This window comes from Brotocaccenecus cirricatena (assembly GCF_020687045.1).
GTDB classification, from domain to species: Bacteria; Bacillota; Clostridia; order Oscillospirales; family Oscillospiraceae; genus Vescimonas; species Vescimonas cirricatena.
Genome location: NZ_JAJEPW010000001.1, coordinates 112,564 through 168,904, shown reverse-complemented (window position 1 = coordinate 168,904; position 56,341 = coordinate 112,564). Strand labels below are relative to the sequence as shown.

At 48.7% G+C, this 56,341-nt stretch carries 67 protein-coding genes (2 of these 67 running past the window's edge); 57 read left to right on the top strand and 10 right to left on the bottom strand.

Annotated features, from left to right (window positions below):
• The 54 genes from LKD37_RS00960 to LKD37_RS00690 form a co-directional block, all read left to right on the top strand.
• On the top strand, nt 1-394 hold the 3' portion of the coding sequence (locus LKD37_RS00960; RefSeq protein WP_173700505.1) for a DUF5697 family protein. 134 nt of this gene lie to the left of the window's left edge; 394 of the gene's 528 nt are visible here — the last part of the coding sequence; its start codon lies off the left edge, out of view; it ends in the stop codon at nt 392-394.
• Complete coding sequence (locus LKD37_RS00955) at nt 395-1,057, top strand: DUF6100 family protein (protein ID WP_006873396.1); 663 nt, start codon at nt 395-397, stop codon at nt 1,055-1,057. It begins immediately after the preceding gene.
• 172 nt (nt 1,058-1,229) lie between these two features.
• Entirely contained in the window at nt 1,230-2,315 is a 1,086-nt protein-coding gene (locus LKD37_RS00950) for a hypothetical protein (RefSeq protein WP_006873397.1), read from the top strand.
• A 14-nt stretch (nt 2,316-2,329) separates the two neighbouring features.
• Nucleotides 2,330-4,267: a VirD4-like conjugal transfer protein, CD1115 family gene (locus LKD37_RS00945; RefSeq protein WP_349048813.1), complete on the top strand. Its 1,938-nt coding sequence runs from the start codon at nt 2,330-2,332 to the stop codon at nt 4,265-4,267.
• 34 nt (nt 4,268-4,301) lie between these two features.
• Nucleotides 4,302-5,798: a S1 RNA-binding domain-containing protein gene (locus LKD37_RS00940; protein WP_302927538.1), complete on the top strand. Its 1,497-nt coding sequence runs from the start codon at nt 4,302-4,304 to the stop codon at nt 5,796-5,798.
• Between the two features lie 194 nt (nt 5,799-5,992).
• A complete protein-coding gene (locus LKD37_RS00935) occupies nt 5,993-7,189 on the top strand; it encodes an AAA family ATPase (protein ID WP_006873400.1) in 1,197 nt (398 codons plus the stop codon).
• Nucleotide 7,190: 1 nt separating this feature from the next.
• Entirely contained in the window at nt 7,191-7,838 is a 648-nt protein-coding gene (locus LKD37_RS00930; RefSeq protein WP_118560360.1) for an RloB family protein, read from the top strand.
• A gap of 123 nt (nt 7,839-7,961) precedes the next feature.
• Entirely contained in the window at nt 7,962-8,453 is a 492-nt protein-coding gene (locus LKD37_RS00925; RefSeq protein WP_243167434.1) for a DUF4320 family protein, read from the top strand.
• A gap of 8 nt (nt 8,454-8,461) precedes the next feature.
• Complete coding sequence (locus tag LKD37_RS00920; protein ID WP_215725543.1) at nt 8,462-8,962, top strand: hypothetical protein; 501 nt, start codon at nt 8,462-8,464, stop codon at nt 8,960-8,962.
• A 74-nt stretch (nt 8,963-9,036) separates the two neighbouring features.
• A complete protein-coding gene (locus LKD37_RS00915) occupies nt 9,037-9,606 on the top strand; it encodes a DUF6550 family protein (protein WP_215725542.1) in 570 nt (189 codons plus the stop codon).
• Between the two features lie 80 nt (nt 9,607-9,686).
• Nucleotides 9,687-11,384 carry a DUF8193 domain-containing protein gene (locus LKD37_RS00910; RefSeq protein WP_177696782.1) on the top strand — a complete coding sequence of 566 codons (1,698 nt, stop codon included), beginning with the start codon at nt 9,687-9,689 and terminating at the stop codon, nt 11,382-11,384.
• Complete coding sequence (locus tag LKD37_RS00905) at nt 11,356-11,868, top strand: prepilin peptidase (protein ID WP_215725541.1); 513 nt, start codon at nt 11,356-11,358, stop codon at nt 11,866-11,868. Before LKD37_RS00910 ends, LKD37_RS00905 begins: the two co-directional genes overlap by 29 nt.
• A 12-nt stretch (nt 11,869-11,880) precedes the next feature.
• Nucleotides 11,881-12,720: a Flp pilus assembly protein CpaB gene (gene cpaB / locus LKD37_RS00900; protein WP_003499634.1), complete on the top strand. Its 840-nt coding sequence runs from the start codon at nt 11,881-11,883 to the stop codon at nt 12,718-12,720.
• Nucleotides 12,721-12,747: 27 nt separating this feature from the next.
• Nucleotides 12,748-13,542 (top strand): CpaE/TadZ family protein, encoded by a 795-nt coding sequence (locus tag LKD37_RS00895; RefSeq protein WP_008394774.1) that lies wholly within the window; start codon nt 12,748-12,750, stop codon nt 13,540-13,542.
• A complete protein-coding gene (locus LKD37_RS00890; RefSeq protein WP_215725540.1) occupies nt 13,535-14,911 on the top strand; it encodes a CpaF/VirB11 family protein in 1,377 nt (458 codons plus the stop codon). The genes LKD37_RS00895 and LKD37_RS00890 overlap by 8 nt, the downstream gene beginning before the upstream one ends.
• Nucleotides 14,912-15,844: a type II secretion system F family protein gene (locus LKD37_RS00885; protein WP_215725539.1), complete on the top strand. Its 933-nt coding sequence runs from the start codon at nt 14,912-14,914 to the stop codon at nt 15,842-15,844.
• A complete protein-coding gene (locus LKD37_RS00880) occupies nt 15,841-16,719 on the top strand; it encodes a type II secretion system F family protein (RefSeq protein ID WP_215725538.1) in 879 nt (292 codons plus the stop codon). Before LKD37_RS00885 ends, LKD37_RS00880 begins: the two co-directional genes overlap by 4 nt.
• Nucleotides 16,720-16,904: 185 nt before the next feature.
• Entirely contained in the window at nt 16,905-17,051 is a 147-nt protein-coding gene (locus tag LKD37_RS00875; RefSeq protein ID WP_006873413.1) for a hypothetical protein, read from the top strand.
• Between the two features lie 61 nt (nt 17,052-17,112).
• Nucleotides 17,113-17,334 (top strand): DUF6133 family protein, encoded by a 222-nt coding sequence (locus tag LKD37_RS00870; protein ID WP_006873414.1) that lies wholly within the window; start codon nt 17,113-17,115, stop codon nt 17,332-17,334.
• Between the two features lie 85 nt (nt 17,335-17,419).
• Nucleotides 17,420-17,767 carry a hypothetical protein gene (locus LKD37_RS00865; RefSeq protein WP_215725537.1) on the top strand — a complete coding sequence of 116 codons (348 nt, stop codon included), beginning with the start codon at nt 17,420-17,422 and terminating at the stop codon, nt 17,765-17,767.
• Nucleotides 17,768-17,808: 41 nt separating this feature from the next.
• Nucleotides 17,809-18,231, top strand: coding sequence for a zinc-finger-containing protein (locus LKD37_RS00860; RefSeq protein WP_006873416.1), 423 nt, complete (start codon nt 17,809-17,811; stop codon nt 18,229-18,231).
• Nucleotides 18,232-18,247: 16 nt separating this feature from the next.
• Nucleotides 18,248-18,829, top strand: coding sequence for a sigma-70 family RNA polymerase sigma factor (locus LKD37_RS00855; RefSeq protein ID WP_006873417.1), 582 nt, complete (start codon nt 18,248-18,250; stop codon nt 18,827-18,829).
• Between the two features lie 57 nt (nt 18,830-18,886).
• A complete protein-coding gene (locus LKD37_RS00850; RefSeq protein WP_302927537.1) occupies nt 18,887-19,582 on the top strand; it encodes a hypothetical protein in 696 nt (231 codons plus the stop codon).
• Nucleotides 19,579-20,070: a hypothetical protein gene (locus LKD37_RS00845; RefSeq protein WP_215725536.1), complete on the top strand. Its 492-nt coding sequence runs from the start codon at nt 19,579-19,581 to the stop codon at nt 20,068-20,070. Before LKD37_RS00850 ends, LKD37_RS00845 begins: the two co-directional genes overlap by 4 nt.
• 145 nt (nt 20,071-20,215) lie before the next feature.
• Nucleotides 20,216-20,824 carry a hypothetical protein gene (locus tag LKD37_RS00840; RefSeq protein ID WP_215725535.1) on the top strand — a complete coding sequence of 203 codons (609 nt, stop codon included), beginning with the start codon at nt 20,216-20,218 and terminating at the stop codon, nt 20,822-20,824.
• 293 nt (nt 20,825-21,117) lie between these two features.
• Nucleotides 21,118-21,519: a single-stranded DNA-binding protein gene (locus LKD37_RS00835; protein WP_040341912.1), complete on the top strand. Its 402-nt coding sequence runs from the start codon at nt 21,118-21,120 to the stop codon at nt 21,517-21,519.
• Between the two features lie 116 nt (nt 21,520-21,635).
• Nucleotides 21,636-22,451, top strand: a complete 816-nt coding sequence (locus tag LKD37_RS00830; RefSeq protein ID WP_302927536.1) for a hypothetical protein — start codon at nt 21,636-21,638, stop codon at nt 22,449-22,451.
• A 45-nt stretch (nt 22,452-22,496) separates the two neighbouring features.
• Nucleotides 22,497-23,570 carry a DUF932 domain-containing protein gene (locus tag LKD37_RS00825; RefSeq protein WP_006874318.1) on the top strand — a complete coding sequence of 358 codons (1,074 nt, stop codon included), beginning with the start codon at nt 22,497-22,499 and terminating at the stop codon, nt 23,568-23,570.
• Nucleotides 23,571-23,608: 38 nt separating this feature from the next.
• Entirely contained in the window at nt 23,609-24,442 is an 834-nt protein-coding gene (locus LKD37_RS00820) for a hypothetical protein (protein ID WP_006874319.1), read from the top strand.
• 103 nt (nt 24,443-24,545) lie between these two features.
• A complete protein-coding gene (locus tag LKD37_RS00815) occupies nt 24,546-25,085 on the top strand; it encodes a hypothetical protein (protein WP_006874320.1) in 540 nt (179 codons plus the stop codon).
• A 62-nt stretch (nt 25,086-25,147) separates the two neighbouring features.
• Complete coding sequence (locus LKD37_RS00810; RefSeq protein ID WP_215725533.1) at nt 25,148-25,393, top strand: hypothetical protein; 246 nt, start codon at nt 25,148-25,150, stop codon at nt 25,391-25,393.
• Between the two features lie 104 nt (nt 25,394-25,497).
• Nucleotides 25,498-26,181, top strand: coding sequence for a YkgJ family cysteine cluster protein (locus tag LKD37_RS00805; protein WP_302927535.1), 684 nt, complete (start codon nt 25,498-25,500; stop codon nt 26,179-26,181).
• Between the two features lie 35 nt (nt 26,182-26,216).
• Entirely contained in the window at nt 26,217-26,645 is a 429-nt protein-coding gene (locus LKD37_RS00800; protein ID WP_215725531.1) for a DUF6809 family protein, read from the top strand.
• The gene (locus tag LKD37_RS00795; RefSeq protein ID WP_215725549.1) at nt 26,638-27,123 is read left to right on the top strand and encodes a hypothetical protein; all 486 of its coding nucleotides are present in this window, start codon (nt 26,638-26,640) and stop codon (nt 27,121-27,123) included. Before LKD37_RS00800 ends, LKD37_RS00795 begins: the two co-directional genes overlap by 8 nt.
• A 175-nt stretch (nt 27,124-27,298) precedes the next feature.
• On the top strand, nt 27,299-27,838 hold the full coding sequence (locus LKD37_RS00790) for a hypothetical protein (protein ID WP_025529795.1): 540 nt from the start codon (nt 27,299-27,301) through the stop codon (nt 27,836-27,838).
• The gene (locus LKD37_RS00785; protein ID WP_025529794.1) at nt 27,835-28,326 is read left to right on the top strand and encodes a hypothetical protein; all 492 of its coding nucleotides are present in this window, start codon (nt 27,835-27,837) and stop codon (nt 28,324-28,326) included. Before LKD37_RS00790 ends, LKD37_RS00785 begins: the two co-directional genes overlap by 4 nt.
• Nucleotides 28,327-28,462: 136 nt before the next feature.
• Nucleotides 28,463-29,674, top strand: a complete 1,212-nt coding sequence (locus LKD37_RS00780; RefSeq protein WP_006874328.1) for an ATP-binding protein — start codon at nt 28,463-28,465, stop codon at nt 29,672-29,674.
• Between the two features lie 101 nt (nt 29,675-29,775).
• Nucleotides 29,776-30,375 (top strand): hypothetical protein, encoded by a 600-nt coding sequence (locus tag LKD37_RS00775; RefSeq protein ID WP_215725530.1) that lies wholly within the window; start codon nt 29,776-29,778, stop codon nt 30,373-30,375.
• Nucleotides 30,376-30,423: 48 nt separating this feature from the next.
• Nucleotides 30,424-31,518: a DUF4313 domain-containing protein gene (locus LKD37_RS00770; protein WP_215725529.1), complete on the top strand. Its 1,095-nt coding sequence runs from the start codon at nt 30,424-30,426 to the stop codon at nt 31,516-31,518.
• Nucleotides 31,515-31,838 carry a hypothetical protein gene (locus LKD37_RS00765; protein WP_008394742.1) on the top strand — a complete coding sequence of 108 codons (324 nt, stop codon included), beginning with the start codon at nt 31,515-31,517 and terminating at the stop codon, nt 31,836-31,838. The genes LKD37_RS00770 and LKD37_RS00765 overlap by 4 nt, the downstream gene beginning before the upstream one ends.
• 128 nt (nt 31,839-31,966) lie before the next feature.
• Nucleotides 31,967-32,683 (top strand): DUF4313 domain-containing protein, encoded by a 717-nt coding sequence (locus LKD37_RS00760; protein WP_302927534.1) that lies wholly within the window; start codon nt 31,967-31,969, stop codon nt 32,681-32,683.
• Between the two features lie 17 nt (nt 32,684-32,700).
• Complete coding sequence (locus tag LKD37_RS00755; RefSeq protein ID WP_302927533.1) at nt 32,701-33,357, top strand: hypothetical protein; 657 nt, start codon at nt 32,701-32,703, stop codon at nt 33,355-33,357.
• Nucleotides 33,358-33,558: 201 nt separating this feature from the next.
• Nucleotides 33,559-34,179 (top strand): TetR/AcrR family transcriptional regulator, encoded by a 621-nt coding sequence (locus LKD37_RS00750; RefSeq protein WP_302927532.1) that lies wholly within the window; start codon nt 33,559-33,561, stop codon nt 34,177-34,179.
• Complete coding sequence (locus LKD37_RS00745) at nt 34,176-34,940, top strand: EFR1 family ferrodoxin (RefSeq protein ID WP_302927531.1); 765 nt, start codon at nt 34,176-34,178, stop codon at nt 34,938-34,940. The genes LKD37_RS00750 and LKD37_RS00745 overlap by 4 nt, the downstream gene beginning before the upstream one ends.
• A gap of 30 nt (nt 34,941-34,970) precedes the next feature.
• Entirely contained in the window at nt 34,971-35,393 is a 423-nt protein-coding gene (locus LKD37_RS00740) for a winged helix-turn-helix domain-containing protein (protein WP_302927530.1), read from the top strand.
• A 361-nt stretch (nt 35,394-35,754) separates the two neighbouring features.
• A complete protein-coding gene (locus tag LKD37_RS00730; protein WP_302927529.1) occupies nt 35,755-36,441 on the top strand; it encodes a response regulator transcription factor in 687 nt (228 codons plus the stop codon).
• Complete coding sequence (locus LKD37_RS00725) at nt 36,438-37,469, top strand: sensor histidine kinase (protein ID WP_302927528.1); 1,032 nt, start codon at nt 36,438-36,440, stop codon at nt 37,467-37,469. Before LKD37_RS00730 ends, LKD37_RS00725 begins: the two co-directional genes overlap by 4 nt.
• A gap of 143 nt (nt 37,470-37,612) precedes the next feature.
• Nucleotides 37,613-38,278, top strand: coding sequence for an ABC transporter ATP-binding protein (locus tag LKD37_RS00720; protein ID WP_050624170.1), 666 nt, complete (start codon nt 37,613-37,615; stop codon nt 38,276-38,278).
• A 13-nt stretch (nt 38,279-38,291) separates the two neighbouring features.
• Nucleotides 38,292-40,940, top strand: a complete 2,649-nt coding sequence (locus LKD37_RS00715) for an ABC transporter permease (protein ID WP_302927527.1) — start codon at nt 38,292-38,294, stop codon at nt 40,938-40,940.
• A gap of 211 nt (nt 40,941-41,151) precedes the next feature.
• Nucleotides 41,152-41,817, top strand: coding sequence for an ABC transporter ATP-binding protein (locus tag LKD37_RS00710; protein ID WP_015528521.1), 666 nt, complete (start codon nt 41,152-41,154; stop codon nt 41,815-41,817).
• A 13-nt stretch (nt 41,818-41,830) separates the two neighbouring features.
• A complete protein-coding gene (locus LKD37_RS00705) occupies nt 41,831-44,479 on the top strand; it encodes an ABC transporter permease (protein WP_294462777.1) in 2,649 nt (882 codons plus the stop codon).
• Nucleotides 44,480-44,500: 21 nt separating this feature from the next.
• Nucleotides 44,501-46,621 (top strand): ABC transporter permease, encoded by a 2,121-nt coding sequence (locus LKD37_RS00700; protein ID WP_302927526.1) that lies wholly within the window; start codon nt 44,501-44,503, stop codon nt 46,619-46,621.
• Nucleotides 46,622-46,627: 6 nt separating this feature from the next.
• Nucleotides 46,628-47,134, top strand: a complete 507-nt coding sequence (locus LKD37_RS00695; protein ID WP_302927525.1) for an FtsX-like permease family protein — start codon at nt 46,628-46,630, stop codon at nt 47,132-47,134.
• 40 nt (nt 47,135-47,174) lie between these two features.
• Nucleotides 47,175-47,600, top strand: coding sequence for a winged helix-turn-helix domain-containing protein (locus tag LKD37_RS00690; protein WP_302927524.1), 426 nt, complete (start codon nt 47,175-47,177; stop codon nt 47,598-47,600).
• Nucleotides 47,601-47,708: 108 nt separating this feature from the next.
• On the opposite strand, the gene LKD37_RS00685 is transcribed toward LKD37_RS00690, so the two are convergent.
• On the bottom strand, nt 47,709-48,230 hold the full coding sequence (locus LKD37_RS00685) for a PadR family transcriptional regulator (protein ID WP_302927523.1): 522 nt from the start codon (nt 48,228-48,230) through the stop codon (nt 47,709-47,711).
• 213 nt (nt 48,231-48,443) lie between these two features.
• On the opposite strand from LKD37_RS00685, the gene LKD37_RS00680 reads away from it, so the two are divergent.
• Together LKD37_RS00680 and LKD37_RS00675 are read left to right on the top strand one after the other, a co-directional pair.
• Complete coding sequence (locus LKD37_RS00680) at nt 48,444-49,820, top strand: MATE family efflux transporter (protein WP_302927522.1); 1,377 nt, start codon at nt 48,444-48,446, stop codon at nt 49,818-49,820.
• 94 nt (nt 49,821-49,914) lie between these two features.
• Nucleotides 49,915-50,334: a winged helix-turn-helix domain-containing protein gene (locus tag LKD37_RS00675; protein WP_302927521.1), complete on the top strand. Its 420-nt coding sequence runs from the start codon at nt 49,915-49,917 to the stop codon at nt 50,332-50,334.
• 53 nt (nt 50,335-50,387) lie between these two features.
• Here the strand turns inward: LKD37_RS00675 and LKD37_RS00670 are convergent, their stop codons facing one another.
• The 3 genes from LKD37_RS00670 to LKD37_RS00660 form a co-directional block, all read right to left on the bottom strand.
• Complete coding sequence (locus tag LKD37_RS00670) at nt 50,388-50,570, bottom strand: helix-turn-helix domain-containing protein (RefSeq protein WP_173885417.1); 183 nt, start codon at nt 50,568-50,570, stop codon at nt 50,388-50,390.
• Entirely contained in the window at nt 50,567-51,121 is a 555-nt protein-coding gene (locus LKD37_RS00665; RefSeq protein ID WP_302927520.1) for a sigma-70 family RNA polymerase sigma factor, read from the bottom strand. Before LKD37_RS00665 ends, LKD37_RS00670 begins: the two co-directional genes overlap by 4 nt.
• Before the next feature lie 614 nt (nt 51,122-51,735).
• On the bottom strand, nt 51,736-52,287 hold the full coding sequence (locus LKD37_RS00660; protein WP_302927519.1) for an SLOG family protein: 552 nt from the start codon (nt 52,285-52,287) through the stop codon (nt 51,736-51,738).
• 126 nt (nt 52,288-52,413) lie between these two features.
• Between LKD37_RS00660 and LKD37_RS00655 the strand changes: the two genes are divergently transcribed.
• Entirely contained in the window at nt 52,414-52,743 is a 330-nt protein-coding gene (locus tag LKD37_RS00655; protein WP_154255923.1) for a helix-turn-helix domain-containing protein, read from the top strand.
• Nucleotides 52,744-52,773: 30 nt separating this feature from the next.
• Here LKD37_RS00655 and LKD37_RS00650 read toward each other — a convergent pair whose 3' ends face one another.
• The 6 genes from LKD37_RS00650 to LKD37_RS00625 all read right to left on the bottom strand — a co-directional run.
• Nucleotides 52,774-53,226 (bottom strand): hypothetical protein, encoded by a 453-nt coding sequence (locus LKD37_RS00650; protein ID WP_243863236.1) that lies wholly within the window; start codon nt 53,224-53,226, stop codon nt 52,774-52,776.
• Complete coding sequence (locus LKD37_RS00645) at nt 53,189-54,103, bottom strand: ParM/StbA family protein (protein WP_302927518.1); 915 nt, start codon at nt 54,101-54,103, stop codon at nt 53,189-53,191. The genes LKD37_RS00650 and LKD37_RS00645 overlap by 38 nt, the downstream gene beginning before the upstream one ends.
• 162 nt (nt 54,104-54,265) lie before the next feature.
• The gene (locus LKD37_RS00640; protein ID WP_291018228.1) at nt 54,266-54,700 is read right to left on the bottom strand and encodes a winged helix-turn-helix domain-containing protein; all 435 of its coding nucleotides are present in this window, start codon (nt 54,698-54,700) and stop codon (nt 54,266-54,268) included.
• A gap of 38 nt (nt 54,701-54,738) precedes the next feature.
• Entirely contained in the window at nt 54,739-55,200 is a 462-nt protein-coding gene (locus tag LKD37_RS00635; RefSeq protein ID WP_302927517.1) for a hypothetical protein, read from the bottom strand.
• 7 nt (nt 55,201-55,207) lie between these two features.
• Nucleotides 55,208-55,987, bottom strand: a complete 780-nt coding sequence (locus LKD37_RS00630; RefSeq protein WP_302927516.1) for an ABC transporter permease — start codon at nt 55,985-55,987, stop codon at nt 55,208-55,210.
• Between the two features lie 2 nt (nt 55,988-55,989).
• On the bottom strand, nt 55,990-56,341 hold the end of the coding sequence (locus tag LKD37_RS00625; RefSeq protein WP_302927515.1) for an ABC transporter permease. It continues 434 nt past the right edge of the window; the window shows 352 of its 786 coding nt (coding positions 435-786); its start codon lies off the right edge, out of view — the gene reads right to left on this strand; it ends in the stop codon at nt 55,990-55,992.

Genomic DNA, 56,341 nt, shown 5'->3' with positions numbered 1-56,341 from the left:
CTCCCATCTACAAAAGCAGGGCCGTATTTTTCAAACTGATACAGGCGGTTACTTTCCGTCTGGTTGGGCAGCAAAATCAGACAACTCCCTGATACGGGCTGCCTGGGTACTCTTGGATTTTATCGGGCAGGTGGAATACCATGCTCCCGGTGATTTTCCGGTCAAGCTTATCTTCTTTGCAAACGGTGAACTATACGAAATCGTCTACGCAGCTTCCGGCCAGGAGGCCCTGATCAACCATGCGCTTCGGGATGACCGCAGCGGTGGACGCCGCATCATTTTGGTCGATAATCCGGAAGACATTCGCCGCATTGACTGCCCTGGCATTTCCGGTTTCTGCACCGTGGATGCAGCGGGCCAGGTGCATTACTTTAAGAAAACAGGAGGAACTTGATTGGAACGAAAAATCATCTCACACCGAATCGGAAGCATTCTTGATGATATATCCCGTTTGAGCAATGCTCTTTACGCGATGGATACCACGGATATTCAGCGCTATCCGGACAACTATGAAGTCTTATCCACTGATGCCGCCCTGCGGGCAGAGAAAATTGCCTGCAGGCTGCGGCATTTGATATATTCCAGCACCACCATCCGCAAAGGCGATTACCTGACATCCGCCGGTATTGTACACGGAATTGAGGTTGTCTATGAGGACGGTGTACTGGAGGTCACCCTGCCTGGTCTGCTCCCAAAACGCAAGCAGAGGCAAAACACTGAGTTTCTGCTCGACCCGTTCTACTTCTCATTGGAGCAATACGCCAAAGAGCATCCCATGCCCCGCTTCAGCGATTGTGTGGTGTGCTTTACGCAGGTTTATGACCAGTGCCTTCCCACCCGGCGTATCCGTGACTACGACAATCTGGAAGAAAAGCAGCTTCTGGATGTCCTCTCCACCTTCGTCATGGCTGACGATACCGGCCTGCTCTGCGATGCCTACAACACCGCTGCGCTGGGCGAAAAGGACTGTACCAGAATCAGTGTCATGGAAAAAAAGCGGTTTCCCGCCTGGCTTGCTGAGCATGAAAACACCCTAAAATCCATCTCGGATTTTTGAGCATTTTCAGCCATTGCTTGTCCGACCTGCCGCAACATCGTATTTAGCCCCGGATTTCGGGGCTTTTTTCTGTCGTTACACCACGGATTTTTACCGAAGTTCCTTGCAGTCTCGGTAAAAGCCACACACCACAAGGAGGTGATCACTTGGGAAATTCCCACAGCCAGACACGATGGCGTACAGGCTTCTCTCTCTGACTGCCATCTCCGGCGAGTTCCCCACAGACCAGCTTAACAGACTTCCCGGCAGTCCATATTATCTGGAGTCTGTTGTCACTGCACTGAAAAAAGACGGGCTGCTGCGTACCTATTACCGGGATAAACTGCGCGGCTACCGTCTGGGGCCGCGAGCCAAAGCCACTCTGCTGGAAAGCCGGCCGGACAGGTTTGCCAGCTACCTGACAGGAGATACCGACACCAACCGTTTGAAATGCGAAATTGACCGAAGACTCCGGCTACACCGCCTGGCAGAAACCTATGTGACCATGGATAATGCGGGTGTATGTGTGTATCGGGATGAAAAACCGGCAATTTTTGCGCCGGATGGTTACGCTGGCGGCAGGATTGTCTATCCTGCTTTTTTCAGTTCCAGAGAAGTGAAAGAAATGGGGATCGACACCACGAAGATCCGCAGTTCCCGCTCCACTGGAATACTCCTTGCGCCCTCCGGCATCTTCGTGACCTACAACAGCAGCAGCGCCCTGATGAAGTGGCGCTACAAATCGGAAATGCGGGTCAAGGCATTGATTTGGAGCGTAATCTGCCAACAGCGCCTGGCCCCACAGTTTCGCCATGAGGATGTTCATGGACTGATTCTGGGCAACAGCATGGATCTGGCTTACCAGATTTTGACCAGCACCGGAGGACGCAAACATGATTTCTTCATGCTGGATGGCAGCTATGAGCATTTTCTTTATCTTACCAACAACCATCAGGGGGAGGTGATACTTGCACTGCTGTGCGACCCTGTGAAAACTGCGGAGCTGGACCGCATTCTGCTCCAAGGTCTTACTGCGAGGCAGCCCGGACTGGCTATTGAGCATGACGGTGTTTCACCGGATGGCTCACCAGTCCTGTTTGGCTATTTCTGCGATCTGCCCCGTATCGCACGCTTCAACACCTCCCTCGAACTATCCGAGCGCCCAGGCACACTGATCTGTTTTGACTTCCAGGCAGAGGTACTTCGCAGCTACTGTGGTTCCCGGGTGCGCTTCCAGACCATTGATTTCACAAAATTCGAGGGGAGGTTGTTCCCATAAACAAGAAAAAACTGATCGTAAGCCTGATTGCAGCGCCCTTTGCCATTCTTGCGATTCTATACGCAGGCGGCTTTCTGGCACAGCTTTTGGGTAACTATGCAACCTGGAAACAGGGCGGCGGTATTCCCGGCGACGGTACTTCACCGCTGGCCGCTTCGCCCGACTTCCTTCTCTGCCTTTCCTCTGTGCTCAGACCGCCTTATGGCGTGTATGGCATTTTGATCTGCATTGGCTTGTTAGCAGTGCTGCTCATCATGGTCATGCGCATGGGATATGGTGATGCCGGTGAGTATGATGAAGACCGCAATTTCTCCTACTCCGCCAAAGGCACTTATGGCACCTCCGGCTGGATGTCCCGCAAAGAAATGTCCGGCGTACTGGATCTGGTGCCCGATCTGCGCAAACACAAGGGTGTTGTACTGGGTATGCTGGATGGCAAAGCAGTCTGCATACCGGAAGATACCAGAATCAACAGTAATCTGGCAGTCTACGGCGCCAGTGGTTCCATGAAAACCCGTTCGTTTTGTATGAACCGTATCCTTCAGGCCACTGTCCGAGGTGAAAATGGCGCCGGAGAATCGTTGATCATCTGCGATCCCAAATCGGAATTGTACGAGAAGTCAAGCGAATTTCTCCGCAGCCGGGGCTATTGTGTCAAGCTATTCAACCTCGTTTCGCCTGAAAACTCAGATTCCTGGTGTTGCCTTGCCGAAGTTGAGGGACAGGAACTAATGGCCCAGCTTTTTGTAGATGTCATCATCAAGAACACCACGAACAACGGCAAGAGCGACCATTTCTGGGATGCCTGTGAGATGAATCTGCTCAAGGCCTTGGTACTGTATGTGGATCAAGGCTATGCGGAAGAAAACCGCAACATTGGCGAAGTCTACCGGCTGCTGACTCTCAATGGGGAATCCCAACTTGACACATTGTTCGAGGCGCTTCCTTCCACGCACCCTGCCAAAGCACCCTACAGCCTGTTCAAGCAGGCCAGCGACACAGTGCGAAGCGGCGTGATTATCGGTCTGGGCAGCCGCCTGCAGGTATTCCAGTCTGAGCTGATCAAAAAAATTACCGCTAAGAATGAGATCGATCTGGAGCTTCCGGGTCAGCAGCCCTGTGCCTACTTCCTCGTTACCAGCGACCAGGACAGCACCTTTGATTTTCTGGCCTCGCTGTTTCTATCTTTCTGCTTCATCAAACTGGTGCGATATGCAGACCACAACTGCGAGGGCGGCAAACTGCCTGTGCCTGTCCATATCCTTGGGGAAGAACTGACAGCGTGCGGCACGATCCCCGACCTCTCCCGCCGGCTCAGCGTAATACGCTCCCGGAATATCTCCATGTCCTGTGTGTTCCAAAATCTCGCAGGATTGCAGAACCGATACCCGCAGAATTTGTGGCAGGAGATCATTGGAAACTGTGACGCGCAGTTGTTTTTAGGCTGTACAGACCAGCTTACTGCCGAATTTATTTCTGCCAGGACAGGGCTTGCCTCCGTAGCAGTATCCAGTAAGTCCAAACAGCTGGGCACCTGGCGTATCTCCAACTATACACCGGAGTTTCGTGAGACCTCTGGTGTTGGAAAACGCCCTGTACTTACTCCTGATGAAGTCCTGCGGCTCCCGCTGGATCAGGCGCTCATCATCATCCGTGGCAAGAAGGTTCTGCAGGTAGACAAAATGGATTACTCCAAACACCCGGAAGCCAAGTACCTGCGTTCCTGCAAAGCATCTGCCCATGTACCGGAATGGCGCCGCTTGGAAGAAGAAGCCGCCAAAACACCGCAGCCCGCGCCGAAACCGGCTCCTGCAGCAAAGAAGCCGGCAAAGCGCAAAGCCACCAAACCGGCATCCCCCACGGATAAATCACCCAAAGAGGCTCCGGCCCCCAAATCTGCCGGTACGCCGGAAGGCATTATCACCACAGACAAGGATTCCATCCTGTCTTAAACAAAACTATCAAATTCATAGGAGGTTTTAATCTATGGCAACCAAGAAAAAAGAACTTCTGGAACAGGAGGCTCCTGTTACCGAAACCGTTATGTCGGAAGGCGAAACTCTGCCGGCCGATACTGCTCAACCTGAATCCCTTCCTGCTGATACTGGCAATAGTCTGGATTTGAACGAACTGCTGGGGCAGATGGATCAGCCCCTGGAGGACACCTCTGCCGAAGATATGGCTGAAGATCCCCTTCCTGAACTCACCGAGGAGGAAATGTTCGGAGATACGCCTGCTGAAACAGACGATCAAAGCGCTGCTCCCACTGATATGCCGGAAGACTTTGATGTGCAGCCGCCTGATGTTTACGAAGATAACGCCGACGCTGTGCAGGAACCCCCTGCATCTCCCAAGCCCAAGCGTACCAGCCGAAAGAAGAAAGAAGCTGCTGCTCCTGAAGAAACTGTCACAGAGGAAGTCCCTGCCGAAACAACAGAGTCGGCGGATACAGCCGACTCTATTCTTGATACGGAGGAACCTGCTGTGGAGCCTGATGTTCCTGTCGTGGAAGAAACTGCCGCTCCTGCCCCTACTCCTTCTCCTCCCCAGCGCCAGCCCCGCCCCCAGCGCGGCGAGGCCCCCGTCCTTACCATCCGCAGCCGGGATGATGTCGAGACTGCCGAAGACCGTGATGATGTAATCTGGCATGAGATCCATAATGCCTACCGCACCCGCAAGATCATCACCGGCAAGCTGGGCGGCATTGAACAGCTGGACAACCGCAAGACGGTGGCAGTTGTGGATTACAAGGGGTTCCGTGTCATTATCCCTATCAAGGAAATGATGATCAATCTGGGCCGCAGTCCTTCCGGTCAGGAATACGCCGACCTTATGCTGCGCCAAAATAAGATCCTTGGCAACATGCTCGGTGCTGACATTGACTTCATCGTGCGTGGTATCGACTCCAAGACCCGCAGCGTAGTTGCCAGCCGCAAGGAGGCCATGCTGCGCAAACGCCAGATTTTCTATCTGGATACGGATGCTGCCGGTATGTACCGTGTCTATGAGGGCCGCATCGTCCAGGCGCGTGTGATTGCAGTGGCTGAAAAGGTTGTGCGCGTGGAAGTTTTCGGCGTTGAAACCTCCATCCTTGCCCGTGACCTTGCCTGGGATTGGATCGGTGATGCCCATGAGCGTTTTTCCGTAGGCGATGAGGTTCTGGTCCGTATTCTCAGCGTGCGGCGCAACAGTCTGGAGGACTTGGGCATCAAGGCTGACATCAAGAGTATTTCCGAGAACACCGACAGGGACAACCTGCAGAAGTGCCGTATCCAAGGCAAGTATGCCGGCCGTGTCACAGATGTCCACAAGGGCGTTGTCTATGTGCGCCTCTCCAATGGCGTCAATGCGGTAGCCCACTCCTGCTATGACTACCGGATGCCCGGCAAAAAGGACGATGTATCTTTTGCCGTCACCCGTCTGGATATGGAGCGGGGTGTGGCCGTAGGTATTATCACCCGGATCATCCGTCAGAACCTGTAAACAAAGCGCCTGGGAAGCAGCGGCGAACTGTTTCCCAGGCTTGCTTTTTATCATTACCGAAACTCCCACCGCATATCCTCTCCACACGACTGTTCTCTTAAATCCTCTATATAGATTTTTATTTTTCATTTGCGTTGATTTTTCACAAAAATGCGGATATAATATATTATAGCAAGGATTTAGGAGGTTGTTTTATGCTGATTCAATTTAGTGTAGAGAACTTTCTCTCTATCAAAGATAATGTCGTGTTATCCCTGCTTGCCAGTAAGGATAACGAACATCCGGAACACCTGATTGTGGACGGAAACAAAAAGCATTTGAAGTCTGCCGTGATTTACGGTGCCAATGCTTCCGGAAAGTCCAATGTCTTGAATGCATTTTGGTTCATGGTAAATTATGTGCTGACTTCGCATAACCAGCAGCTCCACAAAACCATTGAGCGTTCGCCGTTCAAGTTTGACCGGGAAACACCCTCTCGCCCCAGCAGCTTTGAGGTCATCTTCACCACAAATGGCATCCGATATGCGTATGGCTTTTCTGTAACAGACAAAGCTGTTATTGAAGAATATCTGTATTACTATCCCAATGGCAGGCAGGCACTCATTTTTGAGCGAAAAGACACAAAAGATTTTCGCTTTACCGTTGATGTCGATGAACAAAATACTCTCAAGGATCGCACTTCGGCCAACAAGCTCTATCTGTCTGTCGCATCAAACTGGAGCTATTCCAAAGTGATTCCGGTTCTGGAATGGTTTGCTTCCTGCCAGATCATCACGAAAAATTCTGTTGCAGACGCCTACGGCCTTGAAGCAGAACAACTCAAAGATGATGACTACCGGCATGTGATCGCCTCTATGCTGCGTGTTGCAGATTTTGGCATACAGTCCCTTCAGATGCGTGATACAGAACCCGCTCCTTCTCAGCGTAATGATATCTTTACCAATATCGAGGCCATTCACACGGTACAGGATACAGAGGGAAATACTTCTTCCTACGCGCTGAACATGGCAGAGGAATCTGATGGCACCAACAGTTATTTCAAACTGATCGGTGTTGTAAAAAAGGTGCTGGATGAAGGAACGCTTCTTGTCGCTGACGAGATGGACGCTCATCTGCATCCTCTTCTGACAAAGCATCTGGTCTCGCTTTTTAACAGCGTGGAGTTCAATCCAAATGGAGCCCAGTTGATTTTCACATCACACAACACCAATCTTCTTGACCTGGATGTACTGAGGAGAGATCAGATTTGGTTTACCGAAAAAGACGAGCAAACAGCGGCTACCGATCTGTTCTCCCTTTACGATTTTTCCATCCGCAAGGATGCCAAGGTGGAGAAAGGCTATCTGATTGGCCGTTATGGTGCAATCCCCTTTATCAAGGGAGGGCTGTAAAATGGCACGTGGAAAAATTGAAAAGCGTGGACAGCGACGCAGAAAAATAAAGCCTGTCATTCTGATTGTAACGGAGGGTTCTCAAACTGAGCCTAAGTATTTTGAACACTACCGCAACCGTCAGACAAACATTGATATTCGTGTGGTCGGCAGCCGCACCAGCGGAGGTGAAACAGATTATCTCAGCCTGATCCGGAAAGCCGTGGAATATCAGAACAAAAATCAGATTTCCGTATCAGAGGGAGACTCTGTATGGGTAGTTGCAGATGGAGATGTGAACTACAACAACCCTGACCCCATCACTGCAAAGGACAGTCTGCTCTCCAAGGCAAGGAAAATGGCAGATGCGAAGGGGATTCAGATTGCACTCTCCAATCCCTGCTTTGAATTTTGGTATCTGTTGCATTTCCAGTACACCACCAAATTTTTCAAAGACTACCCCGCAGTGAAAAACGCATTGACCACTTATCTCCCTGATTATGAGAAAGCTGGCGATGTATATAACCAGTTAGCAGAGCATACAGCCATTGCGATTCAGAACGCCAAACGTGTAGAGCAATACCATCTTCAAAATGACAGCAGCAAACCGTTTGGAATTGCTGTCAATCCATTTACCGACATCTATCAGCTGGTGGAATCACTGCTGTAATGTTGCAAAGAAACATGGTTGGCACAAAATTGTCTCTACATTGGCACAGTCCTGCCCTTTCGCCGTAAATCCATATCTGTTATACTTGGTACAGTCAAAACTTTGCATAGCAGCCGCTCCGGTTTGGAGCGGCTGTTTTCAATTTCAGTAAAGGTGGTGGTTTCTATTCTCTTTCAAAAAGCCCGGAAGGTGCTGAACAACGAGCGGGGCGAGGCCAACTATTTCAGTACGGTGGTCTTCATCTTCATCGCTGTCCTGCTGCTGGCCTTCATTATTGACCTGTTCAGCATCATTTCCACCAAGCAGGAACTTGACCATGCCGCCGATCAGATGGTCAAACAGATCCAGCTTTCCGGCGGCGTCAACGGCGAGACCGATGAGCTGTTTGAATTTTTGAGTTCTCAGATCGAAGGAGCCGAAAATATTTCCTACTCCATTGACGCTACCTACACATCACCCAGGCCATCCGGTATGACAAATGCCATCCAGTTGGGCACCCCCTTCTTCATTACTATCGAGGGAGATGCTAAACTGGGCGGGTTCTGGAATTTTGACCTGGTAAACATCACAGTTGTTGCCCGCGGCAGCGGCGTCAGTGAGCACTACTGGAAGTGAGGTGACCTATGAAACGTATATTCCTGCAGCTGAAACAGCTGCTGCGAAACGAACGGGGCGAGATCACCTTTTTCGCCTGCTTTTTTGTGGTAGGCATCGTGATGCTGATTTCCTTCCTGCTCCTGTACGCTTCCATCCGGATCACCTGCATCAACATCCGCAACGGCGCTAAAATGGAGTTAAATAACCTTAGCGGCACGATTTATGCAGATACCTACCGTTCCCAGCGTGAAACTAACTTTGAAGAGTACCTAAATACCCTTTACTCCAGCAGTGACTATACCGACATGCTGGAGGCTACAGTGGCAGGTGGCCTGGACTCCAAGATTCCGCTTTCAACGGAGGATTACAAGGTTTCCGACATCAGCCTGGAGTTCAATGTAGAGGATGGACGGGTTGAGTACATCTTTTACTGTGACGTGGAGTTCTATGTGCGGATGTTCGGCCACAGTTATCCGGCTATCACCCAACGGGTGGAGCTGACAGGCTACCACAACACAAAATTCTAACCCTACTGTTGAAAGCCCGGCACATTCTACCGTATAGGCTTTATATAACAGCAAAAAAGGAGTGTATGTAAAATATGAAGAAGTTTTTCCAATCCAAAGGCTTTATTGTTTCCTCGCTGGCTCTCCTCTGCGTCACTATTCTGGGTGTCTGCTGGTTCGTAAGCCGCGACCGTACCGGAGATTTTAGGCCGGATGAATCCCCACCCAGCAGCGTCACCGGCGATTGGTCAGATGGCGGCACACAGACAGATGGTGATAATGGAGCAGATGCTTATGCTCCCGGCCAGTCCACAGATGCCGAAGAAGAATATCCCAAAGTAACCTCCCAAACGGAGGATGAGGTTGTGATCGACTTCACCGATACTGAAAAGCTTGAAGAAACGCCTCCTCCGGTGCCGGAAGGTAAGACCGAAATCAAAGATCCTGGTCAGGAGCATACCGTCAATCCCGACCCGTCAGTTCCGGAGGTTACTGCCCCGCCCGCCGAGCAAGCGCCGCCCAGCAATGAGCCGGTTCCAGGCTCCAGCAACGGAAATGGAGCTGTATATGATCCGGTGTTTGGCTGGGTTGTTCCCGGCAATGTACAGCAGTCCACCGGTGACAGCGATGGAGATCTGAACAAACAGGTCGGCAATATGGGCTGATTTACTACAACTGAATATGGCACTACTTGGCCGTCACAGGATTGTGGCGGCCTTCCTATTTTCAAAAGGAATGGAGCGTGATGTATTTGAAACGACTTCTCGCCTTCCTATGCTGCTTTACCCTTGTTTTCTGTCTATTCCCCTCCTCTGCCTTTGCAACGGGCGGAAATGGAAACATAGATGGCGGCGGTGGCAGCATGGGTCATGGCACAAGCAGCAACTTCTGGAACTCAGGCAACGATGGCGTCCGCATTACTGTTGTTGACGCATCCAGCGGAACTGCCGTATCTTCTCCGCTGGACTTTTCAAACCGGACGCAGAAGACCAGTCTTCTCCATTTTGGGAAAGTCAACAAACTGCAATACCTGGGCGGCGCCGGCCTCTCCCTCCAGTCCGGCGTTGCCTATTCCTGCATTAGACCTACGCAATCTATGCCCACAATCGTCAGCAGCAAGGGGCAGAGCAACATCGAAGCCATCAAACGGTATTTCTGTTCTGAATATGCGTGCATGATGGTCGCTCAGGCAGCCGGAGTCGATTATGAGCGGATGATTGCCGGCGAGTACAAGCTGCTGATCGAGCCCATTGCCTATTTCACGCACAACGGCCAGTATTACTGTATGACAGCTACTGAAGCCGGCCTGTATGATCAGATGTCCGGCGGCAATCTGCGGAAAACCATGACCTCGCTTACCCATAAAAATCTGCCGCTGTCAATGTTCCTGGAATTCAGCGACCTTGGCATCTCCGCCTGGACAGGCAGCACCACTGGAAAGCAGAACAATTCCGACATCATCAGCACCCTTGGCGTTGGTATCGTCTGGTTTGATGAAGCTCCGCCGGAAGGAGAAATTGAGGCCCCTGATGTCGAATACCGAGTAGATACGGATGTGATCACCGCCGTCACACTGCGGACAGATCAGGATCTGACGCCGGATAATCCGGCATCGGTTACCTTCCATATTCTCGGCACCACCTACCGGGTCAATGATATAGTGATCCCAGCCGGTGACAGTCAGGTAGTCTGGGTCAAATGGCATACCCCCTCCACCCCACAAACCGTGACCATTACAGTATCTGTCAGCGGTGCCTATACCGCTCAGGATACCTTTGTCGCAAAAATCGTGGATCTGAATGAGCACATTCCACCTGACCCTGTGGCAACCGACACGAATCCCGGCTACTCTGTGCCGCCCCTACCCAGTGAAACGCAGAAGCTCACTGCCAACTGGGGCGTCTGGAGCTGCTACTGGGTGCCTGTATGGGTATGGTGCGACCACGGTGAAGATGGCGGACACTGGGTGGATGAAGGATATTGGGAATACGAATATACGGGCTACTCCGCTTCCATCAGCGGCGAGATGTCCCTAATGCCAGACGATATTGTACCCACAGCATCCGGCAAGACGATGAAAAGCGGGTACGGCGTTAAAACCGAAGTGCGGGCAACGCTGTCCACAGATGCCCCGACCAGCCACATTACTTATCCCCAAACTGCTTTTTCCGTATTTCCTGAGTTCCAGTATCAGACCTATCTGCGGCTTCTGCAGCGTTCCGGCGGCCAAAGTGCAAAATTCATCTTCAAGCCCAACGAGTTTTCCACCTATGACCGGACAGTGCATTTCACACCGCTGTGGTTCCCCGATGCCACCGACTACACCATCTATACACAGGTGTGGGATACCTGGACTCCTGACGGCATGTTATCCATCAACCTAAATGACTATGTTTCGATCCAAGGGAGCCTTTATGATGACTGGTATACCAATCGAGAATAGCCTCTGGACAGCTTACCTGCTTACCATATTTTTTGTGGTGGCCGGCTTTGCTGTCTACGATGTGCTTTACAGACGGGTGCCTGACCGGGCACTCGTCTTTTTTATCCCCTTAGCTGCCCTGGCGCCGGTCCTGCAGGGGTATTTCCTGTTAAATCACGGGCTCCCGCCGCTCTTCCTCTGGCCGGTCGCTACCCATGCCCTGGTAGGTGCCCTGCTCGGCTTTTGTATTCCATTGGCAGCTGCACTGGCAACAAACAGCACTGGTCTGGGCGGCGGGGATATCAAGTTCTGCGGGATATTAGGGCTGGTCTATGGTCCTTCCGGCATGGCGCTGGTCTTTCTGACTGCCGCTGTTACCGCAATGCCTGTGATCTTTCTTCTCAGGCGGCTTTATCGAACTGGGCAGCCCCTTGCTATCCCGTTCCTGCCATTTCTCGCCTGTGGCTGCTGTACAGCGACCCTGGCCCAACTATTTTTAAGATAGGAGACAACGCTTATGAAACTGAATAACCGATTCATCTTCGGGATCCTCTCTCTGCTGTTGGCGGCAGTTATCGCCTTTGTGGCACTTCCAACCATCGCCCGTCAGACCAATGGAAAAGAGGAAATCGTCCGTATCACCCAGCCGGTATTGAAAGGCGAGCAAATCTCGTCAGAAAATGCCGAGGTGGTTGAGGTAGGCGGCTATAACCTCCCCTCCAACATCGCCCATCAGCTCTCCGATGTAAATGGTCTCTACGCTACCGCCGACTTGGCTGTGGGTGACTATATCCTTACCAGCAAGATCAGTTCTGTACCGGTTTCGTCCGATGTTGCACTCAACAGCATCCCTTCTGGTAAAGTTGCAATCTCGCTGACCGTCAAAACACTTGCTTCCGGCCTCTCTGACAAGCTTCAGCCCGGTGACATCATCCGTATTTACCACTTTCTTGATACGGCCGCCGAAGTACCGGAACTGCGTTTTGTCAAAGTATTGTCCGTCACCGACTCAGACGGCATCAATGTGGATAATGCCAAGGAGCCCACGGAGGATGAAGAAAAGCAGCAGTCAGCCACCATCACTGTGCTGGCAAGCCCTGAACAGGCGAAGATCATTACCGGTCTTGAAAATGACGGCGTAGCTCATGTGGCTCTTATCTCCCGCAACAATGACAAACTGGCAGATGAGCTGCTTGCCGAGCAGGATAAGACTCTGCAGGAAATCTACTTCCCCGAAACTTTGATTGAGGAAGAAGCTGCAGATGCGGAAAATTCTGATGTTGAAAGTGAACCCCAGGAAACGGAAACTGCAGAGTCTGCACAATCCACTAATGAAACTGCACCCTCGGCAGAATAATCAAATCAAGGAAGGAGGATCTTCGTTATGGGTAAAGTTATCACCGTCTGGGGAAGCCCCGGCAGCGGCAAATCCATGTTCTGCTGTATTCTGGCAAAAGCCCTGACCCGGGACAAGCGGAAAGCCATCATTATCAATGCCGATATGAATGTCCCTATGCTGCCGGTCTGGCTGCCGGAGCAGATCATCCAGACCAATACCTCTATCGGCCAGGTTTTGAGCAGTGTGGAGATTGATACATCTCTGGTTGCCAGTCATGTGACAGTGCTGAAAAACTATCCCTTCATTGGGATGATGGGCTATGCGGCAGGAGAAAACCCGCTGAGCTACCCGGAGGTCAAATATACCATGGTACTGCAGCTCATTCATGCTGCCGCCAAACTGGTAGATTTCGTCATTCTGGACTGCAGCACCAGCATGACCAATGTGTTCACTCCCGCCGCCATTGAAGCCGGCGATGTGGTCATCCGTATCCTCACCCCGGACCTAAAGGGCATCAACTACCTGAAAGCCCATCAGCCTCTGCTTGTGGACGAGCGCTTCCGGTTTTCTGAGCATATGACATTCGCCGGTCTGGCCCGTCCCTTCCACGCCTTGGATGAAATGGGCTATATCATTGGCGGGTTTGACGGCCTGCTTCCCTACAGTAAGGAGATCGACCGCTGTGCTACCGAAGGCGGTATGTTCAAGGCTATCACCTACTGTAACCCCAAATACACTGCTTCACTGAACAAGGTACTGGAAATTCTGGAGCAAATGGAACTGGCCGAGCAGTCAGAGGAGGATGTGGCGTATGAATGTGAGGAGGATGCCGATGAGTAATTTGAATGATATATTCTTCACACCGGCCGCCAATCAGGAGCTGACCTATGACCAGGTACTGGAGGATGTACAGCGGTATTTTGCCGAAAACCATGCCTCCACCATTGCCGAAGCTGGGGAAGGCAATGCAGAGCGTGCCACAAGCCTGCTGAAAGAACTGATGGAACACTACATTGTCAAACGCAAATATGCCCTTGACGGACTCTCTACAAAAGAACTGTGTTCCAAGCTCTATGAAGACATGGCCGGCTACTCCTTTTTGAAGAAATGGATCTATAAGCCCGGTGTTGAGGAGGTCAACATCAACGCCTACAACGACATTGAAGTGATCGAATCCAGTGGGCGCAGTATCAAGATCCCTGATAAATTCAGTTCGCCCCAGCACGCCATCGATGTGATCCGCCGAATGCTCAACGCCTGCGGCATGGTCATTGATGATACTATGCCCAGCATTGTGGGATTTCTGGACAAGAACATCCGTATTTCGGTGGACAAAACTCCCATTGTGGATGCAGATGTAGGCGTCAATGCCTCCATCCGTATCGTCAATCAGCAGACCGTCAGTGAAGAAAAACTGCTGAACTCCGGCAGTGCCACCGCTGAAATGCTTCACTTTCTGACTGCCTGTATCCGATATGGGGTGTCCGTCTGCATTGCCGGCTCCACCGGCTCCGGCAAAACCACGATCATGGCCTGGCTGCTGTCCAATGTGCCCAATAACCGGCGCCTTATTACCATTGAAGAAGGCAGCCGCGAATTTGATCTGGTCAAGCGGGATGCGCAGGGCAATATCCTTAATTCCGTAGTACATCTGCTGACCCGCCCCAGCGAGAACCCTGCGTTGAACATCAATCAGGATTTTCTTCTGGAGCGGGTGCTGCGTAAGCATCCGGATGTCATCGGCGTGGGTGAAATGCGGTCAGCAGCAGAAAGCTTGTCCGCAGCCGAAAGTTCCCGCACCGGCCATACCGTATGTACCACCATCCACTCCAATTCCTGCAACAGTACTTACCGCAGGATGATGACCCTTGCCAAACGCAAGTACAACATGGATGACTCCATCCTCATGCAGATCATGGTAGAGGCGTATCCCATCATCGTCTTTACCAAGCAGCTGGAGGACCGTTCCCGTAAGATCATGGAGATCATCGAGGGCGAGGACTACCAGGACGGGCGGCTGATCGCCCATTCCCTATACAAATATGAAGTGGAGGACAATGTAACTGATGACCGTGGTGAAACCCGTGTTGTAGGGCACCATAAAAAAATTGGCTTGATCTCCGATTCCTTGAAGAAAAGGCTGCTGGACAATGGCATTTCCAACAAGGAATTGGAAGAATTCATGCAGCCGCCAAAGGAGGTGAGTTAATTGCAATGGATCTATCTTATCTGTTTTATCCTGCTCAGTGCTGGGCTTTTGGCTCTGTTTGGTGTGAAGCCGGGTGATTTTATTGACGCCCTCTTCCGCTCCCAGCGAAAATCCGCCACCTTGTCGGATGAACTGAATGTTCTTCTGGGCACACCAGCCAAGGGCTTTTTTAATCAGGATTACGAACTGAAACAGATCTTGAAGGGTACCGGACGGGCGGACCGCTATGAGGCAATAAAACGACTGTCCCTGATTCTGTTCGCTGTGGGGGCTGTGCTGGCTCTTTTGATTGGGAATGTGTACATGGTGCCCATTCTGGGTATCGGTTTTTCTCTTATACCGATCTGGTATCTGCGCAGCACTGCCGCCAGCTATAAAAAGCACCTGAATGAAGAACTGGAAACCGCTATTTCCATCATCACGACTTCCTACCTGCGCACCGAGGATCTGATCCGTTCTGTCAAGGAAAACCTGCCCTATATCAATGAGCCGGTAAAAGCCAACTTTGAAGCCTTCGTTTATGAAGCGGAATTGATCAACGCCAACATCACCAGTGCTATCAACAGCCTGAAGATGAAGATTCCCAACCGAATCTTCCATGAATGGTGCGGCACCCTCATCCAGTGCCAGTCCGACCGCAGTATGAAGAATACCCTTCCTACCATCAACCAGAAATTCTCCGATGTGCGTGTGGTGCAGTCGGAACTTGAGGCAATGATGCAAGGGCCGCGGCGTGAAGCCATCACCATGATATTTCTGGTTATCGCCAATGTGCCGCTGCTCTATTTCTTGAATGAGGATTGGTTCCACACCCTTATCTTCACCACACCGGGCAAAATTGCACTGGCGATCTGCGCAGCCATCATCCTATTTGCGCTGACCCAGATCATGAAACTGAGCAAGCCCATCGAATATGGAGGTGATAGCGTATGACTTTTCTGGCGCTCATCGCCATCATCTTCTTCGGTTTTGCTGTCTACAACCTGACCTGCGCCTTTGTGGACATCCCGACCAAGAAGACCTCACAAATGATGATGCTCTCCCGCAAACAGCAGGGCACCAAAAACGAAAAGCTGCTTGATGTCTATGTGACAAAAATCGCCGGTTGGATCGCCCCTTATTTGCGGCTGGACCGGCTCAAGCGCAATAAGGTACAACGCGCTCTGGACATTGCAGGTCTGCAGCTTACCCCGGAGGTCTATACAGCCAGAGCCTGGGTAACTGCAGGGGCAGTTGGCCTGTGTGCCATCCCCATGGCACTTCTTATTCCGCTGCTGGTGCCTATTTTGATCGGTCTTGCAGTGGCGCTGTGGTTTTCAACCTACTATGCAGCCTTTGATTTTGTCAAAAAACGCCGCAAACTGATTGAGGGCGAGATTCCCCGATTTGCTTTGACCGTCGGCCAGAGCCTTGAAAATGACAGGGATGTACTTAAAATTCTGACTTCCTACCGCCGTGTGGCTGGGAAAGACTTCGGTGCCGAGCTGGATCAGACCATTGCTGATATGAAGACCGGCAACTATGAAAATGCCCTTATTCGATTTGAAACCCGCATTGGCAGCCCCATGCTGTCCGATGTGATCCGTGGCCTGATTGGTGTCCTGCGCGGTGATGACCAGCGGATGTACTTCAAAATGATTACCTTCGATATGCGTCAGATCGAGCAGAACAATCTGAAAAAGGAAGCTGCCAAACGTCCCAAAAAGATCCAGCGTTACTCTATGATGATGCTGATTTGCATTATGATCATCTATCTGGTGGTGCTCTGTACCGAGGTTATGAGTTCGCTTGGGGCGTTCTTTGGCTAATCGGCATCCGCCACGGTACTTCCGGGCGTTTTCATACCTGCTCCTCATATGGAAGACAGATACACAGGGAGGTGAGCGTTTGTACCCAAGCGATTTTCCATAGCGGCAGGCACACCATTCTTTTTCATCTGGACTGAGCCGGACTGTTTCATCAGCCCGGCTCCATTTTTTACAGGAGAATGCCTATGCCCAAAAAGAAATTTTATCCGCCGAATGATACCGGCACCAAAAAACGCCGCTTTCGTTGCTTGCTGTTCCAACGGCCTAAAGCATATCCGAACCGGCCCCGTTCCAACAAAAACAATCTGATCAAGCCTATCCGCCGCGCTTAACAGACGGTGGACTTGATATACCTATCCACTCAATCATCAAACATATAACAGGAGGTTACCCATGAGAAAATTCACGACCCATATCTATACCAAAGCCAACTATCTGCTCAACCGCGGCCGTATGGCATTGTCCAATCAGCGCGGCGATTTTTACATTTCGGACGCCGTCAAGATCATTATCGCCGTAGTTTTGGGTGCGCTGCTCCTGGCGGCTCTGACCCTCATCTTCAATGATACGGTCATCCCCCGCATCACCCAGGAGATTGAAAGTCTGTTCTCCTAAGCACCAAATCAGGGGGCCAGTTTGCAGAACTTCTGCAGCTGGCCCCCTTTTTTATTTGCAGATAACGACTAATGGAGGTGAAAGCATGAATCAAAAACCGTGTCAGTTCTATTCCTTTCTGCAGGCAGTCCGGGGTAACTGGCGTAACGCCCTGTTCATCCGCTGCAGCGGTTCACTTTGTCCAATGATCCGGCAGGCATCCTGTGAGGGATTCCTGATGGCAGCAGACGCAGGCTGTCAGCCGATCTTTCTGTCCGTCCAGACAGTACGGAAGCTGAGTGGAGAAGCAGTAGACCCCGAAGAATGCTCTGCCATTCTGGAGTGCCGCTCGTTCCGGACTGCTTATAGCAGGTTTCTGGAATGGCATACCTCTTCGGACCATGTATGTCCATTTTTACAGCTGGCTCCAGATAAGGATACCTACTTCGGGTGATTCTGCCTGTTACGACGCAATGCCGCCGTCATCGGCGCGTAATGGAGGTGATTTTATTGAAACAAAAGCAAATCAAATGTCCGTACTGTCATGCTCACGCTTCTCTTCGGCCTGCAAGCCTTGTGTATGGGGCTACCCCACAGGCCAGAGGAAAGTACCTGTATGTCTGCGACAGATGGCCGGTCTGCAATGCCTATGTCAGTGCTCATGAGCGCACATTGCTCCCAATGGGGACACTGGCGAATGGCGATCTGCGCCACAAACGCATTCTGGCCCATCGTGCCCTAAAAAAACTGCAGCAGGACTGCCAGATGGAAAAATGGGAGGTCTATATCTGGCTGCAAGCCAAGCTGGGGCTGGATGCGCGCCAGACTCACATCGGTCAGTTTTCCGAGTATATGTGTGAGCAAGTCATTTCCCTCTGTCAGCAGGCTCCGGTGTATACATCCGGGCGTGCTGCCTGAACGGAGGTGAAGCCGGATGAAGCAAAACTTTAAGCTTACCAAAGACCAGCAGACGCTGGTAGAAAAAAACCTGTCCATCGTTCACTGGGTCATTGTCAACAACATTCATGTAAATCCCGGCATCTGTGGTCTGGAATACGGAGATCTGTTCCAGGAAGGGTGCCTGTGGCTCTGCAAGGCCGCCTTTACCTACCATGCCGGACAGGCGCAGTTTTCAACCTACGCCAAAAAGGTTGTAAAAAATGGACTCCTCTCCTACTGCCGCAAAATCTGTAGCCAGGGACGGCACATCAGCCGGCTGAGCATCGGAGATCAAGGCGAACTGGCTGCAGATGGAGAGCAGTTAGAACAGCCAGACGACCATTTTGACTCCCATCTTTCTCGTCTGGAGACCCTTGATCTGCTGGAAGCCAGCAAACAGAACTATCAGGGCGTTGCCAGACTTGGCATCGAAGCACTGGCGCTGAAGGTCCAGGGAATGCGCATTACAGACATCGCTGCCCTCTATCAAGTCCCTCCTTCCCATGTAGGCGCCTGGATTTCCCGTTCTCTGGAAAAACTTCGCAATGACCCTGACTTTTTGACCTGCCTGCTTTGATTTGTTGAAAATCAGCATTAACAACAGTAAGGGATATGTAATAGGAGGTATCGAAATATGGCAATCAAAACCCTATACACTGCGGTCGGCCGGTTTGAACGAAGGACAAACGGCTGCAACCGCAGTTGTCCAATCATCCTGTTAGGCGGTCAGGAGTACATGGTCGATATGCAGGAAATGGTGATTTGGAGCATGCTCAACTGGAGAATCCTGCGCTGGGATGACATCGCACAAGAATACGAAAAGCTATCCACCGCATCCGGTTACTGTACCGAGCGGTCTTGGGAAGACTGTACAAACCGCTTGCTGACCCGTGGCCTTCTGGTATCCGGCAGTGGTGAAACAGAATACGATGCTCTGTATGACCTGCTTGCCTCGCTCAGCATTATCCCAACCAGCGGACCGTTCTTTCTCCGGCTCGCCTCTTTTGTCAAGCTGACGCTGCTGGCACATGTTCCGGTATCCGCTGCGCGGAAACTGTTCCAGAAAGATAAACGCACCAAATACGAAACTCTGGTCATGCGCCTTGCCGGACAAGCCCTGCTCTCCACTGCAGAGATCATCAAGTGCATAGATAAAAATATTTCCCGCCTCCCCAATGAATGTGCGCTTTTGGATTCCCTCTACGGAGATGAAACGACCACCAGTGACAACATTGCAAGCATGGTCAAAATCAGTCAGAGCAGCAAGCCGGTGACATTAGCCGTTGCCAATCTTTATCTGCGGCAGCAGATTATCTTTGAGAGGGTATGAGCATGATGGAACAATGGACTCTTTTTCCCACTGTACTGCAGCGAAAGTTTCTGCTCACTCTGCTGGCCGGAATCGCCAGTGCGGGAATCAGCGCCATCATCTGCGTGGCGACTAAAGATCATATCCTGCTGGCATTGGGAATTATCGTACTCTGCGCCTGTCTTATATCCTGTAGAGGAGTCTGGGTGACTGCGGCACATAAGAACTACGAAGTAGTGGAAGGCATCTGCGCCGGTATCAGTACACCTATGCTCCGCCGCTACCGCAAAGTACATCTGATAGACAGCCATGGCGTAGAGATCACACTGCTTCTCAGTAAATCGGCCCGGCTTAAAATAGGCGCCCCCTACCGATTTTACTTTCAGAAAGGGGCGCGGCCTACCGTGGGAAATGACTATCTGGACGCAGCCCTTTCAACGAACAGCTTTTTGGGTTATGAAGCAATCAACGAGCCGGAGGAACATCCCGATCCATCCTCTAAATCTTGAAAATGCGAGGTGGTTTTGAACCGCCTCGCTTTCTTAAAGGGCATTTTGCAAATCATAATGACCAACGCCTGATTTTCTTATATTTTGCAGAATACATTCCTTCCGTCCCTATTTATTAGGTAGATAAAAGAAAGGAGGGTTTCCCATGTATAAGCCCCACACCATTGAACAATACAAAGTCTATCGCTTTCTGGAAGAAAACTTTGCGCTGGAGCATTTCCTGCTCGCTCCTTTGTCACGCTTCGGACTGATGCTGGAGGACAAAACCGATGAGAAAATCGCGTTTGCCTTTCTCAATAACTGTGTGCAGGAAATACCCGTACCAGCTCCAGCCGATCCGGAAACGGTAACCGCTTTTCTAAAACAATTCCGCAGCCTTACGCCCCACCCAGTCGTCCATGACTTTGAAGCGCTGACCCACTGGTGGCTGAACAATCCCAACCCGCTTACCTACCAGCAGGCACTTGGTATGTCCGATGATCTCTACCGCCATTTTCTGTCTCATCCTTTGATCAGTGAAGATGAGGCCCTTCGGCTGGCACGCAAAGGACTCGTTACCGAATCGGAATATAATGACCTGCAGCTATGGTATTTCAACGGCCATACAATGTCCTGCTGGTTTGGTCCTCTGGGAGTAGATGGCACCGGCAGCCTATACGGTCTGACCTTTGACTATCAAACGGCATCCCCAACAAAGACTCAATTCTACCTTTTGGATGACTACTACCGTGTTATGAACCATCTTACAGAGTAAGACCTTTTCAACTACTACATATCGTGCTTGTCACTGGCAATAAATCTATATATAGTGTTTTATATCTTGACAGACACAAGATCCAGTGCTATACTGAGCTTGTAATTGATTTTTGTGCGTATCCCATTTGGGAATACAGGTCTTTTTGATCTGTACCGTAGGCCAAAAGCCTGCATTGCACACGCTGTTAAGTTTGTATGCAAGTGTCAGTGATTTTTTGCGCCCTTTTAGGGCCGAAAAACTGCTGGCACTTTTTTATATAGATAATAATGCCAATGGCAGAAAGGAGTGTTATGGCACAGATTTTTGTGTTCGGGCGCGTCATGAACGACCTCGTACCCAAAGAAAGCCAGTCCAAACAAAGCTATGTATGCTTTGATCTGATGGAACGCACCAAAAACTGGACGCAGTTCTATCAGGTATGGGCCTGGGATGCAGATGTCACCCGGCTCATGCAATTCAAGGTCAAAAAAGGCAGTATGATCTGGCTTGCCGGCTCACAGCGGCTGGTAGATGTTCGCATGAAGGACGGTAAATTGGAAAAGAAACTGAAGGTCAGTCTAAATGACTTTGGTTTCCTCCCCAAACAGCCCGCCATAGCGAACAGACAGGAGAATGACCCGGACATTACTGCGGAACCCGCACCGCCTCCCACAGAGGTATTGGACGGTGACCGTGAATCCCTGCCGGAGTAGTTTACTTCGGCGCCCAAGAGGAACCGTATCAAGTTTTTCAGAATGAAACTGAAAGCTTGGTGCGGTCCCTCTTTTTTTGTTTTCCAACAAATTCAGAAAAAAGGATGGTATCAAACATGAATAATGACAGAGGACTTTTGAGCGGCAGCATCACGATCTTGATTGGTGCAGTCATCGCAATTATGGCTCTGGTACGCGGGCCCTGGCAAGTCTGGCTGCTTCTGGGCATTTTCACACTCTGGGGACTGTGGGTAGTTTTGATCCTGCTTCTCCCCTATATGCAGCAGGCTAAGCGGCATCGCCAGCGTCAGCAGCGCACCAGACAACTCCATGCAGAAGGCATCCAAACAAGAAATTTTGAAATTCCTGACCTGGGCAGCACCAGCTCCGATGACCTGCTGGTTCGCCACACCAACCATCGTATTCTGGCATATCTGCGCTCCGCTTATCCGCAAGCCACCTTCGAGTGGTGTGAAAAGCAGCCGGAGCAGCTGATCCGCAATGGCGGTACCGGCCGCATCCGTGTGTTTGGCATTGACGAGTTTGATCACGCTGATGTGACACTGGATCAGAACGCCAATATCAAATGCGATATGGTCAAGATCGTTCCGCTATCTAAGGTCGGCGGAGAAACAAGCGAGGATGATGCAACTCCTCCGAACAGGCAGCCTGTTGATCCCCGTATCTGGTATGAAACGCAGGGACGCTCTGTACTGGAAGCACTGATCTCCGACCTTAATTCCCGCGGACACAGCAAACTGACGCTTCGGGAAAACGGTGATATCTGCATTGAGCAGGGCGAAGATGCTGTTTCTCAGGAGCAGCTGAATAACTTTCCCCAGAAGGTCTACTGGCCCCGTCTGGCAGAGGTTCTGGAAAGCAATGGTCTGGCCGCTGAAGTCACTGCCCAGGGCATTCAGGTATCCTGGTAATGCTTCTGCTGCCAAGGAACACAGAGAAAGGAGTGAACTTGACGAATGAAATCAGGACTTACCATCGTGGAAATGGCACAGCAGATTGAACGCCAATCCAAACTCAAGCAAGACTATTTGCTTGATACCCGGCGACTTCAAGTAGAACCTTTTGGTTCTCAACTTTATCTCCATACCTTTGACGACCATGATGACCCACTGGTGGAGCCACTGGAGATCAACCAGATCGCCCATCGGCAGATCGGCACACATCTGAAGATTCCGGCTGCTTACTATGACCGTATGCTTTCCGATTATCCGGAACTGCTGGCGGAGAATGTGAATTCCTGGTTCCAGCGGGAACCGACCCAGCGTATGGTCCGTACTCTGGATGGCACTGTACGGGCATTTTTAAGTAACCGCTATCGCCGCATTGATAATCTGGACATTGCAGAAATCGTCCTCCCTGTCATTCAACAAATGGAGGACGCCTATTTTGAAAGCTGCCAGATCACGGACAGCCGTATGTACATCAAGGTAGTCAACAAGCGGCTTGAAGCCGAAGTTGTACCCGGTGACATCGTGCAGTCCGGTGTTATCATCAGCAATAGTGAAGTTGGACTGGGTTCCGTCAACATCCAGCCTTTGGTCTATCGGCTGGTATGCAGTAACGGCATGGTCGTCAACGATGCCCAGACTCGCCGCACTCACATCGGCCGGGTCAATGAGGCAGATGAAAACTTTCAACTGTTCTCACAGGAGACATTGGCCGCTGATGACCACGCATTTGCCATGAAGATCAAAGATACCGTGATGGCCGCCGTGGATGAAACGCGGTTTACACGGGTAGTTGGCATGATGCGTGAAGCCACAACCGTTCAGATGAATACCACTGATATTCCCGGCGTTGTCCGTCTGGCAAGCAAGGATTTCAATATCACCGAGGAAGAAAGCACCGGCGTTCTGCAGCGTCTGATTGAAGGCAAAGATCTGACCCTCTATGGGCTATCCAATGCCGTAACACGCTTTAGTCAGGATGTGGACAGCTATGACCGCGCCACTGCCCTGGAGGGGATCGGATACAATATCCTGTCCATGCCCCGACAGCAGTGGAACCGTATCAATCAGATGGCCGCCTGACCATCTGCAACCATCACAGTTTTTAAGGAGGAACCACTATGTATAATCAGAACAGCGATTTGATGAAACAGGAAAAATTCATGCTCCCCACTATGATCGAAGGCGATTTCAGCGCCGAGGAACTGGCTGAGGACGCCGATGGTCTGCAGATGAGTTTTCAGCGTGTCAAGATTCCCGCCGGCGGCACACTCCAATTTGAGATGCCGTCCGATGATCCGGACAATCCCGACTATGAAAAGAATCTGGTAGGCGTCATTCTGCATAACCACGCCACCTGCGCCTACTGGCCGGCTGGCAGCGAATATGACGACGATACCACGCCGCTTTGTTCTTCTGTGGATGGCAAGGTTGGCATCGGCACTCCCGGAGGCGCCTGTGCTGCCTGCGTGATGAACCGCTTTGGTTCTGCACCTGATGGCAGCAAAGGAAAAGCCTGTAAAAATATGCGTGTGCTCTACCTGCTTCGCAGTGGTGAGTACATGCCTCTGCAGGTAAATCTGCCTCCTACCAGCATCAAGCCCTTCAAGGAATTTCTGAACCGGGCCTTCATGCTCCGCCGCCGCGCCACTTACGGCAGTATCGTGCAGATTGGTCTCAAGCGTGAGAACAACGGCACCAATGACTACAGTGTTGCTACCTTCAAACTGCTGCAGGATTTCCAGGGCGAGGAGCTGGCTCAGATCCGGGCTTACGCCAACAGTTTTAAGGAGCAGATCAAACTCCTGCTCCAGCAGCGTGCCGAGATCACTGAGGAGCAGCGCGACACCGGCTGCGATTATGTAATCGAGCCTGGCGCCATGACCAACGAGCCGGCAGATGGTCACTATACTGTCAGTCAGATCAATGGTGACTGCGAACAGCTGCCTGCATAAGTATCTTGATGTGGTTTGTGCCACATGACACATAAACAACGGGATGCCTTCGGTCTAACACACCGGAGGTATCCCTCTTTTTTTATTTAAGGAGGAAACCATTATGTTATGTGAAGTACCATTAACCAAAGAACAGCAGACATTTGCCACCGCCCATCATAGCCTAGTCTATAAGTTTCTGAACGAAAACCGTCTGCCGGAAGATGAATTTTACGATGTAGTTATTTTCGGCTATCTGAAAGCTGTTCGGGATTATTTCTCTGACCTCACTGCACAACAGTTTACTTTTTCCACCATTGCTAATCGTAGAATGAAGTTCTGCTTGTTCGATTACTTCCGCACTCAGGAGCGCCGCAAACGCAATATGGAGATTCTCAGTATTCATGTCGGGTTATATCCTGATGGTGCGCCTTTAGAAGATACCATTCCTGCCCATGACCCAATCATGCAGCAGTTGGAAATGGATCTTCTTCTCCACGAGTTGGCCGGCAGAGTCTCTAAGCAGCAAATGGATATTGTGCATCTGAAACAGGGCGGCTATGGCATCCGTGAGATTGCCCGCACCCAGAAGGTTCCTATGCGGCGCATTAAAGAGTTGCTGGCTGAAGTCCATGATGTGCTGCTGGACATTTGCTATGGATGAACCAATTACAGATACGAAATACTCTTACATCCACATTTTCAAAAGATTGGAGGTCAAACCGAATGAAGAAAGAAAAGAAACAGATCGTTTTGAATGGTTCTCTGCTGCGTCCACTGTCTGTTGGACGGGGTGCGATTCTGCACGCCGGAGGAAACATCTACCATACTTCGCGTGTGGTGGCGATTCTGGAGGAGTCGGAGGATTGCGTCCGTTTTGAAACGCAGAACTCCCACTACTATCTGTCCATGTCCCCTTTTCCGCTGGCGGCTGTCAGTCCGCTCCCTGTGAGATTGGCCGCATGTGCGTAAAGGGACTGTAAATGGATTGGAACAGCCGGCTCCCGCTGACTATTCCACAAGTTCTGGCCGTGGCGGATACCATTCCGTCACGGCTCTTTTTATGGAGGAACAAAATGAACGAAGAAATCATGAATGAGATCCAACCAGTCCGCCCCAAAGACCAGTTTACCTTTTCCTGCCGTCAATGCGGGGCGTGCTGCCGCAATATCGAAGGCTGTGTCATGGTGGAGAGTCTGGACGCCTACTGTCTGGCCCGCTACCTCCGGGCAAAGGGTGAGCCCATCGAAGGAATAGAGGATTTCCTGTTCCGTTACTGCGAGCCAGAACCACTGACCGAGGAAGGCTTCCCTATCTATATGCTCAAGACAAAAGTCCCTAACGGCTCCTGCATCTTCCTTACGGATGGGCGCTGTTCTGTCTACCCTGCCCGTACCCGCACCTGCCGTATCTATCCTCTTACCGTAGGTCCAGGGGAGCGTGGCCGCGATTTTGAATACTGCCTGTGTCTGAACCGACACCAGAGCCACTTTACCGGCAGCCGGGTATCCGTCAAGGACTGGCTGTATCAGAATTTCAAACGGGAAGACAAAGAATATGTAAAGCGGGAATATGAGATTGCTACCGAACTGGGCAAACTGATGCGCGCCATTGATCCTGCCATGCGGCCAGGCATTGTATTCAAGGTGCTCTACTACCGCTATTACAATTTTGATTTAGACCAGCCTTTTCAGCCTCAGTATGAGCAGAATAACCGACACCTGTTAGCAGACCTGCACCGGATTGCCGGGGAACAGTAAAAGGCAAATGGCTTTTAGAAAGGGGGCCTTATTTTATGAATTTACACGAAACAGCGATGGGGCAAAGATTTTTTAATGTTCAGCTCCCCGCACTGATCAACACACTCAAAGACATTGCGGCGGCACTTTCCCGCTCTATACCATCTGCTATATCCTTTCCGGCAGACCCACGCTTTCTCACTTCGCTCTATTATGGCGAATATGAAGCAGATGTGTTCAAGCCCGATAAACGCCTCGCACCTTTTAACCAGGCAGTACAGCAGAAAGAAAAAGCTCTGCTTCCGCTGCTCTCCAACGAGGCGTCCATCGCTTTTGAACAGTATCAGGCTGCGGTACAATGCCGCAATTCTGCTGTATTGGAGCAGGCATACGCCTCTGGCTACCGTACCGCTGTGCAGATGTTTGCGGCAGGCTTAGGCCCACAGCCGCCAGTACCGGAACATGGGGAGGATAATAATGGATGAGAACAGACTGCCCGAACTGCCCCGGGAAGCTTTTCGGCCAATGATCGCGCAATCAGTCCAACTGGAACAGTTTTTGGGGGAAGAACTGACTTTTTGCTTTCGGGATCTTGATGGCGCCCATACCTTTACTACCTGCTATGGCGATATCTACAAAACGGTCAATGCACTGCGGGACTATGTCCGGCTTCTGGAATCGGTGTGCGATCAGTGGGAGCTGACTGGATTCCATCGTGCTACCTACGAGTACCATGCAGAAAAACTGCGTAAAATTGCGGATAAACTGCAAGCTGGTATCGGCTACGACTATGACAAAGCTGTAGAAAGATGCAAAAAGAAACGAGCCAGAAAGTCCCACAGCAACGATGTCGGGGAAGATGCCCTTCTACTGACGGTACGGGCTGCCGGCAAGTCCGCTGACAATGAAAAGGAGGCTGCGCCTTATGAGGAAGATACCCCTTGGGAACCTGAACTCGAATAACCCTATAAAAACACCTGTTAAAAAGTATCATGCAAGCGTTGCCCGACAATCCCCCAGAGAACGGAATCGATTGCTGGCTTGCAAGAATTTTGCGTTTACCCACGCCAATGTGCATAAGCACTGCCGCCACTTCCGGCGCGGATAGCCGCCCGGAAGCTACCCATGGAGGATGCCTATGGAACGAGATGAACTACGCACCACTTTAGTGAACCATCTGGAAACCCTGCGGCGCAATCTGCAGGTCGTATCCATGGAGGTGCTGAAAACCAAGTACAAAAAACCATTTGATGTCCTGCGGCAAGACATCTGTAAAGCCGCTACCGCCTATACCCGCTTTCTGGTATTCGACGGTATGCGGATCAAACACAAATACTTTGATGAGGCCGTACCCTATATTGATGCAGCTGTGAAGCAAACCAAGCGGCTCAAACAGATCTCAGATGCTGCCTTCCAGCGTCAGGATATTGACGAGATCGAATCACTCGCCCTTGCCCTGCGCAAAGAGATAGAAGCAGCTCTGCAGCCCTTCTATATGGGGCATATGTGCCTTTATGTGACGCCGGAATGCTTTGATGACCCGCCCAAAACGCCGGAAATCTACAACGATGCAACCGCCTGCGTCTGGAGGGATGGTACATGGCAACTCCTGGAGGATACCAGCAAAGGGTTCCTGCTCTTTGTCCAATCCAAATCCAAGGAGGAATCTGCCGCATGAAAGAAACATCCCAACGATATCTAAACAGCGAGGCTCACGGTTATCTCATGGAGGCCAAAGCCTATAAGCTTTTGCTCAAAGACTTGGAGCGCATCCGCGCCAAGCTCAGGCGGCACATCGAAAAGGAAGCCGCAGACCGCGAGGCAGAATTTGAAGCGGCCATGCAATACCATAGCGAAAGCGACATCCAGGAAGCCTACGGCTGGGAATTCATCAGTGAACAGCAGTATGAGCACTATCTGGAATTGTTCCGTCAAGGTCGCAGGGCACTTGATGAACACAGCCCCACTGTTACAGAACTGGCTCTCTCCATCCTGAACCGTATCTTTCAGGATATTGATAGAGACTGCCGCCAATGCGAGTTTGAAGCCCTGTCTCCGGAAGAACAGCTTGCCGAGTTGAAGCGTGCTGAGGAATCCAGGCAGGCATGGAGGCAGTATATCGCCAGTCTGAAGGAAATGATCAACCCCTCCGCTGCGCAGGAATGACCCTTAAAATCGCTACTGAAATTTACTTTGCAGACTGCCTACTTGCAAAATCAGATTTTTTCGGCTAAAATAGGTATATAATAATATATCAGCCGAAATTAAGAAAGGAGGAACGCCTGTGTATATCACCCGACACATGGAGAAACCGGTGATGGAGCTGAATGAACAGTATCCTGTGCTTCTGCTTACCGGCCCAAGGCAGGTTGGAAAAACTACCATGCTGGAACATTTGATAGAGGTCGAGGGCAAGGGGCGCAAAAAGGTCTCTTTGGATGATCTGACGCTGCGGGAACTCGCCAAGACGGACCCAAAGATGTTCTTTCAGCTGTATCAGCCGCCGCTGCTCATTGACGAAGTGCAATACGCACCGGAACTGTTCCCATATATCAAAATCATGGTAGATGAACGCCATCAGCCCGGCGATTTCTGGCTGACGGGTTCTCAGCTTTTCAAGATGATGGAGGGCGTACAGGAATCTCTGGCAGGCCGGGTGGCTCTGCTCCACCTCTCACCGCTTTCCCAGAGTGAGATCATGAAACGGCCTCCTGAACCACCGTTCAGCCTGGAGCTGCCTCTTTTGTCCGAACGGCAGAACGGACGCCAAATGCTGAACACGCCAGAGGTCTTTCAGCGTATCCATCAGGGCGGGATGCCTGCCCTGGTCACAGGAACCTATTCCAATGCCTCCATCTTCTATTCCAGTTACATTGACACTTACATGGAACGGGATGTGCGGCGGCTGTCCAATGACATTGACAGCTTGAAGTTTTTGCGGTTCCTGCGTTCTGTCGCCGCCAGGACTTCCCAGCAGGTCAATTACAAGGGCATTGCCGATGATGCGGAGATCGACCAGACCACGGCCAAAAACTGGCTTCATGTTCTGGAGGCGCTGGGGATCATCTTTTTATTGGAGCCCTATTCCAATAATGTCCTCAAACGCACCGTATCCACACCCAAGCTCTACTTCTACGACTCCGGCATTGTCTGCTACCTGACCCGTTGGAGCAGTCCGGAGACAGCCATGGAAGGAGCCATGAGCGGCGCACTACTGGAAAACTATACCGTAGCGGAAATCATCAAGACCTATCAGAACGCCGGTCAGGAGCCATTCCTGTACTATTACCGGGATAAGGATGCCAGAGAAATCGACCTGATCCTGGAGCGGGACGGAAAACTGTTTCCCATCGAGATCAAAAAGATGGCCTCGCCGCCAAAGAAATTGACGAAGGTATTTGACCTGATCGACAAGTCCCCACTGCAGCGCGGCACTGGTGCTATCCTGTGCATGGCTGACCAGTTGGGCGCTTTTGATCAGAACAATCTGATCGTGCCTATCTCTTTGATTTAACGAGGAACCCTGCCGCATTACCTGCGGCTTATAACCGAAAGGATCGACAGACTGCATTTAGCGGCCTGCCGGTCCTTTTTTCATTTAGGAGGAAACACCTGATGATAAAACGACAAATATCTTTTCTGTTTGAAGATCCCGGATTCTGTATAGATGTATTCTGCACCATTGCAGAACCGGTACGCTACTACAACCGGGATACCGAAAGCGGCGCATGGTACAGCTCTACACCGGACTGGAATGAAAATGGCAGTCTCATCCGGGAAGACCTCATCTTTGAAGTGATTGCAGATGGCGTAGTCTGTGCACTGGACGGCAATGGTAACTTTGAAGGCAAGAAACCCTTCGTACCTTTCTGCCAATTCCGCCAATCGCTGGTGCAGTCCGTTCATACACAATATCCGCACCTGCAGAATCAGGAAGCACTAAGGGAAAAGCTGCTCTCCCTGCCGGATGCCAGAGAAACGGTTGGGCATGGTTGGTACTGGGAAAACTGGCTCTTTGCCACCGATGTTGAGAACACCGCTGAGGAAGCAGTAGACTCAGCCGAATGGCTAAATAGTCAGTTCCACATTCTGGCTGTCCGCTATATCCACAAGCCCACCGGCTTTGTGTTTACCAACTACCGTTTCCGGGACAAAAGAACCGAAGCCAAATCTTCTGGACATGACCTACTGCTCTATGACTGGAAAGACCAATGACCACACTGCGTCAAAAAATGCAGCAGCTATACACAAGGAGGATGCAAAATGAAAATTCACGAAGATCGTTCTCATATGAATATTGATACCAGATGGTTTGAAAAAGGCTATGCCAAAGAAGATGTCCACTCCCTGCGCCTGCAGTCTCTATGCACCGAAGCAGAGGCCGCAGCCAACAAACAGTTTTATGACAGCCACACCCGCGAAGAATGGGAGCAGTATATCCGTCAGGCAAGTTTGGAGAGCAGCGCGGCAATGAAACCCATCATGGAAGCCATCGCACAGGACTTTGTCTGCAACCAGTATGACGAAAATATCCCTGTGTCCTATGGCAGCGACCGATGGGATCTGTACTTCTGGTGTAATCCCTTTAACGGCGCCGCAGACACATCCGAACGGGATTTCTCATATTTCACGCTGACCTTTAACGAGCGTCAGACGCTGGAGAAACGAAGAAAAATCTGTCAACAGGTGCTGGAGCTCCTATGCTCACGCTTTCAGGAGCATCCCCATCTCCATGTAGCCGTACAGTATTCCATATGGTTTGACCATCCGAAGATCCACGATGCGGTGGAGCGCGCAAAGCCCCGTCTGCATGGGCTGCGCTGTATCCAGGAGCAAAAAGAAGGAAAGCTGCTCCTGCAGGACGGTGCCCTGCTCTTCAAGCCAAAATACGCAAAGAAATATGCCCGCACGATGAGCCAGAGCCAGATTCTGTCCCTTAGTTGGGAACTGGGCGTGGAGGACGAAGAACCTGATACCGATGCGGCACCTGTTACCTTGCCTTACAAGAAATTTGGCGCCACGCACCCCATCCAGCTGCAGGTGACTTCCTACCTGAATGGAAACCTTGCCATACAAATGGTGACATGGGAAAGCGGCGACCCGGAACCCTGGGCGACTCTCACCGTCAACCTGCCCGGCCAACGGCAAAAAGACCATGCCTTTATCGACACCAATGCCGATTCGGAATTTCCCACCTGGCTCATCCGACATGGTCTGGCTATCCCAACCGGCCGCACCATGCAGAGTGGGTTCTGCACCTATCCCGAATATCGTTTTCGTGCCAACCGGCTGCAGGAGCTGGACCCGGAAGGGTATGCAGGCTACCTGAAAAACTTTGAAAGGCGGTGCAGCGTATGAAATATAAGGCAGTTTATGATGTACTGAATGAAAGGCGGCAGACTACCCCCGGTTTCTGTTACCATGACCGCAGCGGCTGGCGTGCTTACCCCCAGACCTACATGACCATGCAGTGCCCTTTATGGATTATTGCTGAAGATGCTGCCACGGGCAGGCGTCTGTGGATCACTCAGGAGGGCCCCCGATTTAGCATTTCCATTCGAAGGATGGATGAACAGCGGCACAACTATGGCCCTACCTATCGCATTACTTGTGAAAACAGGACAAAACTGGCTCAGGTTCTGCGCTATCAGTTCGAGTCAAAAACTTTGGCTGTGTAGCTGACGATGACCAGAGAGGAACTGCATTCCTCTCCCTGCTCCGGTTTCCTTGTCCGGAACACACACTAAGAAGCACCGGCAATCTGCATTTTTGCAGGCGTCCGGTGCTTCTTTGGAGGAAAACGCTTATGAATACTCTCGTATTTACACTGGGCGAACACCGATCCCAGCTGACTTTGAAAATCAGTACATATCCCAACGGCAATCTCGCCATCAAGCTTTATGAAAAGGATCACGGCATCCTGATTTTTTGGGAAACCCTGACCACCAACTTAACCGGAATCCGGCCCGACCACTGCGCTTTCATCAATATAAAAGCCGCAGACGGACTTTTTCCAGTCTGGCTGTCAGACAATCACCTTGCGGAACCTACCGGGCAAATTCTTGAATCGGATGGCTGCCTTTACCCTGAATACCTGTTTAATGGCAAAGAACTGGATGCCCTGGATCATGAGGGGCATACCCTCTACATCCGGCGGCAGAAAGGCGAACTGGGGCGCCGCTTTGAGCGGCTGTATCTTGCCCTGCGAAGACTGGCGCGAGAAATCAACGGATTCAGCTACACCGATTACAGCGGCTGGCGGTGTCTGGATGGGAGTTCCTCCACCCTGCCCCTCTGGATCGAGGCATTTGACCCTTCTCATGGCCGCAAATTCATCTTCACGCAGAAAGGTCCCGCACTCCAAACTACCATCCTCTATGCAGATGGTACAGAGAAGCAGCGCATCTATCGGCGTAAAGAGGACATGGCTGCCGAGCTGATGACCATGTTTCAGGAGGAACTTCGTGTCTACCCTCCCTGGTCCAAAGACCGGAGGAAACGGTACGAATATGAAAGACAATAAAATAGGAGGACATCATCATGAAGATCCGTATCTACCCCAAATCCCTGTTAGAAACCATATGGCAGCAGGATAAACTGCTGTTTACCCCAGAGGCAAAGCAACCACCCTTGTGTCTTCGGTGTGGTCAGCCGCTGGACCGCAGGCTGGTCATCAACGCCCTGAGCCGCTATGCAGATGTCCATATCTGCGAGGCGTGCGGTATGGATGAGGCCCTGCGTGATGCCAACCGTTGCCCACTCCCCCTAACAGAATGGGCAGCTGTTAAAAACGGTTTGAGCCAGCAGCAGACCGACTTTGAAGATCCGTTGCTGACTACTTCCTGCATCTTTGAAGATCTGTTTCAGCAGGGCTCCCGTCCTGCCAGCGAGATAGCCTATTCCCGTTCTGATTATGACGGATGGAAATGGTGGACCACCTGGCATCAGTGCCAAAAGGATACGCCCGTTCTGGAAGCTGCCCGTGAAATTGATGCTTTCCAGAATGCACTGTTCCAACTGCCGGAGTTTCTGAATTTGGACACCCTAACACGGTTCTGCCGAAGGTACGCCCAGCCCACCAGCGAGCCCACCGAATTCAATTTGTATTCGGAAACTGCCCACTTTTATATCTGGCTGCGGTTAGTCACCCGGCATCGAGATTATAATGCCTATGTGCATTACTATCTGAAAGGTTAAAAAGTTTGCAACGCACCGGATACAGTATGCCTATCAGCTCTGTATCCGGTGTGTTTTTCTATGTACTCCCAAGTATATACGCATAAAAATATTACCTTTGTAAACTCATTTTGACCTCTATGATATAAAAGCCACTACAAACTTGACAGTGTAAAGATGATGAAGTACAATATAGACAGTGTAAAGATTGGAGGATTTAGCATGGTACAGCAACGACAAACTTATCATCACAAAGACTTGCGAAATGCTTTGATTGAAACAGGTATTCATCTTGTAAATACAGAGGGAGTAAATTCTTTTTCTCTGAGGAAGGTAGCTGCGGCGTGTGGTGTCAGCCACGCTGCCCCTTATAGCCATTTTCAAAATAAAGAAGAATTGCTTGAAGCAATGCAACTATTTATCACAGATAGATTTTCTAAACAATTAGAAAGTGCCGTTCAAAAGAATAATAATGTTGTAGAAATATTGAAAGATATGGGGATAGCCTATGTGTCTTTCTTTGTAGATAACCCTGCTTATTTTCAATTTTTATATTCGCAATCCAACATAAAAATTGACTTATCGTTATCGATACCAGACGATCAAAACTATAAACCCTATATCATCTATAAAAATATTGTAAGTAAACTACTAGAGCAGTCGCACTATCCAGAAGAAAAGCAAAATGATATTATCATAACCATTTGGGCTTTTATACATGGTGTTACTTCATTAGCCACCATGAATAATGTAAATTATGATAATGACTGGAGGGAGAAAGTCATTGATTTTATGGATGTTTTTCAGCTTCCCTTTATAGATAATACAGGAGAAAAAATATGATCGGGATTTATTTTAGTGGGACGGGAAATACAAAATATTGTTTAGAAAAGTTTGTTTCTCTATATGATAGGAACATTGAAATAACTCCTTTAGAGGATGAAGGTACAATAGAAAAAGTTGCACATCATAAAGACATCATTTTTGCCTATCCAATCTATTACAGCAACCTGCCTAAAATAGTACAGGATTTTATCTGTGGAAATTCTGATGTATGGAAGGAAAAACACATTTTTATTATTGCAACAATGGGACTGTTTAGCGGCGATGGTGCGGGTGTATCTGCAAGATTGTTTAAGCGATACGGAGCACAGATATGGGGTGGACTTCATTTGAAAATGCCGGATTGCATTTGTGATGTAAAAGCCTTAAAGCGTACTCCGGATCAAAATAAGCAAATTGTCATACAAGCAGAAGAATGTATAAAATCAGCAGTGTACAATTTGAAAAATGGCACTCCAACTAAAAACGGTTTAGGCTTTTGGTGTCATATTGCAGGTCTGTTAGGACAGCGGCTTTGGTTTTACCGTAAAACACAAGCGTATTCAGACAAAATACAGATAAATTCCGACACTTGTATAAAGTGCGGCAAATGTGCATTGGTATGTCCTATGAATAATTTGTCATTAACCAAAGGTAAGATTGTAGCAAATGGACGGTGTACCTTATGCTATCGGTGCGTAAATCAGTGCAGCAAGAAAGCAATTACTATTTTAGGAAAAAAAGTAATATCTCAGAGTTCTATCGATGATTTTGGGAATTAGCACTTTACATTTTACGAGGAGGTGAGCAATATGGGAAAACTTCTGGTTCTATCACTTTCCGACTGCGAAGAACATATTTTTAATAGGGTCATGGCAGCAATCATAGACGAACCAGAGCTTGACCGTATTGCTCTCCCGCTCTCTGATGCCAGTCTCTCCTTCCCAAATATTGAAATTCGGCTAAAGGAGCAGACTGTATTCTGCAGAGGTCGACTTGTCACTCTGACTCACCATGAATTTGCAGTTCTTGCATATCTGGCTCGTCATCCTGGCTGGGTATTCTCAGCCAGCCAGATTTACGAGGCTGTATGGGCTAGAGATGGTGAACACTGCGGCACCGCCGTTGCCAGTGTCATCAGTCAGATCCGGCGCAAGTTGACGCCGGATACACCAAAGGGTGGCTATATCCGGACTGTACTGGGCAGTGGGTATAAATTTGAATCTGTGAGATAGGAAACGCTGGACACCGTGGCCCGTTGGCTCTGTCCGGCGTTTCGCTTTGTATAAAATAAGGTTGTAGGCATTGCTTCCTTGCGTTGATTAAGCTAAGAACTTATAATTGAGGAATCATAGGAATCCACATAACTTATATTCTATGAAAAAACAGCAGAAAAATAAGGTGTAACAAGGCAGAGCAATTATTTATGCGCCGGAGGGCGTATCCCCGGCGCTGTGAAGATGGCTACCATTTGGCTGATTCCCAAGGATGCAGAGAGACCGGCAGACCGCCGTTTCAAAAATACAAAAAAATAATTCTCTCGTGAGGTTTCTGTGACATTTGGATGCTACACTAAGAATGAAGGAGTGTGATACAATGCGAATTTTAGTAGTCGAGGATGACCGACTTTTGAATAATACTTTGTGCTATAATCTGGAAGCTGCGGGCTATGTTGTGGACTCTGCCCTGACAAAATCAGCAGCCAGTGATTTTCTGACCAGGCAGGACTATGACCTGATCGTGCTGGATGTAAACCTGCCGGACGGAAACGGCTTTGATTTCTGCCGTGAGGTAAAGGATCGTCGGCCGGACACGGCAGTGATCTTCCTGACCGCAAATGATATGGAGAGCGATATGCTCAAAGGCTATGAGCTGGGCGCGGAGGACTATGTGACCAAGCCATTTCCCATGAGCGTCTTTCAAAAAAAGCTGTCCGTAGTGCTGGGGCGGCTGGCGAAACAGTCTGGCGGCGGTGATAGCTATGAGGACGGTGCGCTGTTCATCAATTTCTCGGAGATGACGGCTTCCCTGTCCGGTAAGGCGCTGGTGTTCACTCCGCTGGAATACCGGCTGTTGAAAATCCTGACCAAAAATCCGCAGAATGTTTTGACAAGGCAGGCGCTGCTTGAAAAGCTATGGGATGCCGATGGGAACTTTGTGGATGAACACGCCCTGACCGCGGCTATCAGCCGGGTGCGGAATAAAATTGAAACGGATGGACGCCAGTACATCAAGACGGTGTACGGCATGGGCTATATGTGGATCGGAGGGGCGCTCAAATGAATATGCGGAAACTCTCCATCAATAAAGCCTGCGTTCTTTTGGGAACGCTTCTGCTGCTGGCAGTGGGCGCAGTCTGCACCACTGTTTATCTACTGACCCGGAATATAATCGCTGTCCGGTGTGTGTTCCTGTTCAGCCTCTTTGTGCTGCTCTGCGTCATCTTCTTTGTGGCGCTGATCCGCCGGAAGCTGGTTCAGTTCTCCGATGCCTTTTGCGGTCAGATGGATGATATGCTCTCCGGGGATATGCAGCCGAAGCAGACGGTTGAGGAAGAAAGCCTGTTCTATAAAATCAACTACCGGCTGGGGCGGCTGTACGAGGTCATGCAGGAAAATAAAAACAGCATCGCAAAGGAACGGGCTGACCTGCAAGAGCTGATCTCCGACATTTCTCATCAGGTCAAGACCCCGATTGCCAACTTGAAGATGATCAACAACACGCTGCTTGAAAACGAGGTTCCCCCGCAGAAGCAAAAGGAATTTCTGACAGCCCAGGCCAGCCAACTTGATAAGCTGGACTTCCTCATGCAAGCCATGATTAAAACCTCCCGCCTGGAAACGGGAGTCATTTCGCTAGAGCAAAAACAGCAGCCGGTTTATGATACCCTTGCCGCTGCCCTGGGCGGGATTTTGCTCAATGCCGAAAAGAAACAAATAGATGTGCAGGTGGAATGCCCGGAGCATTTGGATGCGCGCCATGATAGAAAATGGACAAGCGAAGCCCTGTTCAACATTCTGGATAATGCTGTGAAATACACCCCGGCAGGCGGGCAGATCCGTGTGTCGGTGGAAGGCTGGGAAATGTATGTGAAGATCGACATTGCAGATACCGGCATTGGCATCACAGAACAGCACCAAGGGACGATTTTTAAGCGGTTTTACCGGGAAGATGCGGTGCATGATGTGGACGGTATTGGGATTGGCCTGTATCTGGCTCGTGAGATTGTGACCTTGCAGGGCGGTTATATCAGGGTGGCGTCCGAGGTCGGGAAAGGCTCAACCTTTTCTGTTTTCCTGCTCCGAAAGTAGCGCCGACACGCCCCAAAAATTGAAATGTCACAGACTTGTGACATTTGGGGCCGAATTTAGCGGAAATTTTTTGTGGCTCATGACATTTCTGTGAGGTTTGGTCGTTACAATGAGTTTATCAAAAAGAAAGGATGGTGTTCTTTATGAGCATTTTGCAAGCGACTGAACTGAAAAAATATTATGGCACAGAGCCGAACATTACCAGAGCCTTGGATGGTGTGACCCTCTCCATAGAAAAGGGCGAATTTGTAGCCATCGTGGGAACCTCCGGCAGCGGTAAATCCACGCTGCTGAACATGATAGGCGGATTGGATGTGCCCACCTCCGGCCAGGTGGTCGTGGATGGCAAGGAGCTGTCCAAACTCAAAGACGAGGAACTGACCGTTTTCCGCAGAAGAAAGATCGGCTTTATCTTCCAGAACTACAATCTGGTGCCGGTGCTGAATGTCTACGAAAACATCGTGCTGCCTGTGGAGCTGGACGGAAACAAGGTAGACAAGAAGTTTATGAAAGAAGTCGTTCAGATGCTGGGGCTGGAGGATAAGCTGAACAATATGCCCAATAACCTTTCCGGCGGCCAGCAGCAGCGCGTAGCCATTGCCCGCGCTTTGGTGTCAAAGCCTGCAATCGTCCTGGCTGATGAACCGACTGGCAATCTGGACAGCAAGACCAGCGCCGATGTGCTGGGGCTTCTGAAAACCACAAGCCAGAAATTCCATCAGACCCTCGTGATGATTACCCATAACAGTGAGATCGCCCAGCTTGCCGACCGCATCATTCGGATCGAGGATGGTAAGATCGTGCAGTAAAGGGGGCAGGACTATGAATGACATTCTATTTGGCAATAACAACAAGGCTGTCATCAAAAAGCTGGCGAACCGCAGCTTCCGCAGCAACAAAATGCGGAATGTGATTGCGGTCATTGCGATTGCCCTGACAACCTTTCTCTTTACAGCAGTCCTGACCATTGGTATGGGAGCCAAGGGAACGCTGGAATACAATATGGCAAAGATGATCGGCACTGGTGCGGATGCGCTGGTACAGGGCCTTTCCGAAGAACAATTCCAGCAGTTAAAAGAAAACTCCATGTTTGAAAAGGTAGGTTGTTGGGTTCCCATTGAGATCATGACCAACACCAACCGGATGGTTGCGGAAATTGATTACGCAGATCAGCCTCAGTTGGAGCTTCGGATGCAGACACCGCGCACAGGTTCTGCGCCCCAAAAAGCAAATGAGGTTTTGGTTTCTGCCAATATACTGAAGGATCTGAACATCGAAGAAAAAATTGGGGCAGAAATTCCTATCGAATTTAAGAATCGTCAAAGCGGCCAGATGTATCATTTTGATATGATTGTATCCGGTATTTACGACACACCAAACGAAAAATCGGAATCAGTCATTGTTTCCAAAGCCTTCATGGAAGAAAATCCGGAGATGATGCGCGAAATTGCCCAAGGGCGTGAGGGCTGTGGCATTTATGATGCTGATGTGATTATGCGGGATAGCTCCATGGTAAAGGAGCGTATCTCGGAGTTTGTCCGCAGCATTGGCGGTAATCCAGACGATAGAAGTGCTGAGAATTATGTCCGTGTAGCCCCCAACACTTTCCTTTCCAACAACAGCGGCGGCTCTATCATGTGGCTGGTAGCAGGTGTATTTGGCGTCCTATTCATGTTCTGTGGGTATCTGCTGATCTACAATGTATTCGAGATTGCAGTTACCAACGATATTCGGCAGTATGGCCTGCTACGGACGGTGGGGACTACTTCCCAGCAGATCAAGCGTTTGGTCAACCGGCAGGCGCTGTACCTGTTCCTGATTGGAACACCATTTGGCCTGCTTTTTGGCATCCTGCTCGGACGCAGTATTCTGCCTGCGGCACTCCAGATGTTTGCTGCCGACTATAGTGGTAAAAACATTGAGGTCAGCACACTTCCATATTTGGGTATCATCGTAGGTGCGATCCTGTTCTCAGGACTTACAGTTTATATTAGTACCAGAAAGTCGGTGAAGAAAGCCTCCCGTGTGTCACCTATCGAGGCTATCCGCTATATAGAACAGGATACGGTTTCCATAAAACGGAAAAAGACAAATACTGGAGCAGTTATTCCTCGCATGGCGAAGGCCAACCTCCAGCGCAATAAGCGCCGGACGGTCTTTATTGTGATTTCCCTGACTTTGAGCATCGTCCTCCTGAACTCGGTATTTATCTTCAGCGGCAGCTTTGATGAAGCTACTTATGTACAAAAACAGACCCGAAGTGACTTTGCGGTTTATAACCCAGACATTCAAGCCGCATGGGGAGATGAATTTGGGCATAGCTGTACTGTTTCAGAAAAATCGGTAGAGGAAATTGAACAGCAGCCAGGTGTAATGAACGAAGTCCGCCTATACCGTAATACTTTTGAGGATGATCATATTGCCTGTGATTGGGGTCCTTCTTTCTCGATTGACAATACAAATAAATATGCCTATGTACTTCCTGATTCATTAAATCTCGGCTGGACTGAGGATGGAGAGGATTATGCTGCGTTGACTGCGGATAACCTTCCTCTTGGGAATGTGTATGGCTTCTCTGAAAATCTCCTGAACAAGATGGACATCATTGAGGGTGAAAGCGATGTGTCTGTCCTGAAAGAAAAACTCTGGAATGGTAACAATGTAATTTTAGTAAGCCACTATGACGATAAGGGAAACTTAAGCGGTGGTGCGGATAATATCTATTATTTTGGCCTGTCGGTTGGAGACACCATTCAATTTTATGAAAATGGAGCTCCGACTGAGGAGTTTACAGTGATTGCAAAGGCTGCTGTTACGAGCAATGAAATGACTTTGACTGGCGGTGGCGATAATATTACGACAGATGTTGGTGGACCAAAGATCTATATGTCAGAAAATAAGTTCAAAGAGATTTATGAAACCCCTACCTTGTACGGTTTCCTCTTTGATGTAGAGGAACAGTATCAGCAGGATATGGAGAACTATCTGATGCGGGACACCGATGTTTCCTATAATTCTATTACAACGCTGAAAGCTGATGTTTTAGGCATTAAAAATGTTGTCCTGCTGGTTGGCGGAATGATAGGTTCTGTATTTGCTTTGGTGGGCCTGATCAACTTCATCAATCTGGTTATGACCAATATCGTTACCCGCCGTCATGAGTTTGCCACTATGCAGAGCATTGGTATGACGAACCGGCAGCTCCGAAAAATGATGATTTCGGAAAGTTTCTCCTATGTGCTTCTGGCAGGGATTGTCGGCACATTAGTTGCGGCGACACTTGGCATGACATTGCTAAGAGCATTTGTAGAAAACGGTCCTACCAGTATGATGATGACATTCCAGATAACCTTGCTGCCTGCGCTGATTATGCTGGTTCTCTTTCTGGTACTGGCGTTTATCGTTCCGGTTGTTGCACTCCGACTCCTTAACAATCGGAGTGTCGTAGAGCGGCTTCGGGTAAATGAATAACAGGCGCAGCCATATCAAGTGAATACTTCCTGCGCCGTCGTATGCGGCTGTGGGACGCGGAAAACCGGGGGATTTTTCTCCCGGTTTTTCAAATGTCACGAACTTGTGACATTTGGGGCCGAATTTAGCGGAAATTTTTTGTGGCTCGTGACATTTCTGTGAGGTTTGTTCGTTACAATGGGTCTAAGTTAAAGAAAGGATGGTGTTCTCTATGAGCATTTTGCAAACGACTGAACTGAAAAAATACTACGGCACAAAGCCGAATATCACAAAGGCCCTGGATGGTGTGAACCTCTCTGTTGAGCAGGGGGAATTTGTAGCGATTGTTGGAACCTCCGGCAGCGGCAAATCCACTCTGCTGAACATGATCGGCGGGCTGGATGTGCCTACCTCCGGCAAGGTCATTGTGGATGGGCGCGACCTCTCTACATTGAAAGATGAGCAGCTTACCATTTTCCGCAGGAGAAAAATCGGCTTCATCTTCCAGAACTACAATCTGGTACCAGTGCTAAATGTCTACGAAAACATCGTGTTGCCCGTAGAACTGGACGGAAACAAGGTAGACAAGAAGTTTATGAAAGAAGTGGTGCGGATGCTGGGGCTGGAGGATAAGCTGAACAATATGCCCAGCAATCTCTCCGGCGGCCAGCAGCAGCGTGTAGCCATCGCCCGCGCTCTGGTATCGAAGCCTGCTATCGTTCTGGCGGACGAGCCAACAGGCAATCTGGACAGTATGACCAGCAGCGATGTGCTGAGCCTGCTGAAAGTTACCAGCACAAAATTCCACCAGACCCTTGTAATGATTACCCATAATAATGAGATCGCCCAGCTTGCCGACCGCATTATTCGGATCGAGGATGGTAAGATTGTGCAGTAAAGGGGGCGGAACTATGAATGACATTCTATTTGGCAATAACAACAAGGCTGTCATCAAAAAGCTGGCAAACCGCAGTTTTCGCAGTAACAAAATGCGGAATGTGATTGCAGCCATTGCGATTGCCCTGACAACTTTTCTCTTTACGGCAGTCCTGACCATTGGCATGGGTGCCAGTGGGACGCTGGAATACAGCATGGCAAAAATGATGGGATCATCTGCGGATGCTCTGGTACAGGGACTTTCCGAGGATCAGCTCCAGCAGTTAAAAGAAAACGCCATGTTTGAAAAGGTGGGCTGCTGGATACCAGTCGAAATTATGACCAACACAAACCGGCGTGTTGCAGAGGTCGATTATGCCGACCAGACTCAGTTGGAAATTCGGATGCTGACACCACGCACAGGCTCTGCCCCTCAAAAAGCAAATGAGGTTTTGGTTTCTGCCAATATACTGAAGGATCTGAACATCGAAGAAAAAATCGGGGCAGAAATTCCTGTTGAATTGAAGGTTCGTCAAAGTGGTCAGGTTTATCATTTTGATATGGTCGTATCCGGTATTTACGACACACCAAATGAAAAATCAGAATCGGTCATTGTTTCCAAAGCATTTCTGGAAGAAAACGCAGAAATGATGAGCGATATTGCTTTGGGGCGTGTTGGCTGTGGTATTTATACAGCCGATGTAGTAATGCGGGATAGTTATATGGTAAAGGACCGCATTTCAGAGCTTGTCCGCAATATTGGCGGTAATCCGGACGATGTCAATGCAGCTAACGCGGTTCGCGTTGCTCCTAATCCCATCGTTTCTAGTGAAAGCGGCCTTATGATGTGGCTGGTAGCCGGTGTTTTCGGTATCCTGTTCATGTTCTGTGGGTATCTGCTCATTTACAATGTATTTGAGATTGCTGTAACAAATGATATTCGCCAGTACGGCTTGCTGAGGACTGTGGGAACAACTTCCAGACAAATCAGGCGTTTAGTCAACCGGCAGGCACTGTACTTGTTCCTGATCGGTACGCCATTCGGTCTGCTTTTCGGCACATTGCTTGGCCGCAGTATTCTGCCTATTGCACTCCAGATATTTGCTGTTGATTTCAGCGGTGGAAATATTGAGGTCGGCACACTCCCATATTTGGGAATTATCGCAGGTGCAATCCTGTTCTCAGGACTCACGGTTTATATCAGCACCAGAAAATCGGTAAAGAAAGCCTCCCGTGTGTCACCTATCGAGGCTATCCGCTATGTAGAGCAGGACACGGTTTCCATAAAGCGAAAAAAGACAATTTCCGGGGCAGTCATTCCTCGCATGGCGAAGGCAAATCTTCAGCGCAATAAGCGCCGGACAGTCTTTATTGTGATTTCTCTGACTTTGAGCATTGTCCTCTTGAACTCGGTGTTTATCTTCAGCGGCAGCTTTGATGAAGATGCCTATATCGAAAACCAGACCCGAAGTGACTTTATAGTATATAGTCCAGGCATTCAGGCGGCGTTTGGAAATGACTTTGGGCATAACAGCACTGTTCCAGAAAAGGCAACAGAAGAAATCAAAGAACAGCCTGGAGTCACAAATGAAGTCTACCTGTACCGGAACACTTTTGAAGATGACCATATCTCTTGTGACTGGGGAACTCCCTATGTGGTTGATAACACATATAAGGAGCAGCGAATGTTGCCGGAACACCTCAATTTAGGTGTTTACCAAACAGAAAATTATAGGCATACTGTTGGGTTGACTGCGGATAACCACCCCCTCGGAAATGTATTTGGCTTTTCGGAAAACTTCTTCAATCGGCTGGACATTATCGAAGGTGAAACTGATTTATCTGTCTTAAAAGACAAACTTTGGAATGGTAACAATGTAATTTTAATGGGCGAATATGACGATCATGGTAACTTTGGTGGGGCAGATGCCGCCGATTATTGTGGATTATCAGTTGGAGATACCATTCAATTTTATGAAAATGGAACTCCAACCGAGGAGTTTACCATTATCGCAAAAGCCGTAGCTACTAATAGCGATATGACTATGACTGGCGGCGGTTCAAATATTGCACAAATAATAGAAGGTCCTAAAATTTTTATGGCTGAAAACAAATTTAAGGAGATTTATGAAACGCCTACCTTGTATGGTTTCCTTTTTGATGTAGAGGAACAGTACCAGCAGGAGATGGAAAGCTATCTGGCGCAGGATACAGATGTTGCCTATACCTCTATCCTGACGATGAAAGCAACTGTTTCTGGTGTTAAAAATGTCGTTCTTCTGATCGGCGGAGTGATCGGCGATGTGTTTGCCCTGGTGGGACTAATCAACTTCATCAATCTGGTTATGACAAACATCATTACCCGCCGGCACGAGTTTGCCACCATGCAGAGTATCGGTATGACGAACCAGCAGCTCCGAAAGATGATGATTTCTGAAAGTTTCTCCTATGTGCTGCTGGCCGGGATTGTCGGTACGCTGGCTGCTGGTGTGCTTGGCATGACATTGGTAAGGGCTTTTGTAGAAATCAGCCCAAGCAGTATCATGATGACATTCCAGATGACCTTGCTGCCTGCACTGATTATGCTGGTTCTCTTTTTGGTACTGGCATTTATTGTTCCCGTTGTCGCACTTCGGCTCTTTAACAATCGAAGTGTTGTAGAACGGCTTCGGGTAAATGAATAAAAGCAAAGGGGGGTGGACAAGATGAATGACATTCTATTTGGCAACAATAATTCCAAAGTGATTACCAAGCTATCCAAACGCTATTTCAAGAAGAATAAGGTCCGCAATCTGGCTGCGCTGCTGGCAATTATCCTGACTGCTTTCCTATTTACCTCTATCACTTCCCTGGCGTTCAATATGGCATCCTCCATCCAGCTCTCTCTGCAAATGCAGAAAGGCAGTAAAGCGGATGGCACTTTAGGGTATATGACGGAGGAACAGTACGAGCAGCTTGTAAACAGCGATTTTGTGGAGCAGGCAGGCCACCGGCGTATCATTGGCTATGCAAACAATACTTCCAGCCATTCCATTGAGATCAATTATGCGGACAGTGTGCAGCAGGAGCTGACCTTCTGTGTGCCTACTCACGGAGCAGCACCGGAGAAAGCGAATGAGATCGCCACTACGGATTTGGCGCTGAAGGCGCTGGGTGTAGAACCAAAGGTTGGCGCAGAGGTTCCGTTGGAATTTGAACTGCGGGGGAAAACTTATCATTATGATATGGTGCTTTCCGGCTGGTGGGAAGCAAGCAATGACTCTGTGAGCGTTGCGACTGTTTCAGAGCAGTTTATAAAGGAAAACCCCGATGTGGTCCAGAACACTTATGCGGTAGACCATGAAATGTCCGGCGTTACTTTTTCCGATGTCGTGCTGAAGAATAAAGCAAATGTTCAGCAGCAGTTGAATGAGTTCGTTTACTCCATTGGCGGCAATCCAGAGGATATGGGCGCAGACAATTTCATTCTCGCCTCTGAAAATCAAATGTCCCAGGGATTGACTTCATCAGAGTCCATCGTGTTTGCTGTTGTATTTATCCTGATGTTTGTCGTGTGCGGATACCTGCTGATCTACAATATCTTTGATATTTCTGTGATGCAGGATGTTCGTCAATACGGCCTGCTGCGGACGATTGGCACTTCCACACGGCAGATCAAGGGCATTGTGAACCGTCAGGCAGTCTGGCTCACGCTGATCGGGCTGCCCATCGGTCTGATCGCCGGTTTCTTTGCCGGTTGGGTGCTGCTTCCTGTCGTGACAGAAATCATCAGCCTTGAATCGTCTATGCTGGGGACATCCGTATCGACCTCGCCGCTGATCTTTGTTATCGCCGCTCTCTTTACGATCCTGACCGTGTTTATCAGCACCCGGAAGCCTGCAAAAAAGGCGGCAAAGATTTCTCCTCTGGAGGCGATCCGCTACACCGAGCAGAACGCCTATAAAAAGAGAAGTGCCAAGCGTACCAATGGAGTAAAGCTGTCCCGCATGGCCTTTTCCAACCTGGGGCGCAACCGCAGGCGTTCAGCGTTTATCATTATTTCCCTGCTTCTGTGCATCGTCCTGTTTAACTCTATCATCATTGTGACGCAAAGCCTTGATGAAGAAAAGTGGGTAAACCGTGTTACCAGAACAGATTTTAATGTCTATAACTCCGCCGCATTTAATGTAATGGAAAGCGTTCAGCACCATGAAGATACGCTCTCACAGCAGGCGGTGGATCTGATTGCCGGACAGCCCGGAGTTGAGGATGAACGCTATCTTTACCGAAATACAAAAGACGATAGAAATGTGCTGGTTGACTATGGGTTTGAAGATTTAAGCGGCATAGAGCTATTCCATGAGGAAGAAGGCGTCGTAAATCAAAGCTATCAGGGATATAGCCTGTATACAAGTTCTGATACCGAAAGGCGCTATTTTGGTAATGTAATGGGAGCCTCCGAAAATTTCTGGGCGGATATGCGTATTTTTGAAGGCGAAAAAGATGCTGAAACCCTAACGCAGAAAATGGCTACCGGAGAATATGTCATTATTGGCTGCCCCATGGACAAACTGACAGAGGAACCAAGGAACACTCCGCTGACCGATCAGTTACAGGTTGGAGAGAGCATTTCCTTCTACAAAGATGGGGAACTGGTCAAAACCAGCACCATCCTTGCAAAAGCGATTCTCGTGGGAACAGAAACCGAAACGCCGACAGGCACCACCGCCCAGGCACACATCGCCGCTGATGCTCCTTTTGTATATCTGCCGGACACTGTATTTAAGGAAATCTATGACGCTCCCACGCTGCTGACTTATGGATTCAATGTGGATGAAGCCTTGTAGCCGCAGATGGAAGAATTTTTGAGCAGCTATGTGAGCGAAAATTCTTCGGTTGCCTATACTTCCACCAAGTTGTTGAAAGAGCAGCTTGATTCAGTACGCAGCATGATTCTGGTTATCGGCGGTCTGATTGGCTGCATCATGGCCTTTGCAGGACTGATCAACTTTACTAACATGATCATTACCAACATCATCACCCGCCGCCATGAGTTCGCCACCATGCAAAGCATCGGTATGACCGGCAAGCAGCTTCGCCGCCTGATGGTCTATGAGGGCATCTATTATGCCGCAGGCGCAGACATTATCGGCGGAGCAGTCGCAGCAATCTTGGCTGTCACAGTGCTAAAGAGCGCATTGAATGGCCCTTCCATGTGGTTCTTTACTCTGAATATTACATTGGTTCCGGTTCTGGTCATTGGTGTGCTTTATCTGCTGCTGGCTGCGGTCATTCCGCTGATCGTTCTCCACTTCTTTAACAAGGGAACTGTGGTGGAACGACTGAGGACTTCGGAGTGAAATATCGCAAAAATGGCATGTGAGAAAGGATGTGAGCAAAATGGGTAAACTTCTGATTCTGTCCGTTCCTGATCATGAAGAACATATACTCGACAAAATCATGGAGCTTATTGCGGATGAGCCAGAGTTTATCCACCTTGCACCATCCCTCCCTCAGTCTGCACTTTCCTTCCCTGGTCTTGAAATTCGGCTGAAGGAGCAAACCGTATATTGCAACAGTACTCTCATCGCTCTGACTTACCATGAATTTGCAGTCCTTACATATCTGGCCCGTCATCCCGGTTGGGTATTTTCCGCTCATCAAATCTATGAAGCTATATGGTGCAAAGATGGTGAGCACTGCGGAACTGCCGTTTCCAGTATCATCAGTCAGATTCGTCGCAAGCTGACGCCGGACACGCCAAAAGGCGGTTATATCCGCACTGTACTGGGCAGTGGATATAAGTTTAACAGCTCTCCCTTTTAAGACAGCAAGAAAGGCTTCGAGACCGTAATGATCTCGAAGCCTTTCTTATTTCCATGAGACATGAACACTATAACTCAATCAACTATAATTCCTGTAAGAATACTGGTTTCAGATAATATTTAAAGAACTAATCCATTCTTGGATTGCTTCCACCAGTACATACTGCTGACGCAAGACAGCCATACCTGTTTCCGGAATGCTGGGGGTATTTTCTTTTTCCCGTATATTATCTTCCAAATAGGATTTTAAGACACTAACATTTCCCTGAATCTCTGCTATGCACGACTTTTGTTTTTCGGGCGGCAAGGAGTCCAAATTTACAATAACAGCGTTGAAGTCAAGAAAAATGTTAATCGGCTTTGCGGAAATCTCAAACATGAGGCGTTCAAATTCTGCTTCTCCAGCTTCTGTTAGGGAGTAAATTGCTTTTTCTGGCATCTTTCCTTCCTTTACGATTTCGCCTCGGATTAGTCCTTTTTCTTCCAACTGAATTGCTTTTTTATAAATAGATGGTGTACTGATTTTTACCCATTTTGATATTTTTCTATATTCTACTAATTTTTGAATATCGTAGGCACTCATTGGCTCCTTTTTCAAAATTCCCAACACGATCAAATCTATGGTAGCCATATGGACCACACCCTTTCGCTATGTTCTCTGCATGAAATATTACCGTCAAATCCGCTATAAATTATAGTAGTAGACTTTATACTTTTTGTCAAGGCAAATCGCTTCTCACCTCTTGACATCTACTATAAATTATAGTAGTATATTCATTCGGTAGTATACTATATTTTATACCACTATAATTTATATCTCTAAGGAGCGAAAGGAGTATTAACAATGAGTGAACGTAACAGCAAACTTGAGCTTTTGGGCAGTGCGCCTATCCCCAAAGCTCTGATGGCGCTTGGCGTGCCGATTATGATTGGGATGTTAATCAATGCCCTATATAATCTGGTGGATGCCTATTTTGTGAGCGGACTGGGAAAGAGTCAAATGGGAGCCATTTCTATCGTTTTCCCGTTAGGACAAGTCGTAGTTGGATTGGGACTAATGTTTGGCAACGGTGCTGCATCCTACCTGTCAAGACTTTTGGGACGAGGCGATAAGGATACTGCCAATAAGGTGGCAAGTACCGCTCTGTATAGTAGTCTTCTGATTGGCGCTATTATCATCCTTTTCTCTACAATCTTCCTTAAACCAATTTTGACTATGTTAGGCGCGACAGAAACTATCATGCCGTATGCTCTGACATATTCAAGAATTTATATATTGTCCTGTGTTTTCAATGTGTTTAATGTGACCATGAACAATATTGTAAGCAGTGAAGGTGCAGCAAAGACAACTATGTGTGCATTACTGTTGGGAGCTGTGTTGAATATCGGATTAGACCCTCTTTTTATTTACACTTTCAACATGGGGGTTGCCGGTGCAGCGATCGCCACTGCGATTTCTCAGCTGGTATCTACACTCGTTTATCTTACATATATTCTGCGAAAAAGAAGTGCATTTTCTTTCAGCTTAAAAGCATTTTCTCCAAATGGGCAAATGATGGCGGAAATCTTGAAAATCGGTGTACCTACTTTGGTATTCCAGTTGCTTACAAGTCTTTCGATTACCCTGATTAACCGTGCAGCCAGCGATTATGGCGATTCGGTTATTGCAGGCATGGGGGCAGTCACGCGAATTACTGCTATGGGAACGCTTGTTGTCTTTGGATTTCTGAAAGGGTTTCAACCTATTGCCGGATTCAGCTATGGGGCAAAGAAATTTGATCGTCTACGCGAAGCAATTAAAACCTCAATCATTTGGTCTACAAGTTTCTGCTTAGTCGTGGGCTTGGTGATGGCCGTTTTCTCCTCGCAGATTATCTCTCAATTTACCGAGGGAGATGTTCAAATGATTTTAGCCGGTCAAAAGTCCCTGTTTGCGAACGGTCTTACATTCGTTTTTTTCGGTTTCTACACAGTATACTCCTCTCTATTTCTTGCTCTGGGCAAGGGAGCAGCAGGTTTCTTTTTGGGAGCATGCAGACAAGGTATCTGCTTTGTTCCTGTCATTTTGCTGTTGCCTATGGTATGGGGAATGAACGGAATTCTATATGCCCAGCCCATTGCAGATATAATTTCCGTAGTAATCACGCTATTTATGGCAATACATCTTCATAAGGAAATATCCATAGCCGAAAATCATACTATTTCTGAAAAAAAGCAATAACCTAATTTTACTATAACGAAAGCCCGTATTCGCTGACAAAAGAAAAAATCATCGAACACTAAATATAAGTATATAGGAGGGGGATACACGCAATATGGGAAAACTCTTGATAGTGTCCATTTCTGACCACGAAGAACATATTTTTAATAGAGTCATGGCAGCCATCGCAGATGAACCAGATTTTGACCATATTGCCCCTCCACATTCAAGTCTTTCCTTTTCCAATTTGGAAATCTTACTGAAAGAACATGCTGTGTACTGTAGTGGCAATCTTATTCCTATGACCCAACATGAGTTTGCTGTCCTCGCTTATTTGGCTCGTCATCCTGGCTGGGTATTTTCTGCCAGCCAAATCTATGAGGCTGTGTGGAATGCGGACGGTGAACACTGCGGAACTGCAGTTGCCAGTGTCATCAGCCAGATCCGGCGCAAGCTGACGCCAGACATGCCGAAGGGAGGTTATATCCGCACCGTACTGGGCAGTGGGTATAAATTTAGCAGTTCTCCTTTTTAAGTCCATAAGAAAGGCTCCGAGACCGTAATGTTCTCGGAGCCTTTCTCATTGACTTAAATCTTAAACAATTTAATCGCCTTCAACAAAATAATGCTCAATTCCTGATACAGATCCTCATCCAGTGCTCCATCAATAATGGCATACTTGAGCAGCAATGGCCGGTACATCTGTAAAATCGCCGTAATGGCATCCTCGTTTCCAGCCTTGGCGCTGAGAAGCAGACATTCAAAATTCATCTCTTGTCACCTCCTTCAATGTTCTTTCTAATTTTCTGAATCGTCCTGTAGTAAAGCGCCGCTGCCCCTTTATAAGACAGTCCAAACTTTGCTCCCAAAGTATCAAAATCTTCTTCCCCCAGCGTTCGAGCCAGAAATATCTGGCGCTCCCGTTCATTGAGTTTTTGCAGGGCCTCCCAAAGCGCCCCATTCTCTATCACATCCATAAGCGGCAATTTGTCCAAAACCACTTCCTCCGAGCTGGGTTCGGATTCGTAGACCACTTCCACAGTACTCTCTATACTGCTGCACTTATAAAGCTGGAGCAAATAATCTTTTCTACGGCGCTTAACCGCCGACACCAAATATGCTGTAAATCTAAATTGCAGGTCATCTTCTGCCTGTCCATTGTTCCGTTGCCACATGGCTTTACCTCCAAAAGTCTCAAGAATTCCGATGGATTTCCTGAGCTTCTGGCGGTGACCTGCACCGGGCCAAAGCTGGTTGATATAAAGAAAAACAGCCAGCTTTGTACCAATGGACAAAACCAGCTGTTTCTTGAATTTCTGCATCGAGCAGTTCAATAGATGCCGTTCGGGCAGGTGGAGGTTTATCTTTATGTGAAGAAAACTCTCTTGCCCTGCCTCGACGATATGCCCCTATTGAGAGCCGTTCATGAAAAGCCGTGTGTCCTGGAGTTATGAAAGCAATGAACTGCTCGATGTCGTGGAATCCTTTCTCCATAACACCGTTACTCCCTGTCCGCAGTTATGCGAACGGCACACAGGCGGCCTGCATCATCCCCTTTCTTTCGCGATATGGCAGCGCAACGCTGCCGCCCTGCTGATAATTGTTAAATTGTAAAATAATACTTTTTTCAAATGCTGTTCCAGCTATTCTATATTAAAACAGGAGGCGGCCTTTATCCCCATCATCAGGATAAAGACCGCCCTGTACTTCCGATTTTCATTGGGTATCGTACTGATCTCATACCCCCACCTCCGCTTACCGAATTTTCATTGATTTTTGGGGTCACTGCCATAATTACAGTGTAACTGACAGTTTTCGGAAACTTTTGGAGTAGCATTGGAATATCCTTCGAGGAAAAAAAAATCATTCGACATTATATGACAAAACAAGCTCCAAAACGGTCACTGCATTTTCCCGTTTTGGAGCCATCCCTTTATTATTTCCATAAAGTTGCATCTTCTGTCGTTACCTGCGCCGTATCCGGATGGATATAAATGATTTGAAGTCCTTTCTTTTTAGCATAGTTGACAGTCTGCTGAGTTCCGGATCTCATATTGTTTGCATTATCATAAACAGCCACCATACAGTCGGCCTGATCCACCATAAAGTAATTGCGTTTTTTATAATTCTCACTTGATGGCATTTCACCCAGTATTAAAACCTTCGCTGCATATTTGCAAATAAACTTCATTCTCTTTTGGTGCCAGTCATCCCAGTCTGCATCATATCCCTCAAAGGGGAAAGCCAAACACAATTCCACATCTTGATACGCTGTCTGTTCTTTCATACGCAACAGGATCTCTGCCGCCCACATATCAGCTCCCATTGCTCCTCCAACCCAAAAGTATCGCACTCCCTGATTATAAAGCCGTATAAGCTGCTCCTGCAAACACTTTTTGATTCGCTGGCAGCGCTTGTCCTTTTCGTTATATTTGAACTTGAAACGAGTCGGCCTATGGCCTGTAATCACACACGAAAAACTGTTCATATGGTTCTCCTTTCCCGGCATCCATCTTCGTCTATTATACTTGCCATAGACGAGATAAATCAACCATGACCGCTTAATAATCCATGTCATAGCGGATAAAATGTAACTATGGCATGGAGGTGACGCATGGATAATCTACTAAAAGATATGGGTAAACGGATCTTCGACCGGAGGAAACAACTGAATATGACCCAGGAAACTCTGGCAGAGCTGGCTCATGTCACACCACAGACCATCTCCACCGCAGAACTGGGACAAAAGGCTATGCGACCTGAAACAATCCTCAAAGTCTGTGATGCACTCAACATCAGCACCGAGTACTTGTTACGAGGCATCATCACAGAAACAGATTCCTCCCTTCTCATGGCGAAGATTTCCACACTAACGCCCAAACAATACAGGCATTTTGAAGATATTTTAGACAGCTTTATTGCGGCCATACAGGAAGAGGCATAGGAGCATCACTGGCTCCCATGCCTCTTTTGATTATCCTCTGCTGCGGAATGCAGATAAAGCGCTGGCAATCAGACTGCGTGTTCTATCGTCCATCTCAGTCTCATCCCCCGCCTCCTGTGTATCCGAAACAACCATAGGCGCTACTGGCTTCTCCTCTGTTCTGACTGGATGAATCTGCTCTTCTACTTTTTCCCTTCCCATCCCTTCCTGCCGCAAAATCTCTTTGACGATAGCCACCACCGCTTCTTTGCTGATGACCGAAGCATTTAGAGGTTGCGGCTCCTGCCCAAAGTGCTCATTATAGTAGACCACTGCATTTGCCACATACTGTGCTTTTGTGCGGGGACTCTGCAGCTCCAGTAGTCCAATGGCAGTCTCGTGTATAGGATCTCCCTCATTAAAGCGCAGCGTAAACCGTCCTCGTTCTTTTTTCTCGCCCATACCATCACCTGCCTGCTGTTTCAATCCGGTACAGATACTCATAGCCATCCGCATTTGCATTGATTTTCGGTACGAAGAATGGTGTTCCCACCTTGCCCGAAGTTTCAATCTGCCGCTTCAAAAGAATGGCGCCACCGCCTACAAATACTACCTTGCAATATTGCAAGTCTATCATACGCTCCCGCAGTGTGCTGAACAGGTCGCTGATAAATTCCTGCGCCATCTGTTCTGTCAGCTGTATGGCTGCATCCGGATATTTGGTCTTTTTCCCCATCAAGATGGCATCCACATCCCCTTCATCCAACAACAGGTCCAGTTCCGAATTCACCTTGGAACGCACCTTATTGTATAGCAGGATCACACCATTTTCTAACGAATCGCAAGAGGTAAGGTCGATCTCTCCGTTTTTCATTAGCAAATAGTCCGCAGTGAACCCACCAATATCTAGGATTACCGCTTTTGGCTCCTCCACAAGCGTATGGAGCATGGTGGCCGCTGCTGCGTAAGCCTGGGGAAAACAGGCAACATCTTCAATATAGATGGTGTACGGCTTGCCCTGCACCTCAAATTCTACCATTCCCCGCTGCCCAAAGTATTGCGTAAACCGCTCCACCTGGGCACCAAAGTGTGCCGGCGGCAGCCCTACTGCCAGTTGGATACGCTGAACCTCCGTGGAATATGCTCCCCTCGCTTCAATTTCACCAGCCAGAGCAAATAGAGTCAGGATAAAGAAGCGATCATCCTCCGTTTTATCTTTCCGATAAGGAATCCGCTCAGTAGACAGCGTATAGTAGGTATTCTGATACCTCAGCACATTCTGTCCAAAGGGACGGGTGACGCTCTGCTTCAGACCGGATACAAACGGCTCACAGTGTACCGTTTTAATTTGTTTGTTGCCATGATCAACACCAATTAGCATATGTAATGCCTCCTTCTTACTTTATACATATCCTTTACGCCTATATGACGCCTATTCTCAACAATCACGCTCTATTTTTAAGAAAAGGAAAAGCAGGAGACCTATAGAGGTTTCCCGCTTTCGCCTTCTGCATAGTATGCGCAGATAAAAGATTCGATTGTTCTATTCTGCTATATCCTGTGGAACTTCAAATTTGTATCCGCTCCCCAAGACAGTACGGATATAGCCCGCTTTCGGCATATCCGGAGTCAGTTTTCTGCGAATCTGACCAATGACGCTGGCAACGGCTGTTCCGCAGTTTTCACCATCCTCCCCCCACACTTCTTCATAGATCTGCCCAGCAGAAAATACCCAGGATGGATGATTTGCCAAGTATACCAATGTCGCAAATTCCCGATGGGTCATAGCAATCAACTCACCGTTTCGGTATACTGTCCTCTCCTTCAGCCGAAGCTCCAGCCCCGGAAAAACAAGAGTATTACAAGGGTTGGATGGTACAATATGGTCAAATCCTGACTCGGCTGCGATAATCTCCATAATTCTGCTGAGTACATATTCTTCATGGTCTGTTACCGATAATACAAAGATTTTTCCCATATATCCCTCCCTGACTTACTTTTCCTATTGCTTGAATGCTATTCAACATTCAATTCAATGCTTCCAGTAAAGTCCTCACACTCAATGCCAATATAATTTCCACCATCAGGAAGTGTAATTGTGTCACTATAAGTTCCGGTTGCTTCAATCAAAGTGACTGCTTCATCAGATCCGGAAATCCAAAATACTTTTGCAGTGCCTTCCGTAACCTCCAAAGTGCAATCAATAAACAGCTCCTTACCGGCTTCTCTCTTTATGGAAGTTCCTCCGAACAAATACTCTGTATCTGAAAAATTCTCATAGTCAGCCGTATAAGTTCCCGTATAATCATCAATCCCTTTTTCTTTTGTTCCTTCCAAAGATAACTTTCCTGTAAGCTCTATGGCTCCAGCAGACTGAACGATATTATTATAATGATCGAGAATTTCATCTTTTGAACAGCCAGAAAGCATAAAACTTCCCAAAAGGACAAATGCCAATGCTAAAACTATTTTCTTCATAAAATCATCACCAGCCTTTCTTTGGTGCTACCTTTTTGGCCTTTTTCTTTGTTTGGGTTGCTTCTCGCTCTTTCATACACAAAATCAAGATGGCAGAAATAACGACAGCAAGCACAAGACTGCAAGAACAGGTTCCGATATTCCAGTTGACTGCGGTATCATAGCTACGGTAGCCTACCATTCCGAGACTTGCGGTAATCGGATAAAGGTTTGCTAATGTCATATTTCCTGCAGCAAACATCCCTCCATATCCATAGACAAAAGCAATGATTACACCGACTAAAAAGCTACCTGCCCTCCGACAAGTAAGAGCGATAATCGGCAGAACCGCAAGATATAAAAAGAAATTAACCGTAGTAATCTGCAAGGTTGCTTTTAGAGCTAAGGAAATCTCAAAGCCGGGAAATCCCACAATCATTTCTGCTATGATTGTAAACAGACTGCATATCAGCCCGAAAATAATAGACAATACGCCGCACACAATCAATTTTCCGGTCAACAGTTTCTTAAAAGAGATCGGCACAGTCAGAATATTTTTCAATGTGTCATCCGCCTGCTCACGAGAAATCATATATCCAGCAATTAGGCTGATACACATCGGGAAAATCATGGACATATTGTTTTTGATGACCTGTTCTGTAAGATAGGCGAAATCCCAAACGGAACCATCATTCGCCATAGAGGTAAACAAGGTCAGCAGGACGGATAGGAGCATGAGCGCAACGCCCGCCCAAAGGATATGATACCTTTTCAATTTATAAAATTCTGTTTTTACAATGCGAACCATGTTTATTCCCCCCTCTGCTTATATAATCTGTCAATCAGTAAGAACGAAACTAATGCCATGATCCCAAGAATGAATACAACTTGAAATGTTGAAGGAATTAGCCCTGTCATTTGCTCCAAGTCCATTTTTATTCCATGAGCCGCCATATCTCCCGCACTCCAAAATGTAGTCAGTGGCGTGGGCAGAAGCCATAATATGGTTTTAGGCAGTGTGTCAAACAATGCCGTAGCACTCATGTTCAGAACACTGTAAAAGACACACAGCAAAATGGAAAAAACATAGGTCTTACTGAAAAAGACAACAAGAACAATCAACGGGAGTGTTCCTGCCGTAATGAAAATTCCTGTTTCGACT

Coding starts and splice junctions, on each gene's coding strand:
- LKD37_RS00785 (WP_025529794.1), top strand. CDS start 27,835: ATGAAAGAAACATCCCAACGATATCTAAACAGCGAGGCTCACGGTTAT.
- LKD37_RS00875 (WP_006873413.1), top strand. CDS start 16,905: ATGCCCAAAAAGAAATTTTATCCGCCGAATGATACCGGCACCAAAAAA.
- LKD37_RS00640 (WP_291018228.1), bottom strand. CDS start 54,700: ATGGGAAAAATCTTTGTATTATCGGTAACAGACCATGAAGAATATGTA.
- LKD37_RS00675 (WP_302927521.1), top strand. CDS start 49,915: ATGGGAAAACTCTTGATAGTGTCCATTTCTGACCACGAAGAACATATT.
- LKD37_RS00920 (WP_215725543.1), top strand. CDS start 8,462: ATGAAACGTATATTCCTGCAGCTGAAACAGCTGCTGCGAAACGAACGG.
- LKD37_RS00650 (WP_243863236.1), bottom strand. CDS start 53,226: ATGAGTATCTGTACCGGATTGAAACAGCAGGCAGGTGATGGTATGGGC.
- LKD37_RS00630 (WP_302927516.1), bottom strand. CDS start 55,987: ATGGTTCGCATTGTAAAAACAGAATTTTATAAATTGAAAAGGTATCAT.
- LKD37_RS00895 (WP_008394774.1), top strand. CDS start 12,748: ATGGGTAAAGTTATCACCGTCTGGGGAAGCCCCGGCAGCGGCAAATCC.
- LKD37_RS00765 (WP_008394742.1), top strand. CDS start 31,515: ATGAAATATAAGGCAGTTTATGATGTACTGAATGAAAGGCGGCAGACT.
- LKD37_RS00910 (WP_177696782.1), top strand. CDS start 9,687: ATGTATTTGAAACGACTTCTCGCCTTCCTATGCTGCTTTACCCTTGTT.
- LKD37_RS00660 (WP_302927519.1), bottom strand. CDS start 52,287: ATGAACAGTTTTTCGTGTGTGATTACAGGCCATAGGCCGACTCGTTTC.
- LKD37_RS00805 (WP_302927535.1), top strand. CDS start 25,498: ATGAACGAAGAAATCATGAATGAGATCCAACCAGTCCGCCCCAAAGAC.
- LKD37_RS00655 (WP_154255923.1), top strand. CDS start 52,414: ATGGATAATCTACTAAAAGATATGGGTAAACGGATCTTCGACCGGAGG.
- LKD37_RS00825 (WP_006874318.1), top strand. CDS start 22,497: ATGAAATCAGGACTTACCATCGTGGAAATGGCACAGCAGATTGAACGC.
- LKD37_RS00815 (WP_006874320.1), top strand. CDS start 24,546: ATGTTATGTGAAGTACCATTAACCAAAGAACAGCAGACATTTGCCACC.
- LKD37_RS00705 (WP_294462777.1), top strand. CDS start 41,831: ATGAATGACATTCTATTTGGCAATAACAACAAGGCTGTCATCAAAAAG.
- LKD37_RS00880 (WP_215725538.1), top strand. CDS start 15,841: ATGACTTTTCTGGCGCTCATCGCCATCATCTTCTTCGGTTTTGCTGTC.
- LKD37_RS00685 (WP_302927523.1), bottom strand. CDS start 48,230: ATGGCTACCATAGATTTGATCGTGTTGGGAATTTTGAAAAAGGAGCCA.
- LKD37_RS00830 (WP_302927536.1), top strand. CDS start 21,636: ATGAATAATGACAGAGGACTTTTGAGCGGCAGCATCACGATCTTGATT.
- LKD37_RS00950 (WP_006873397.1), top strand. CDS start 1,230: ATGGCGTACAGGCTTCTCTCTCTGACTGCCATCTCCGGCGAGTTCCCC.
- LKD37_RS00775 (WP_215725530.1), top strand. CDS start 29,776: ATGATAAAACGACAAATATCTTTTCTGTTTGAAGATCCCGGATTCTGT.
- LKD37_RS00870 (WP_006873414.1), top strand. CDS start 17,113: ATGAGAAAATTCACGACCCATATCTATACCAAAGCCAACTATCTGCTC.
- LKD37_RS00855 (WP_006873417.1), top strand. CDS start 18,248: ATGAAGCAAAACTTTAAGCTTACCAAAGACCAGCAGACGCTGGTAGAA.
- LKD37_RS00755 (WP_302927533.1), top strand. CDS start 32,701: ATGAAGATCCGTATCTACCCCAAATCCCTGTTAGAAACCATATGGCAG.
- LKD37_RS00935 (WP_006873400.1), top strand. CDS start 5,993: ATGCTGATTCAATTTAGTGTAGAGAACTTTCTCTCTATCAAAGATAAT.
- LKD37_RS00865 (WP_215725537.1), top strand. CDS start 17,420: ATGAATCAAAAACCGTGTCAGTTCTATTCCTTTCTGCAGGCAGTCCGG.
- LKD37_RS00645 (WP_302927518.1), bottom strand. CDS start 54,103: ATGCTAATTGGTGTTGATCATGGCAACAAACAAATTAAAACGGTACAC.
- LKD37_RS00795 (WP_215725549.1), top strand. CDS start 26,638: ATGGATGAGAACAGACTGCCCGAACTGCCCCGGGAAGCTTTTCGGCCA.
- LKD37_RS00780 (WP_006874328.1), top strand. CDS start 28,463: ATGGAGAAACCGGTGATGGAGCTGAATGAACAGTATCCTGTGCTTCTG.
- LKD37_RS00690 (WP_302927524.1), top strand. CDS start 47,175: ATGGGTAAACTTCTGATTCTGTCCGTTCCTGATCATGAAGAACATATA.
- LKD37_RS00930 (WP_118560360.1), top strand. CDS start 7,191: ATGGCACGTGGAAAAATTGAAAAGCGTGGACAGCGACGCAGAAAAATA.
- LKD37_RS00850 (WP_302927537.1), top strand. CDS start 18,887: ATGGCAATCAAAACCCTATACACTGCGGTCGGCCGGTTTGAACGAAGG.
- LKD37_RS00760 (WP_302927534.1), top strand. CDS start 31,967: ATGAATACTCTCGTATTTACACTGGGCGAACACCGATCCCAGCTGACT.
- LKD37_RS00840 (WP_215725535.1), top strand. CDS start 20,216: ATGTATAAGCCCCACACCATTGAACAATACAAAGTCTATCGCTTTCTG.
- LKD37_RS00670 (WP_173885417.1), bottom strand. CDS start 50,570: ATGAATTTTGAATGTCTGCTTCTCAGCGCCAAGGCTGGAAACGAGGAT.
- LKD37_RS00770 (WP_215725529.1), top strand. CDS start 30,424: ATGAAAATTCACGAAGATCGTTCTCATATGAATATTGATACCAGATGG.
- LKD37_RS00940 (WP_302927538.1), top strand. CDS start 4,302: ATGGCAACCAAGAAAAAAGAACTTCTGGAACAGGAGGCTCCTGTTACC.
- LKD37_RS00710 (WP_015528521.1), top strand. CDS start 41,152: ATGAGCATTTTGCAAACGACTGAACTGAAAAAATACTACGGCACAAAG.
- LKD37_RS00715 (WP_302927527.1), top strand. CDS start 38,292: ATGAATGACATTCTATTTGGCAATAACAACAAGGCTGTCATCAAAAAG.
- LKD37_RS00700 (WP_302927526.1), top strand. CDS start 44,501: ATGAATGACATTCTATTTGGCAACAATAATTCCAAAGTGATTACCAAG.
- LKD37_RS00810 (WP_215725533.1), top strand. CDS start 25,148: ATGAAGAAAGAAAAGAAACAGATCGTTTTGAATGGTTCTCTGCTGCGT.
- LKD37_RS00820 (WP_006874319.1), top strand. CDS start 23,609: ATGTATAATCAGAACAGCGATTTGATGAAACAGGAAAAATTCATGCTC.
- LKD37_RS00750 (WP_302927532.1), top strand. CDS start 33,559: ATGGTACAGCAACGACAAACTTATCATCACAAAGACTTGCGAAATGCT.
- LKD37_RS00745 (WP_302927531.1), top strand. CDS start 34,176: ATGATCGGGATTTATTTTAGTGGGACGGGAAATACAAAATATTGTTTA.
- LKD37_RS00635 (WP_302927517.1), bottom strand. CDS start 55,200: ATGAAGAAAATAGTTTTAGCATTGGCATTTGTCCTTTTGGGAAGTTTT.
- LKD37_RS00905 (WP_215725541.1), top strand. CDS start 11,356: ATGATGACTGGTATACCAATCGAGAATAGCCTCTGGACAGCTTACCTG.
- LKD37_RS00845 (WP_215725536.1), top strand. CDS start 19,579: ATGAGCATGATGGAACAATGGACTCTTTTTCCCACTGTACTGCAGCGA.
- LKD37_RS00860 (WP_006873416.1), top strand. CDS start 17,809: ATGGAGGTGATTTTATTGAAACAAAAGCAAATCAAATGTCCGTACTGT.
- LKD37_RS00800 (WP_215725531.1), top strand. CDS start 26,217: ATGAATTTACACGAAACAGCGATGGGGCAAAGATTTTTTAATGTTCAG.
- LKD37_RS00725 (WP_302927528.1), top strand. CDS start 36,438: ATGAATATGCGGAAACTCTCCATCAATAAAGCCTGCGTTCTTTTGGGA.
- LKD37_RS00790 (WP_025529795.1), top strand. CDS start 27,299: ATGGAACGAGATGAACTACGCACCACTTTAGTGAACCATCTGGAAACC.
- LKD37_RS00890 (WP_215725540.1), top strand. CDS start 13,535: ATGAGTAATTTGAATGATATATTCTTCACACCGGCCGCCAATCAGGAG.
- LKD37_RS00665 (WP_302927520.1), bottom strand. CDS start 51,121: ATGCAGAAATTCAAGAAACAGCTGGTTTTGTCCATTGGTACAAAGCTG.
- LKD37_RS00730 (WP_302927529.1), top strand. CDS start 35,755: ATGCGAATTTTAGTAGTCGAGGATGACCGACTTTTGAATAATACTTTG.
- LKD37_RS00695 (WP_302927525.1), top strand. CDS start 46,628: ATGGAAGAATTTTTGAGCAGCTATGTGAGCGAAAATTCTTCGGTTGCC.
- LKD37_RS00915 (WP_215725542.1), top strand. CDS start 9,037: ATGAAGAAGTTTTTCCAATCCAAAGGCTTTATTGTTTCCTCGCTGGCT.
- cpaB (WP_003499634.1), top strand. CDS start 11,881: ATGAAACTGAATAACCGATTCATCTTCGGGATCCTCTCTCTGCTGTTG.
- LKD37_RS00720 (WP_050624170.1), top strand. CDS start 37,613: ATGAGCATTTTGCAAGCGACTGAACTGAAAAAATATTATGGCACAGAG.
- LKD37_RS00680 (WP_302927522.1), top strand. CDS start 48,444: ATGAGTGAACGTAACAGCAAACTTGAGCTTTTGGGCAGTGCGCCTATC.
- LKD37_RS00740 (WP_302927530.1), top strand. CDS start 34,971: ATGGGAAAACTTCTGGTTCTATCACTTTCCGACTGCGAAGAACATATT.
- LKD37_RS00835 (WP_040341912.1), top strand. CDS start 21,118: ATGGCACAGATTTTTGTGTTCGGGCGCGTCATGAACGACCTCGTACCC.